Below are 48,460 nucleotides of genomic sequence, written 5' to 3'. Positions count from 1 at the left end.
AAGAAATACCGGGTCGCGCTGAACCGCCTGCCTGAGCAGCCAGGCTACCCGACAGATATCGACTGGCCAGCGCTGCCGGCCTGACGACAGCTGAACACCGATACCCGCCTTGAGCGGGTTTTTTATTGCCTGGAGAAACCATGCCAATCACAGAGCAGCAGTTGCTGCAGATCCTTCCCAGTGTCCGCCCGGTAGCGGGCATTTTTTTGCCTGCTCTAAACCGGGCAATGGCTCGCTTCAAGATCAACAGCCGGCTGCGCACCGCGGCGTTCCTTGCCCAAGTCGGTCACGAATCAGGCCACCTGCGTAGCCTGGTGGAGAACTTGAACTACAGCGCCGATGCGCTGGCGCGGACCTGGCCCACCCGGTTCACCGCGCTGTCGAGCGCCGCCTATGCCCGGCAGCCTGAGAAGATCGCGAACAAGGTATATGCCGATCGCATGGCGAACGGCCCCGAGTCATCGGGCGATGGTTGGCGGTACCGAGGCCGCGGGCTGATCCAGCTCACCGGCCGGTCGAACTACCGCGCCGCCGCTGACGGGCTGGGCCTGCCCCTGGTCGATAAGCCTGAGCTTCTGGAGCAGCCTGAATTTGCCTGCCAGTCGGCCGCGTGGTGGTGGTCGCAGAACGGACTGAACGAGCTGGCGGACGCCGGAAAGTTCGAGGCTATCACCCGCAAGATCAACGGCGGCCTCAACGGCCACGCAGATCGGCTTGCCCTGTACGAGCGTGCGCTGAAGGTGCTGGCGTGATCGGCTGGCGTACCGTCGGCGCGGCGTTGTGCCTTGCCCTGATGCTGGCGTCGCACTGGGGGGCGTACCAGCACGGCCGGGCGACAATGGATGCAGAGTGGAAGGGCAGGTGGGCTGCGCGCGATGCCAGCGACAAGCAGGCCTGGGCCCTGGCTGAAGCTGAAGAGCGCAGCAAGGAACAAGCCCGCCAACAATCAATCAACAAGGCGATTCAGGATGGACAGAAAACCATTGACCGTGCGGTGGCTGATGCTGCCGCTGCTCGTGCTGATCTCAGCCTGCGGGACGAAGTCGATCGAGCAGCCGGCCGTGCCGCAAGTGCGGCCAGCGGCCATTCCTGCACTGCCGCAGCAAGCGCGGCAGCTTCCCGCGTCGCCCTGGTGCTTGCCGACGTGCTCAAGCGCGCTGATGAAAGAGCGGGAGACCTGGCGACAGATGCTGATCAAAGCCGGGGAAGGGGAGCAACCTGCGAACAGGCCTATACTGCCCTGACCGAAATCGGAGGGCAGCATGGACGACTTGCAGGAGAAGATGGCGGCGGGTGAGCCGCTGATGCAGCAAGCGATGGATGCGGTGCGGCGCTACCACGAGGCGCGAGATTCGCTTACCGCGGCAGAAGAGGTCGACCGCTTGCGGCTTGAGGCCGAAGCGCTGATGCAGGCTGCCAGTGAGTATCAGCAGGCTGTGCTTGGAGGCCAGGCGGCAATTCGTCATTAGCCTGAAGGCTGCCGGCCTGCGCGAGACCGACGGCCTCGAGGTGAAGGTGAGGGCACTAATTGCGGAGCGCCTCAGCTTGCCGCTGACCGGCAATTGCCTCGACTCATGCATGGCCTTACGATACTGTTTTTACATACAGTATCGGCCATGCCACTCCCATACCCTCCAGCCTGGGTAACCGCACTCGATGACCGCGAGCCACTGATCACAGATCCAGAGGCGCGAGTTGCCGTGCTCAGGCAGATGGCCTACGACTGCTATCAGCGGGCTGAGGTGTCCATCGAGGAGATGGGCGAAATGCTCGAGCTTGTCGAGGCGGCGCGGCTTTGGGCGCTTATAGAGCACGAAGAGGCCTGGGCGCTGGGCTTGTTTGGCGACTATCCGCAGGATCATCCCGGCGGCGCACAGGTGATACAGGGTAGCGGCAAGCCCACCTGTGAGTAGCTATATAAAGGAAGGGAAACGGTCGGCAGAACGCCGGTGGAGGCGCAGGAAGCCTGCGTGAGATTTGCGTGACTCTTGGCAACGCTTGAAAACACCTATGAGCAGTCGATTGCAGCGAGCGCTGAGGTTAATCCAACGTTTACAGGGGGTTATGGCCTGCTGCACGCATGGGGTGCAAGGGGTCGAGTGTTCGAATCACTCCGTCCCGACCATATATTTCAATGACTTAGCCACCTTCGGGTGGCTTTGTTGTTTTTGGGGCTAGTGACTTTTCGAGTGACTTCGCCTTTTTCTTCGTCCAATCCTCCTTTTCAAGATCGTCAGCACCGGGCGCGTGAATCGGTTGCCGACACCTTGTTTGCAACTTCAATCAGCTGGTCACGCTCTGCGCAGGTTAGCGTCGGCGCCTTAGGGCCAAAGTTTTTTTGTTGCCCGCGCCAGCTGGCTAGGGCCACTACAGACACTGCGCATCCTTCTATTTCGACACCGCAGAGGTAAGAAATTTCTTCGATTGTGGCGGCGGCCCAGCACGGTGCCGGATGGCCGGAACAAACGTGGTACATACGCCAGAGGTTCATGTTTTCAAAAAAGAGAGCGTTGACATGGTGCCCCTGCCGCTCACCGTCTTCCTGACATTCAGGGGAGGGCAGTATTGCCGGCCATCGACTGGGGGCCAACTTAAGCCAGATATCGCGCGTGAATTATTCCGTGTCAGTGTGGTTTGAGCCTTAAAGCTCTGCAGAACTCGGCGCCTGAGTGGCTTTCTTGGTGGGCTGAACTGGTGCTATCGCGGCTCAAGGGCGCCAGCCCACCGTGTAATCTCGATTTGTCGGACCGTATCACGTAGTATGTGCGCAAAATTCAGTGCCTATTGTCTTCGTCTACTACGGATAGCAACAGACTAATGACTTCTAATTTGTCCCACCCAAAATATAGACCGGACATTGATGGCTTGCGGGCCATTGCAGTTCTCTCAGTTGTAATTTTTCACGCCTTCCCAAGTGTCATGAAGGGGGGGTTTATCGGGGTTGACGTCTTTTTTGTAATATCTGGGTTTTTGATATCTACAATTATTTTTAAAAGCCTAGATAGAAGGGCTTTTAAAATAACGGACTTCTATGTTCGAAGGGTGAAAAGAATCTTCCCGGGTCTTTTGTTTGTTCTGATTTCAAGTTATGCACTAGGTTGGTACTTGCTTTTAGCAGACGAATACGCTCAGCTAGGAAAGCACATTGCATCTGGTGCTGGGTTTGTATCAAATTTTACTCTCCTTGGGGAGTCTGGGTATTTTGACAATTCTGCCGAGACAAAGCCACTACTGCACCTTTGGAGTCTAGGTATCGAAGAGCAGTTCTATATTATCTGGCCTGTGGTTTTGATCGTTGCGTGGAAGATTAGATTCAACTTTTTTATTATTGCCTTACTGTTAGCTGCAATCTCGTTCTACCTCAATATTGTTGGGGTCGCAAGCGATGCGACTTCAACATTCTACTCGCCGCACACAAGGTTCTGGGAGTTGCTATGCGGCAGTATGTTAGCGTGGGTGACTCACTACAAAGGTTCTGCGCTGCGAGAAATGAAGATCAGAATCGACGCGGGAATCTCAAATAGATACAGCGCCGTGTCGAACATACAGTCAGCGGCCGGTATTGCATTTCTCGTGCTTGGCTTCATCTTCATCGATAAGGAAGTTGGCTTTCCTGGAAAATTTGCAGCTGTTCCGGTCATTGGAGCGGTGCTGCTTATCGCTGCCGGCCCGGAGGCTTGGCTCAATCGTGTGCTAATGTCCAACAGGCTGATGGTATGGATTGGCTTAATCAGTTTTCCTCTCTACCTATGGCACTGGCCTATTTTAACGTTTGCGCGGATTGTCAACGGTGATGTCCCTGATGTCAGCGTGCGCGTTGCTGCGGTACTGTTGTCTATCGTGCTTGCCTGGATCACTTATCGTTTTATCGAGCGGCCTATTCGTGAAGGGGGCGATGGAAACGGCAAGGCCTATGCTCTTGTGTCCGCAATGGTTGTCATGGGGGCCGTAGGTTTTACAACTTACCAAAAAAATGGATTGGAATTTAGATCTTTGCCGCAGCAAGTATTGGCAAATGTAGGTGTGGTTTCCGGTTACAAGGAAACAATGGGGATCTATGGTCTTGGAAAGTGCTTCATAGACTATCATCAAAGCGCAGCAGATCTAATCAAAGAGCAGTGTGTAAGTGCTGAGGGCGCTGGTCGAAGACTGGTTGTCTATGGTGATTCCGAAGCGGCACATCTTATTGCTGGAATTAGAAAGGTATATGCAGGCAGTGAGTTATCAATTCAGCAGTGGACCGGAACTAGCTGCAGGCCATTTGCTTATATTGAAAATTCAGAGCGGCGCTGCACAGAGTTCTCGGATATGTTTGTAAAGGAGATGCTTCCAGATCTTGGTTCTGGAGATGTGTTGATTGTTGGTGCTAATTGGCTTGGCTCATACTTACGGATCGGTCAAAAGCACTATGAGCAAGAACTGGATCAATTTTTTAGTGATCTTGGAAAGGCTAGGGCCAAGGTGGTGGTGTTCGGTAATACGCCAGATTTTTCCGTTGAGCCAATTAAGTTTGTCGCAAGGAAAACAGCTTTCTCACATGCTCAGCAGTTTATGCGCTCTGATGATTACCTGCATTCTAATCTTGTGATCGAAAGGCTTGCAAAGAAATACGGGCTGGAATACTTCAACCCTTCTTCAGTACTGTGTCGGCACGAAGCACCACTTGAGTGTCTGGTGTATACCGGAAAAAGTATGACCTACTTTGATCGTGGACATTTGTCTGGGGCTGGGTCTGAAATTGTGGTTGAGGGGTTTGCCAAGCAGTTCGAACTACTTGATAAACCAATCGAAGAGATATCGGCATCTGCTGATTAGATATAACATCTAAATTAACCCGGCATTGTGCGGGCTTCTAGATATCCTCCTAATGCCCGCCAAGTTGCGGGCATTTTCGCCTGCTCTAAACCAAGCGATGGCTCGTTTCAAAATCAACAGCCTGCTGCGCGCCAGGCATCAGCCACCTGCAATGCCATCGCTGCCCAGCAGCGCCAGGCAGTGGGCTTTGCCATTGTGGTGCTTGGGCGATTGTTTGAAGACGCTGACCGAATGGCGGGCAGCTGCGCAGCGCTTGAGCGAAGTTGAACAGCGGGCCTTGCATATCAGGCGGTGGAGGATGGAATTCGTCGGAAGGGTGACAGCTATTTAGAAGGAGCGGATCGCTCGGCAGAACGCTAGGGCGGCTAGCCAGGGCCAATGACCTTTGAAGTGACGTTGCTAGGATGCGTCCGGACTCGTGAGGCTTCGTTGCAGCGAAAGCAGGGCCGGAATCCTTTATTATCGTGCCGTACGCAGGAGTGGCACGCATGGGGTGCAAGGGGTCGAGTGTTCGAATCACTCCGTCCCGACCATATATTCAGAGAATAAGGCCATTTCCGAAAGGAGTGGCCTTTTTCATGTGTGTGATTTTTGTGCCCTGGTTTCAGGACACAAACAAAGCACAACGCTTTCAGTGATTGATTTCCTTCTGCGAGGCGGTTGCCTCGGGCTTAGCTGTTAGCTACTGTCCGGCGCGTGAATCTGGGGTTTAGGAGCCCGAGCTCTTCAACGATCCTTTTGAGTTAACTGCGTTGGCAGACAGTGTTGGCCCCGCCGGAAAGCAGGAAACGCTCAAAGTAAGGGGCGACCAGTTCAAAGACCAGATAGCCATTCTATGCATGCTGAGTTCGTTAATAGGCAGTTTTTTTAAGAGTGCCTGATTAAAAGATAGCGGGATATTATCTGGAGGCCGCTGGAGATGCTCCAGCGGCCTTAAGTTTACTGCTTTGCCCACGTGCCACAGAAAGATATTTGCGAATAGTTAATTTTGTAGAGGCGCCCTTGAGTAGGTGGGCACTCATGAGGCCATGCAGAGCCGATGTCCTTCAAGTAACTTGCTTGGCCGGTATTTATAATAGCTAGACTCCTGACTTGTTTGCATATTAGTGTTTTGGACTTTCCGTCCCAAATGACCCGCTCCCAGTCATTCCCAAATGTATTGGAGCAAGGTAGGTTTGAGTTGGCGGTGTTGTACCCTTTGAAGTCTGTTATGTATCTGTTGGATGTTCCGGTTTTTTTGCAATAAGCAATATCTGATTTTCCATCAAATGAGAAAGACGACCATCCTTCTCCAAGCGTGCTGCATTTTTGAGCTGCGCTTTTACCGGTCGCAGGCCAAATGGCAGTCACATCGACAACCCCAGTGGGTGGTGTGGGGGGCTCGGGCTCTGGTACGGGAACGGGTGAAGAAACGTATGGAGGAAGCTCAACAGATTTCAAATTTTTACCGCCTTCTGTAGTAGTGGCCACAACTATTACAGCAAGGTCAGCTTCCCTTCTAGTGCAAATTAATGAAAATCCCGACGCGGTAATCTGGTCTCCTGCTTTCGGTATATCGCCCTGGCAAGTAACATCTGAACTGGGTGATATTGCCCATTGGCGAACTTCTGTGAAGCCTTTCTCACCCCCGGGTGAATACTGGATATGATAAATAAAACGTTTTGGGTCTTGAGATGGCTGTATATAATGACTGACGCCAGAGTTGTTTTGTCTAATACATTCAGACCAAGAGCTGGCAATCACGTTGCTGGCTTTTTGGGCGATTTTCTTGTAGAGGGTGTTAGATAAGGCTTCATCATAATCCGATGAGCAGTAACTGCTGGAATACGACTGATTCGAGCTTGCAGAGCCGGTTATAGTGTTGTAGTTGAGGCTGCCGTCATAGTTGCTTGATCTGGCCTCGGAGTTGCAAATTACATCTTTCGAGAGATTGTATTTGTGCTGGAAGTCTAAGACGTTCTCCTTGTCGTATATTCCGTGTTTAAGAATTGCATCGCAAACGCTGTCGAGCGCAAAAGCCTGGGGTACGGCCAACAAAGATATTGCGGGAAGAAATGATGCCAAAAGCTTCATAAATGCCCTCATTGATCATCGATGTGGTCTCTGAGGGATAGCACACCGACTGGCAATGCGCCAGCCGGCGGAAGACGGGTATTTACTGAAGGCAGGTCTCGACGGGCAAGTCATACCGGACTTCCCAGCAAATGCCGAGCTCGGCATTTGCGAGTAGCACTTCTCCTCCACGCGATACTCCGCCAGAATGCGCGCACATTTCGATTTTGATGATCGGTCTAACGCATGGAGCGAGTAGGTGCGTCATTTACTAGCGGCAATAGTGCTCGGTTTTTCCTGCTCTCTGCCCGCCTTGGCGGGGGATGGCCGCGCCGTGGAACCCACGTTCCTCGGAGTAATCGTTACCTCGTCTCTGGCCGTGACGCTGTTTCCCGTGACCCTGACCGAGGACGCGGAAGCCAGCAGCCGAAATAGCAGCAAAAACCAGGATAAAAAAATCGTAGACGCCCGCAATGACGCGGCGGCCTATGTGGCAAGCGACGGCGCCATTCTGGGCGTGGAGCTGCAAGCTGCCTTGTCAGCGCTGCGGCCCGCAAGCACGGTAACTACTGAGGACGAGATGCAACTGGCGAAGGCGATCCTGGCCTATCAACCAGCGGACTAAAGTCCTGGCTAAAGCGCCTTTCTCACAACGGATTTGCAATCCGTTACATCCAAACCTCAGCCTTTCCCTATTCCCTGTAGTCTCTTTCCCAATCATACTCCCGCCGCACGCCAGCCATTGCGCCGGCCCTGTCAGCGCTCTAGTCTCCTCCGCGTCGTTGCTCATCAACGACCGGCTTTGACAGGCCGTCCCTGACTCTTGGCGCACGTGCATCCTTTATGGCGGCTGTACGTGGGGCACACTCGTGTGCGCCGAGTTCTAGAGTCCTCGGTCTGTCAACCCGCGTACCGCTGCCACCTTCTTGTTTGACAGCAGGTCTGTAGCAGCCTCATCGACTCTAGAGGTTCATCATGCTCAAGATCGTCCCAGACCCACCGCACCACGCCACCCAATCCCTCGAAGACATCCTCATCCAACTCTCCGAATACTTGCTCTGCGCACAGACCGTGTCGCAGCACGCGGTGCTACTTCATTCCCAAGCCCCCCAGCAGATGCTCAGCCTGGCGGCCGTGCATGAGATAGAACACGCGCGGGGGTTGGTGGAGGTGGCGTTGAGCCGGGTTCAGGCTGTTCACTGATGGGGTAGTAGGGGGCTTGGGTGCTATGCGACCGTGTTGCGGTCGTTCGCGGGTCAAGCCCGCTCCTACAGGGTTTTGTGGTGTGCATTCGGCTACGGCGGTGTCTGCATTCGCTGGCAAGGCCAGCTCCTACAAGGTTATGCGGCGCCTGTAGAGCCCCCACACCTCCTGAAATTGGCAACGCTGCAGGAGCATTTTGGATGGACAAGGATTCGATTGCACCCGCCACAAACGCGGTCAAAACCATCGGCGTCGGCACCTTCGGCGAAGGCGAAGCAGCCTCCAACGCCGACCGGCTGTTCCGCGTGCAACCCGGTCACAATGCGCAGTTCGCGCTGGAACAAGCCGCCGCGCTGATGAGCTGCGTGTACAAGCTCACCCTGCAAGCCGGCACCCAGCAGGACGCCTCGCTGATCTGGGCCGCGCACTGCCTCAGCGGCATGTCAAAAGCCCTGGTCGAGGACGTGGCTCACGCCATGCTCACCGACTAGCCACCCCGCACAGCAGCGGGCGAAGGGCGCCGATGCTGCCCCTCGGCCGCGGCAAGGCCGTCACCGATCACCCGCACCCGCGCCATCACCACCTGCGGCTGCTGCATCACCGCAAAGTGCCCGCCCTCGATCATGCGCAAGCTGAAACCACCCTCGGTCACGCGCTGCCAACAACCCAGCGATTCAAAGCGCACCTGCTCGTCACCCATACCGCCAAACGCATCCACCGGGATGTCCAGGCCGCGCACATGCGTGTGGCGATACCCCAGAATCAACTCCAGGTCGGCCTGCAGTATCGGCACCGCCAGGTCCATCATCGCCTGGTTCGCCAGCACCTCCCGTGGCGTGCCGGCAAGGTTCGCCAGGTAATCGCGCAAGGCCTGGTCATTGAGTGCTGGCAGGCCAGCGCACACGGGCAGCCAGTCCGGGCTCTGGCGAGAAGACACCAGCAGGTGCACGGGCTTGCGCACCCCCTGCGCCAGCAACACCCGCGCAGTCTCGTAGGCGAGCAGGGCGCCGAGGCTGTGCCCGAACAGCACCAGCGGCTTGTCGGGCAACGCCTGGCACTGCTCGGCAAACGCCGCGGCCACCTCCGCTACCGAGCGGGCGAACGGCTCGCGCAAGCGCCGGCTGCGCCCCGGCAGTTCCACGGCGTACAACTCGCACACCCCAGCCGCCGCCTGCTTCCACGCAAAGAAGCTCTGCGCGCTGCCGCCCGCGCAGTGAAAGCAGACCAGGCTGACCGGCGCTTCGGCGTCTGCCAGCCACTGCACCAGCGGCTCAGCGGGTCTCATCGAACAGGTCCAGCTCGCTCGCCAGGTACAGCTGGCGCATCTTCGCGCGCTGGATCTTGCCGCTGGTGGTCTTGTGCATGCTGGTGGGCTGCACGAACACGATGCGGTTGAGGGTGATGCCGTGCTGGTCCACCACCGCGCTGCGTACCACCGCCTTGAGCTGACGCGGGTTGTCCTGCAGCCAGCGCTTGATCTCGCGGTTCAGTTCGATGGCCGCCACCAGGGTCTGGCGCTGCTGCTCGTTGTCGTGGCTGAACACCGCGCAACTCTGCGGGCGCACCTCGTCCAGGGCTTCGATCACGGTGTACTCGATGTCTTCGGGGTGCAGGTTGCGGCCCTCGCAGATGATCAGGTCCTTGAGCCGGCCACACACGTACAGCTGGCGGTCGTCGGGGCCGACAAAACCCAGGTCGCCGGTGCGCAGGTAATCCAGGGGGCTGCCGTCGTCGATCCGCGCTTTGAAACCCGCCTCGGTCGCAGCCGGGTTCTGCCAATAGCCCTGTGCAATGCTCGGCCCGCGTAGCCAGATTTCGCCGATGTGCCCAGGCGTGCAGCGCTTTCGGCTGGCCGGGTCGACGATTGCGATTTCCACTTCCCACGAAGGCTCGCCACACCCCACCAGCTCCTGCGGTGCCCCCGCATCCACGGGCATCACCACCGAGCACACCGGCCGCCCAGGCGGCCCGCCGCTCACGAACAGCGTTGCCTCCGCCAGCCCATAGCACGGCACAAACGCGCTGGCCCTGAAGCCATGCCCCGCATACTGCTGCGCAAAGCGCGCAAGGCTTGCCGGGCGTACCACGTCGGCGCCGTTGAGGGCGTGGGTCCAGTGGGACAGGTCCAGGCCCTGCAGGCGTTCGGCGTCGTAACGCTCCACCGCCAGGTTATAGGCAAAGTTCGGTCCCCCGGCCAACCGCGCCTTGTACCGCGCAATGGCCTGCAGCCAGATCAGCGGCTGACGCACGAAGGTCGCCGGCGCCATGATCACCGTGTGGTTGCCCAGCACGATGGGCAGCAGCTGCCCGAGTATCAGGCCCATGTCATGGTGGTGCGGCTGCCAGGTGACGAAGTCGCTGGTGTGGTCCAGCGCCCAGCTGTCGCGCATCATGCGCAGGTTGGCGGTGATGTTGGCGTGGCTCACCCTCACGCCCTTGGGCGCCGAGGTGGAGCCGGAGGTGTACTGCAAGAAGGCGACGCGCTGTGGGTCACGCTCCGCAGGCCGGGCGAACGCCAGCGGTGCGTCGCAATCGTCGGTAGGGCTCAGCATCGCCAGCGCCGCCGCCGGGGTGCCGGCAAATGCCTGCTGCAGCATTGCCTGTTCGCTTGCGGCCACCAGCAGCAGGCGGCTGCCGCTGTCATGCAGAATGCTCAGGCAACGCTCCACCCGGCGCCGGTTCGGCAGGTTGACGGGGACGGCGATGCGGTCGGCGATCAGGCAGGCCAGAAAGCTTGCGATAAAGTCCAGGCCCTGCGGGAAGAACAGCGCCACGCGATCACCCGGCTCACTCACGGCCTGCAGCTGGCGGGCGATGGCGTTGGCCCGCCCCAGCAACTGCTGGTAGCTGACCTGCTGCTGTTCTTCCCCCTGGTCGTCGAGCAGGGTGAACAGCACCTTGTGCGGGTGCACCCAGGCGCGCAGCGCCAGGCTATCGTGTACCGCCAGCAGGCCGGTTGCACTGGCCAGTTCCTGTGGGGTCAGGCAGCTCTTGTCAAACATGCGCGGCCTCCCCACGGGCGGCAATCGCCGCGATGGCGAGGGCCAATTCGGCGATGGTCGGGTGCTCGAACACCAGGGTCGGCGACAGGCGCAAGCCAAACTGCTGCTCCAGGCTGCCGATCAGTTTCATGCCCGCCAGCGAGCCGAGCCCGAACGCACCCAGGGGCGTATCCAGGTCGATGTCCTCGGGGGGCAGGTCCATTTCACAGCAGATGAATTCGCTGATGCGCGTTTGCAGCGTCTCGACCAGGGTCATGGCGTTGTCCTTGAAGGGCAGAGGGGAGGGCAGAGCAGGTTGAGCAATTGCTCCGTGGGCATGGGAATGGGCAGCTCGGGCCGGCAGCGCCGGCGCCAGCGATTGAACAGCCACAGCGAGGCATCGCCCGGCTGTTGCCATTGGTTGAGGCCGGCGAGCATGTGGGCCTGCAGTGCGCGGCGTGCGCAGGTGGCTTGGGTCGCGGGGTTGGCAGCGTCGCCAAGGCGGTCGCGCAGCGCGGCCTGATCGCCGCCGCTGTCGCTGAGGTAGAAGGCCTGCAACGCCTCGGCCTGTTCGTTGCGCAAGCTGTCGAGCACGTAGCCGGGCGTGCGGCTGGCGAACTCGGGGTAGCGCCAGTCCGTCAACGGGCGATGCTCGGCCTGTGTCATGCCGGCAAGCTGCTGCTGACGCTCGACGGGCAGGCCGGCCTCGCTGCCCAGCAGAAACACGCTGCCGCACACCACGAAATCCACCCCCATATCGAACATCGCCTGGGCGCTGGCAGGGCTGCCGATCAGGCCGCTGGCGCCGATCTTCGGCCCGCAAGGCTTGCGCCGGGCCAGCGCTGCCAGCAGCAGGGGCAGGTGTGTATCGGCAGCAATCACCAGCGCATCGGCGTCAGCCTCCAGCTCATCGATGCACTCGACCCGCACCTGCCAACGCACCCCAGGGCAGCGCTCACGCAGGGGCTGCCAGTGGGCCGGCACCTCGATGCAGGCCAGTGTCTGGTCCGCCAGCCAATCAATCAGTGCCGGATCAGCGCGGCCATGCAGGCGGATACCGAAACGGCCGCCCACCTGCGGCTCGGCACTCAGGCGCAGCACACGGGCCTTCAACTGTTTTTGGTCCAGGCCGTGACTGTCGATCAGCCCCATGGCCCCGTGGCGTGCCAGTTCGCTCAGCAGCGCGGGGGCGTCAGGCGCAATCACCAGCACAGGGCGCGCAGGGGCATTCGACCGCTCAACGGCAGGCTGCTCACGAATAGCCTTGAGCATCCCGCCCAGAATCGCAGGCTGGCCGATCTCGATAAAATCCTCGACGCCCTCGGCCAGCATCCGCTCGACCACCTGCTGCCATTGCACCGGGTGGGTCAGGTGTGTGGACAGTGCCTCCACCAGCCCGTCGCGGGTATGCGGGCGCGCGTGCACGTTGGCGATCACCGGGAATGCCGGTTCGCGAAACGCTCCGCTCATGCGTTGCAGAAAGTCCCGAAACGGTTGCTCCACAGCGGCCATGTGCGCGGTATGAAAGGGCCCGCTCACCTTCAGCGCAATGGCCCGAATCCCCCGCGCTGTGCAGTGTTCCAGCAGGTGTTCAAGGGCTGCCAGCGTGCCCCCTACGATGATCTGTGTGGGGCTGTTGATATTGGCGATGGCCAGGCCTGCATCCGGCCGTTCGTCCAGTAACGCCTGCACCCGCTGCCGATCCTGGCCCAGCACCGCCACCAGCCCGCCGCCCTGCACCTGGGCCATCAACCGCGCCCGCTCGATGACGATGCGCAGGCCCAGGCTGAAGTCCAGCGCGCCGGCAGCGGTCAGCGCCGCGTACTCACCCACGCTGTGCCCGGCCGCAACGCTGGCAACGGCGCCATCCTCACGTGCCGCCAGGTAGCCAAGCCACGACACCACATAGATGGCCGGCTGGGTGAAGGTGGTGAGGTTCAACTGCTGCTCGGGGTCTTCCAGGCACAGACGCTCGATCGAGTAACCCAGCACCGCATCGGCTTCGGCCACCAGCGCCGGAAAACGCGCGAACAACGCCGCGCCCATGCCCTTGCGCTGGCTGCCCTGGCCCTGAAACAGCCACGCCTTCATGCGCCCACCTGCTGGCGCACAAGGTCGAAGGCGCGCATCTGCATGCCCTCCAGGCGCAATGCGCAGCGGCCATCGGCCGTGCACAGGGCCACATCGAAGGTCATGCCCTGGCGCTCGACACTCAGCTGCCGCGCGTCTCGCAACGCCTGGGGATCAAGCGTCAGCGTGCGAATGCGATAGGGCAGGCTGGTGCCCGCCGCCGTGCTCAGGTGGGTCAACAGCGCAGCCCACAGCCGGTAGCCGTCCAGCCCCTGGGGCAGTGTCGCCTGCACACCCTCTGCCGTGACGGGCAACGCCTGCAATACCGGCGCGGCAGCAACCGCAGCCGCGGTCTCGACCTGCAGCAGCACCTGCCCGTTCACACTCACCTGCCAATGCCGTGGGGCGCGGGTAAAGTGCAGCGTGTCGCTTGCCGCAAGGGCAACCGGCGGGCCAAAACACACATCGTGCCAGTGCAGCACGCTGCTTGGCTGGGCCACATGGTCCACCAGGGCGGCCAGCGCCATGCATGAACCCGGCAGCGCCGCGCCAGGCGCCCAGCAGTCGAGCCACGCCTGTGCCGGCGTGGCCGGCGCAGGTGCTGCGACGGCTGCGCTGTACCACACCCGCTCCAGCCGCCAAGGGTAGGCCGGCAAGGGATACTTGTGTGGTCGCGGTTCGTCGCCATACAGCGTGGCCCAGCCTGGGCTCGGCACTTTGCCGGCCACCCAATGTGCGGCCCAGTGCTCGAGCAGTGCACGGTCGGCCCGGCCACTGCCTGCCTCCGGCGCCGGTTTGGCGGTCAGCCCATCAGCGCTGTGCCACCGGGTATCCGAGGGGCGATCAGACGACCCCAGATACGCCCGCAGCTGTTCGAACAACGCCTCGCGACTATCGACCACCACCGCCAGCCGCCGCACCATCGCATCGCGCCCCTCCTGCAGGCTGCGGGCGATGGCTGCAAGGCTGGCCGACAGGCCGCCCGGCAATGCATTCAAGCTCTCCAGCCGTGCCGCCTCTTCAGGCTGCACCGCCGCTTCGCCCACCAGCCGCTCCACCACCTCTTCAAGGCTTACCGCACCGCGCCATGCATCGATGGGTACGTCCAGTTGCAGGGCGTCCAGCGCCTGCTCCAGGCAACCTACAAAATCCTCGGCGTCCATCTTCAGCTCGGCAAGCCGGGTGGCCACACCGTTGCCTGGCATCAGCCCCAGCAGGTCGCGCAGACGTTCGTCCAGCGCCTGGCGCAGCGCGCCGCCGGCATCGGGCAAGGGCTCGCCAAAGGCCGCCAGCAACTGCCGCGCACGGGCGCGCAGGCCGTCTTCATCCTTGGCCGACAGCAGCACCAGATACGGCTGGCCGTCGGGCACGCCAGGGCTGTCGCTCCCCCTGTCGGCAGCCTTGAGCACCACATGCGCATTCACCCCGCCAAACCCGAACGCACTCACCCCGGCCAGCAGCGGTGCATCCTGTTCGCCCATGGAATGCGTGGCATCGGGCAGATAGAACGGGCTGCCCGCCAGCTCGATCTGCGGGTTGAGCGCGTCATGGTGCAGGTTGCCCACCACCTGGCGATGCTGCAGGCACAGCAGGCTCTTGATCACCGAGGCAATCCCGGCCGCGGCTTCCAGGTGGCCGATCTGGCTCTTGAGCGCGCCCAGTGCGATGGGCGTGCCGGCCTCGGTCATGGGCAGGGCGTTCTTCAGCGCGTTGATTTCAATCGGGTCACCCAGCGGCGTGCCGGTGCCGTGGGTCTCGATCATCCGCGCCTGGCTGGGGCAATGGCCGCTCTGCTGCCAGGCCCGGGTAATCACCTCGGTCTGCGCCTTGGGGTTGGGCGCGGTAAAACTGTGGGCACGGCCGCCGTGGTTCTGCGCGCTGGCGCACACCTGGCCGTAGATGAAGTCGCCATTGGCCTGGGCTGCCGCCAGCGGCGCAAGCACCAGCGCGGCCACCCCTTCGCCGCGCACATAGCCGTCGGCACTGGCGGCGAAGGTCTGGCAATGTCCGGCATGGCTGAGCATGCCGGCCTTGCCGAAGGCGATGAACAGCTCCGGCCCCAGCAGCAGGTTGACCCCGCCCACGATCGCCAGCTCGCATTCACCGTCCTGCAGTGCCTGCCGGGCACGGTGCAGTGCCACCAGCGAGCTGGAGCAGGCGGTGTCGATGGCCTCGCTGGGGCCGTGCAGGTCCAGGCAGTACGACACCCGGTTGGCGATGGCTGTCAGCGCAATGCCGGTGCCGCGCCAGGCATCACTGGGCACGCCGTCGCGGCGCATCAGCGTGGGGTAGTCGGCATGGCCCACGCCCACGAACACCCCCACCCGCCGTTTGGCCAGCTGGCCCGGCGCGTAGCCGGCATCTTCCAGCGCCGCCCAGGCCGCCTGCAAGAACAGCCGTTGCTGCGGGTCCATGCCTTGCGCTTCGCGGGGCAGAATGCCGAAGAAGCGCCCGTCGAAGCGGTCGACCCAGGGCATGAAGCCGCCGCGCTGGCAGTAGGTGGTCTCTTCCCCGGGGTTCAGCGTGCTGTCGTGGTCGCGCCAGTTCCAGCGCTCGGCCGGCACCTGGCCGACCGCATCGCGGCCTTCGCGCAACAGCTGCCAGAACGCGCGCAGGTCTGGCGCCCCCGGCAGGCGAGCGCTCATGCCGACCACGGCGACCGGCGTCACGACGGGCATGAGACCGGCTCCCGCTCTTGGACGTGGTGTGCGGCGCTGCTGGCGTCATAGGTGTGGGCGATGCTCAGCAACGGGCTCTGGCGATTGCCGGCCTGGGCCCGCTCGCGACCCTGGCGCAGCTCCTTGGCCAGGTAGTGCAGGTAGGTGGGGCCGTGCATCTCGTAGTTGTTGCGTGGGGTGGCCAGGAACTCGCGCTCGATCACCTTGCGCTCGGCGGCAATGTGCGCGCGCTCGGCCTCGGCCCCGGGGCGCTGGTACGCACCGGCAAAGTAGTCGGCGGCCACCTCGGCCTGGCGCTCCATCATGTCCAGAAAGCCCCAGGTCACGGCCTGGAACACGCCGATGAAGGCAAGGTTCGGCACCTCGGGCAAAAAGATTCGCTGGTACAGCGGAATGCGGTTTTCCTCGATCTGCAACAGGCTCTGGGGCAAGAACGGGAAGTCGGTGTGATAGCCCGTGGCGTAGATCACCGCGTCCACTTCCAGGCTGCTGCCATCCACGAAGTGCACGGTGTTGCCGTCGATGCGCTGCACCTGCGGCACCACCTTGAGCTTGCCGTCGCCCACGCGGTTGGCGAAGTTCTCCGACAGCGTCGGCAGGCTCGACATCATCAGGTGGTCGGGCTTGGGCATGCCCAGTTGCTTGCGCTTGGCGATCAGCAGCTTGTACAGGCCGGTGAACATCAGCCCGGTCAGCGGGTAGGGCAGAAGCTTCTTCACCCACCAGTCGTTGAGTGGGCCCATCACCTTGTCCACGCGAATGCCGAACAGGTAGTGCGGCAGCACGTACACCCCACGGCGCAGCGACAGGTAGGTCATGCGTGCATCGTGGCTCACGTCCACGGCAATCTGCGCGCCGCTGTTGCCCACGCCCACCACCATCACGGTCTTGTCCTGGTAGGGGTGGCGATAGCGATAGTGCTTGGAGTGGATGCTGTCGATCCGGGCAGTGGCTGCGTAGTCCGGCAGGTTGGGCGTGTTGTGGTGCCCGTTGGCGACCACCAGCGCGTCGTAGTGGCGTACTTCGCCCGAGCCCAGGGTCACCCGCCAGGTGCCGTCGGCCAGGCGCTCGGTGTGCTGCACCGGGCACTCCAGGTGAATGCTGTCGCGCAGCGCGAAGTGCTCGACGAAGCTGTCCAGGTACGCATGCACCTGGCGGTGCGAGGGGAAGTCCGGGTAATGCGACGGCATGGGGAAGTCGCTGAACTGGTACAGGCCCTTGGGCGTGTTCATGTTCATGCTGTGCCACACCGAAGTGTGCTCGCCCGTGTGGTCGAAGGCCCAGATACCGCCGATGCGGTCGCGCTTGTCGAAGCAGTCGAAGGCGATGTGCTTGCGCTTGAGCGCGCGGGCCATCGACAGGCCGCCGACCCCGGCGCCGACGATGCACACCCTGGGGCCTGGCCCGGTCAGCGGGCGAATGGCGGCCACACCCGGTGCGGCGTGGCTTGGCGAGTTGACGCGAGTGTGCTCAGTCACAGGTTGGGTCCTTTTTTTTTAGGGTGGGTGAGGCTCGACAGAAACTGCGCAGTGCGCGTATCGCCCAGGTGCCGGTTGTGTTCGGCGCAGTCCTGCAGCACGCCGTCCACGCCCCGGGCCAGGGCCCGGCGCAGGTTGGCGACCATCAGGTCGATGCTGTCGCGGTCGATGTTCAGCGGCGGCAGGTAGCGCAGGCAGTGGTTGTGGATCGGGCACACGGCTGCCGCCACCCCGCCTTCGGGGTCGCGCAGCAGGCTGCCCCACAGCAGGTAGCCGAAGCTGCGCTCGACAAACGCCGGGGTGCCGGCCAGCTCCAGCTCCACCGTCAGCAGCAGGCCCTCGGCGCGCACTGCGCGAATCAGCGGGAACGCCCGTTGCAGCTCCAGCAGGCGCTGGTGGAAGTACTCCCCCTGCGTTCGCGCATGGGCCAGCGCACCCTCGCGCTCCAGTGCCTGCAGGCAGTTCAGCGCCAGGTGCGCGCTCAGCTGGCTGATGCCGCGCCCCTGCAGGTCGGCCACGCGCTGCGGTTGTCGCTGGGCGCCAGCCTGGGTCACGGCCTCGCTGCACAGCACCACGCCCATCGGCAGCAGGCTGTCGCACAGTGCGCTGCCCAGTGCCACGATATCCGGCTGCGGCACCTGTGCCTGGCTGTGCAGAAAGCGCCCGGTCATCAGGTTGGTCTGGGTTTCGTCGATGCCCACCAGGTAGCCGCCGGCGTCGCGATGGCGCTCGATCATCGCGATCAGGTGGGGCGGCACCGGGCGCGAGGCATTGGCATCGACCTGGATCGTCTCGAACCACACCAGGGCAATTTCGCCGCTCAGCAGGTGGCCCTGCAACTGCGCCTCGGCGTCTTCGGCCAGCGGGTCGATGAACACGGTATGCGCATGCAGTGGCTCGAACGGCGCGCGGAAGATATCGAAGCCCGGCGTGTGCGAGGCCGCGGCGCTGAGCATCGAGAACCCCAGCCCGCCGCTCAAGCACAGCAGTTTGTGACGCTCGCCCCTGGCCGCCAGCAGGCCGAGGGTCAGCGCGGCCTCCACGGCGGTGACGTTGCTGGAGGCCGGCAGCGCCATCGGCAGGCCGGTGTTGTGCTGCAGCAGGCCTTGCAGCTCGCCCCAGTAGTCACGCCGGGTGTCGTGCTGGCGCGCGACCTGCTCGATCACATCCAACGGGTTGAGGCCGCGCGGGCAGGTGCCCACGTTGACGAAGCAGTCGATGATTTCCCGCGAGGGTTCGCCATCGTGCATCAGCCGTGAGCGCACCCCGCGAGCCTCGTGGAAGCGCCCATCGAAGCCGTGCATGCGGGCGATCTTCGCGTACCCGCGGTTGCCGTAGCACAGGTGCGCCTGGTAGGTCGCTTCGCTGCTGCTGGCGATGCGGCGCAGTTCGCGTTGTTCATCCACGCTCAGCCCGGCGGCGAACTGCGCCATCAGGTGTTCGAAGGCCAGCTTGAACGGCAGGCCGAAGTTGCTCATCACATGGCGCACATAGCTTTCGTTGGGCGTCATCAGCCACGGGTTCTTCACCCGTTCATGTACCAGGCAGGCGCCCAGCGGCGCCTGGAACCCGCTCAGGCCCTCGCCCAGCACGATCAGGTCGGGGCTTTCGCACAACGCCAGCAACGGCCAGTGCCCGGCCTGCCGGGCAGGCTCCACCACCAGGCTGAGAATGCCGCTGCCGGCCAGCTCGCGCAGCCAGGCATCGCAGGCCTCGGCGTTGGCGTCGGCGGCCTGGATGCAGGCCACCGCCGCCAGTTGCTCGGGCCCATGCTGGCGCTGGTAGGCCAGCGCCTGGGCAAGGCTCGCCACCACCCGGATGCCGGGTACCAGCGCACTGGCATCGGCGCGCTGCAGCGGGTTGAAGTAGCGCGCCCAGTAGCCGCTGTCGTCGATCAGCAGCAGTTCGCCCTGGCCGTCGGGGGTGCGGTTGCGTGCATGGTGGCGGGCCAGGCGCAGGGCCGCATCCAGGGCTTCCTCCAGCGAAGTCATGAAGTAGCTGCGGTAATCGGCAGGCTCGCGCTTGCCGCGCTTGGCCAGGTGATTGAGCAGCAGGGCGGTCTGCGCGGCGGGCGCCGACAGGATCGCGCAGTGGCCCTGTTCGCCCTGGCGCACGTAGTCTTCCAGCGTCTGCAGGGTGTGCGCGGTGGCCGGCTGAAACACCGGGGGCACGGGGCGCCGGGCTGGGCCTTCGGGGGTTGGCAGGTTGTGCAGGAACTCCAGCAGCAACTGGTTGTAGCGTTGGTGATGGGTAAAGCCCAGCAGGTGCCCGGCGCCCTGCACCTCGATCAGTTCGGCATGCGGCACGGCGTTGGCGATCAGCGCCGAATAGGCCGGCGGCTGATAGGCATCGTCGCTGGCGCAGATGATCCTGCACGGGCAGTGCAGGTTGCCCAACTGCGGGCGCAGGTCGAAGTCGCCGATCACCTGCTGGTAGGCCGGCAGCGCTGCCATGTTCCATCCGCGGTTGAGGGTCATGAAGCGCGGGCTTTTCTGCAGCTCGCCCATCAGTACCGGGAAGTTCGACGCGCCTTCGCTGAACGGCGAACTGACGCTGATGCACAGCCCTGCGCAGCGGTGCGGTTGGGCCAGGGCAAAGGCCTGGGCCAGCACGCCGCCGAACGAATAGCCGATCACCGGCAGCGGCTGGTCGATACCCAGCTGATCCAGCAGCACCACGATATCGGCCACCAGGTGCGCAATGTCGAACGCAGGCGGCAGCTCGGCCTCGCCGCAGCCGGGCAGGTGCAGCATGATCAACCGGTGCCCGCGCCCCAGCGCCTGCAGTTGCAGGCGCCACATCACGTCGTACTGCATCACCAGCCCGCCCAGCATCAGCACCGGCGTGCCGCTGCCATAGGTCGCGCATTCCAGGCGCGGCGCGCCGGGTCGGTGGATCTGCACCCGCGTGGCCTGCTGGCACAGGCTGAACTGTTCGTCGAGCAGGGCCTGGCTGGGCTCGTACTCGTTGCTCACTCGCGTGCCCTGGACCACCGCCGGGGCAGCGGGGGCGAGGTGCTCATAGCGTTGCCACAGCGCCTCGATGCTCAAGGGGCCTTGCGTAGCGGGTGTGGCCACTGCGCCGGCAGCCACGGGCGCAACCACCTGCGCCATCGGTGGCGCCGCAGCCACAACCGGTGCGGGGGCGGGCAAGGGCGCACTGTCGCCGTAATGCTCCAGCAACTGCCCGTGATGGTTGGCCAGCAGGTAGCCGCAGAAACTCTGCAGGTTCTGGAATTCGAAGAACACCGTCGGTGGCACGCTGATGCCGAAGCGCTGGGTGAACAGCGTGCCGATTTCGGTGGAGGCGATGGAGTCCAGGCCATAGTCCATCAATGCACGCGTGGGCGAAAAGTCCGCCGGGTCTATCTTCAGCACGCCCAGCAGCAGATCGCGCAGGTCCTCCAGCAGGCGCTGCTCCAGCGGCGGCGCGGCGCCGGCATCCAGGCTGTCGAGCAGCAGCAGCGCCTGGCGCGCACTCAGCGCGCCGGCGTCCGGGTCGCCCGTCAGGGGCAGGTGGGTCGGTTGGTTCATGGTCGGTTCCCCGGCGTGTCGTCGATGGTCAGGCGCTACGCGCCAAGGGTGGCGAGGGCTGCAGCCGCGCGGTCAGAAAGTTCACGGCCCGGATGAACTTCCACAGGTCCACTTCGTGGGCGTGGCGCTGGGTCTGCATGAAGCGCTGCTGGCCCAGGTCGAGCAGCTGCGGCTGACGCTTGATCTGCTGCACGGTGTGCCAGGCCGGGCTGCGCAGGGCACGGGCCTGCAGGTAGGCGGCCACGAAGCGCCCGGTCATGTTGGCCAGGTTGCCGATGCCCGACGGCGTGTTGAGGTAGCCGACGAACACCAGGTCGTCGTGCTCGGCCGGCAGCATGCGCAAAAACAGCGAGTCGAAATCGCGCTGCCAGTCGAAGGTCTGCAGCGGCAGAAACGGCAGGTCGATGCCGTAGCCGGTGGCCCATACGATCAGGTCGATGGTGGCCACGCTGGCGTCGCAAAAGTGCACCTGCTGGCCGTCGAAGTGGCTGATGTCGGGCTTGGCCTGCACATCGCCATGGCCGATGTAGTAGAGAATCTGCGAGTTGAGAATGGGGTGGCATTCGCGAATGCCGTGGTCCGGTGCGGGCAGGCCATAGTCGCGCCCGTCGTAGCCGGCGAACTTGAAGCTGCGCTCCACGTGCGCCCAGTATTCGTCCTCGTCGGCAAATTTCGGCGCCTGGTCCATCAGCCATTCCTGGGTCGGCTGGCCATCGATGAACTTGGGCATGTAGTGGTAGCCGCGCCGGGTCGAGTGCAGCGCCAGGCTGGCGGTTTGCGCGGCGTCCACGGCAATGTCGCAACCGGAGTTGCCGCCACCCACCACCAGCACGCGCTTGCCGCGAAACTGTGCCGAGCTGCGGTACGCGCCGGCATGCAGGGCCTGCCCGCTGAAGGTGCCGGGGTACTGCGGCACCTTGGGCGTGCCGAGCAGGCCGTTGCATACCACCACCGCCTCGTAGCGGGCCTGGCGCCCGTCGTCGAAGCTCAGCAGCCAGCCGTCGGCGGTCTTGTCCATGTGGGTGACGCGGGTGTTGAAGCGGGTGTGCTGCTGCAGCTGGCAATGCTCGGCCAGTTGCGTCAGGTAGTCGAACACCTGGGTGTGCCGCGGGTAGTCCGGGTAGTGCTCGGGCATCGGGAAGTCGGCGAACTGGGTGTTGCGCTTGGAGCTGATCAGGTGCACCGCTTCATACATTTTCGAGGCCGGGCCGTCGGGCTGCCAGTTGCCGCCGAAACGCGCGGTGGCCTCGATGATCTCGAAGGCCAGGCCCACTTCGCCGAGGGCCTTTGCCACGCCCAGGCCACTGGCCCCGGCGCCGATGATGGCGATAGTCGGCTGCTGCATTGCATCACTCCCTTGAAGGTGGAAACAGGCGAATTCAGAGCATCGAGCGCAGCAGGTCGCGGGCCTGTTGCTGGCTGATTTCCCGGCGGGCCAGGCGGTCGAGAATGTCTTGTGGCGTCACCGCGGGCGCAGCGTGCGGTGGCGCCGGCAGCGGTGGGCTGCTCACCGTGGGCGGCGTACTGATCCAGTAGCGACGACGCAAGAATTCATAGCCGGGCAGCGGCACCTTTCGCCACGCCTGGGTCGCCGCTGGCGGCGTCGCGGGCAGGTGCGCATCGAGCCAGGTGCGGGCCAGCGCCGCACACTCGGGCGCAGGGGCCGGGCCACTGAGCAGCACCCGTGCTTCGTCGCCCGGCGGGCTCATCAACCATTCGCTCAACTGCCGGCGCAGCGCATCGAAGTCGTCGGCCACCACGGCCAACCGTGCTTGCTCGAACGCCTGGCGCCCGTGCAGCAGGGTGCTGGCGACATCCCGCGTGGTGAAGCAGCGCAGGCCCAGGTAGTGCTCGGGGTGCTGCGGTGCCAGGGCGTGTTCATGCTCCAGGCAGTCGACAAAGCGCTGCAGGTAGCTGCGCAGTTGCCCGGCGCTGTGCGCGCTGAATACAAAGGCCTGGGGGCCGGTGGGCGCGGGTGGCGCTTGCAGCGGGGCGTCCTCGATCAGCACATGGGCATTGGCGCCGCCGGCCCCGAACGAACTGATGGCGGCCACCCGTGGCAGGCCATCTGCAGGGTCCGGCCAGTCGGCCAGGCGCTGCTGCACCACGAAGGGCGTGTTGCTGAAATCGATGTTCGGGTTCAGCGGCTGGGCATGGATGGACGGCGCCAGTTGCCGGTGCTTGAACTGCAGCAGCACCTTGGTCAACGCGGCCATGCCGGCGGCCGATTCCAGGTGGCCGATATTGGCCTTGATCGAGCCGATGGGGCAGCGCCACTCGCTGGGTACCTGGGCGGCCAGGGCCTTGCCCAGGCCGCGGATCTCGATCGGGTCGCCCAGGCTGGTGCCGGTGCCGTGGGCCTCGATATAGCCCAGCCTGGCGGCAGGTAGGCCCGAGCGCTGCAGGGCGCGGCCGATCACCTGGGCCTGCGCTTCGGCGTTGGGCACGGTATAGCCCGAGGTGCGCCCGCCATGGTTGAGCTCGCTGCCACGGATCACCCCGTACACGTGGTCGCCGTCGCGCAGGGCCTGGGCCAGCGGCTTGAGCAGCACCACGCCCACGCCTTCACCCGGCACATAGCCGTCGCCGCCGGCACCGAAGCTGCGGCACTGGCCCTGGGTGGAGGCGAAGTTCAGCTCGCACAGCATGCGGTACTTGTACGGGTGCAGCGACAGGTTCACCCCGCCGGCCAGGGCCAGCTCGCAACTGCCGCTGCGAATCAGGTCGCAGGCCAGGTGCAGGCTGGTGAGCGACGACGAACACATGCTGTCGACGGCGAACGAGGGGCCTTCAAGGTCCAGGCAGAACGACACGCGGTTGGCGATCGAGGCATACGAGGAGTTGGTCAGGGTCGCCGGCCGCGCGGGCCAGCTCGACGCACCATAGAACTGGTACTCGCCGTACATCACCCCCGCGACCACCCCCACGCGGCGTCGCTCCACGCCCGGCTGGCGCGGCCCGCACAGGCTCTGCGGGGTGTAGCCGGCGTCTTCCACGGCATGCCAGGCGGTTTGCAGAAACAGGCGCTCCTGCGGGTCCATGCGCTCGGCGTCGCGCGGCGAGATGCCGAAGAACAGCGGGTCGAAGCAGTCGAAATCATCCACCAGGCCGCCCCAACGCGCATACAGCTGGTCGTCGCCGCCCGGTTGCTCCCAGCGCGAGGTCACTTCGCTGATCAGGTCATCGCCGGCCGCCAGGTGCTGCCACAGCGCCTGGGCATCGCGTGCGCCGGGGTATCGCCCGGCCAGGCCGATGATCGCGATGTCCTGGCGTTGGGTGTCGGCAGTGCCCTGCGTGACCACCGACAGCGCGGGTGCTGGCGGCTTGACCACCACGGGGGCCGGTGCCAGCCGGGCGACTTCGGCCGGGTGCTCGCTGCCGAGCAGGGCGGCCAGCTCGCGCAGGCTGCGCACTTCGAACAGCACGGTCTTTGACAGGCTGGCGAAGTGCTGTTCCAGCCGGCCGTTGAGTTCCATCACCAGGATCGAGTCCAGGCCGAATACCTCCAGCGAGGTGTCGGGGTCGACCTTGTCCAGCGGCGTGGCCGTCACCTCGGCCAGTTGACGGGTGAGGTAGTCGAGCAGGCAGGGCGCGTCGCTGGCCGCCTGCGGCGCGACCTGCACGGGCGGGGCAGGCGGCGCCTCGATGCCGAACAACCGTGCAACCGCGTCGCGCTTGCCGCACACCGGGATCAACACCGCTTGCGCCAAGGCGAGGCAGCGCAGGAACGTGGCCACCCCCTGATCGCTCGGCAACAGGGCCAGGCCATGGCGAGCCAGCCATTGGCGCACCGGCGCCGGGGCCTGCATGCCGTTGTCGGTCTGCCACAGTGGCCAGGCAATCGACAGCGAGCGGCCCTGGCGCTGGCCGCTGGCACAGCGCTGCTGGCGGGCCTGCACGAAGCGGTCGAGCCAGGCGTTGGCCAGCGCGTAGGCGCTCTGCCCGACATTGCCGTACACCCCGGCCAGCGACGAGCACACCATGAACAGTTTCAGCGGGTCATCGGCGGTGGCTGCATCCAGATGGCGGGCGGCCAGGGTCTTGCCCTGGAGTACGCTGGCGCGCTCCTGGGCAGGTTGGCGCAGGAAGAACCCGTCCTGCAGAACCCCGGCGCAGTGAATCACCCCGTGGCAGGCGCCGTAGCGCTGGCGAATGCTGGCCAGGGCGGCGTGCAACGAGTCGGCATCGGCGCAGTCGGCCTGCCAGTAGGCGGCATCGTCGGCGCCCAGGTGCGTGAGGCGCTGCAGCCATCGGGCAGCGTCTGCATCGAGGGCGCGACGGCCCAGCACGGCCAGGCGCAGGCCGCCGAGGCTCGCCAGCGCTTCACTCAGTACACGGCCGACGGCCCCCAGCCCGCCGCTGATCACCAGCACATCGCCGGCGCTCAGTTGCGTCGGCGCTGTGCCGGCACCCGGGGTGACAAAGCGCAGGCTCGCCACGCGGCGTTGCCCTTCGCACAGCGATACCCGGTTGACACCGTGCTGCGCAGCCGCAAGCAGTTCGTGCGCCAGCGCTTCACGCTCTGCGCTGCCGGGCTGGTGGCTGGTTTCGATCAGGCTGGCGCTCAGGCTGGGGATCTCCTGCACCACCGAGCGCAGCAGCCCTTCAAGGGCACTGACAGGGCCGGGGTGCAGCACGATCCGGGTATGCAACGCGGGGGTGCTCTGGCCCTGGCACAGGTGGCGCAGCAGGTCTGCGGTAGCCATTGCGGCGTCCAGCCCTTCGCCCAGGCCGGCGTCCTGGCTGCCGGTGCTGCGCAGGTCGATCAGCAGGCGTGCGGGTACCTGCTGCTGGCTGGTCAGCAGGCGCAGCAACAGGTCGATGTGGCGCGCATCGCCCAGGTCGGCCTCGACGGTGCGTGGTGAGGTGTAGTGGAACTGCTGCGCGGGTACCAGTCGCCAGGCGGCGTCACGCAGTTGCGCGGGTAACTGGGCGAAGGCTTGCGGGTCGTCGCACAGCAGCAGTGTGGTTGGCATCGGCCCGGGCACGGCCGGGGCGGCGGGCTGGTGCTGCCAGTAGGGTTCGAGCAGATGCACGGCATGCTCGGGGTCGACGCGGTACTCGCGAAAGGCAAAGGCCTCGATGTCCATCAGCACCTGGCCGTCTGCATCGAACACCCGGAAGTCGTACAGGCGCATCTGGCTGCCCTGGGCAGCACGCGGGCGCACGTGCACGAAGCAGCGCTCGGTCAAGGGCCGGTAGCCGTGCAGGGCCTGGCAGGCGTAGGGCACGAAGGTGGTGTCGATCTGTGCATTGCCCTGGGCGGCGGTGACGAAGGCGCTTTGCAGCACCGCATCGAGCAACGCCGGGTCCAGCGTGCTCAGCGGTTCGCCCTGGCGCTGCTCGGGGCGCCAGTGCAGTTCGGTAAGCGCCTGTTGCTCGCCCAGCCACGCGCCGGCAATGCAGCGCAGGGTGGGGCCGTAGGCGATGCCCAGGCGCTCGAGGGTGGGGTACAGCGCGTCGAGGGCCAGCGGCCGGGTGCACTCGCTGCGCACCTGCGCCAGGCTTGGCAGGCTGTCGGCGGGCACCTGCACGGCGCGGCACTCGCCACGAAAGCTCGGGGTGGGGTCACTGGCCGGCAGCGGCTGGAACGCCAGGCGCACACCGTCGTGGGTGCGTTCGCTGCGGCATTCGATGCTGCGCTGCTGGCCGGGCTCGACACGGATCGGGCTGGCCCAGGTCAGCTTGTGCAGGGTCAGCGGCAGGTCCAGGCCGTGGCGGCGCGCCTGGTTGCAGCACAAGTCGATGTAGGCGGCGGCGGGCAGCACCGGCTGGCCCTGCACCACATGGTCGCGCAGAAAGAACTGGCCGGCATCCAGGTGCAGCTGGGTGCTGGCGTGGGGCGCGGCCGACGCCACACGCGGCACCCAGTAGCGGTCCCTGGCAAAAGGGTAGAGCGGCGCGGCCAGTGGGCTGGGCGGCTGCGGCCAGAAGCGGCCCCAGCGGGCGAGCGTGCCGTCTACCCAGGCCGCTGCCAGTTCATCGGGGGCGCTGGCGCTCAGCTCGCGCGTTGGTGTGCCGGGCAGCAGCCGGCCCTGATAGCCCCCCGGCATCGATTGCACGAAGCGCTCCAGGCCAGCCTGCAACTGCGTCAAGTCGGCAGCTACCAGCGCGAAGCGATGGTCGAACGCCGGGCGGCAGCATTGCAGGGTGTAGGCGAGCTGGTTGGCCGATGCGTCGGGGTGGCGTTGCAACCAGGCCAGCAGGGCGGCGGCCTGTTCGCGCACTTGCGCTTGGCTGCGCGCCGACAGCGGGTACACCGCCGGGCCCGTGCTGGCGCTCGACGGTGTGGGTTCGGGGGCCTGTTCGACAATCACATGGGCATTGGCGCCGCCAGCGCCGAACGAGCTGATGCCGGCGCGGCGCGGGCCGTTGTCGCTGGTCCAATCACGCGTGTCACGCACGATCTGCAGGTGGCTGTGCTCAAGCCCGGCGTCGGGGTTCAGCACCCTGGCATGCAGCGACGGCGCCAGGCGCCGGTGCTGCAACTGCAGCACCACCTTGCTCAGCCCGGCCATGCCGGCGGCCGCTTCCAGGTGGCCGAAATTGGCCTTGATCGAGCCGACATGGCAGGTCGCCGAGTGTTGCCCGCCCAGTGCCTGCCTGAGCCCTTGCAACTCGATGGGGTCGCCCAGGCGCGTGCCGGTGCCGTGGGCTTCGATGTAGCTGATGCTGGCGGCCGGTACCCTGGCATCGGCCAGCGCCCGCTCGATCAGCGCGGCCTGGGCACCGGCGCTGGGCACGGTGTAGCCGTTGGTGCGCCCGCTGTGGTTGATCGCACTGCCCTTGATCACTGCCAGTATCCGGTCGCCGTCGCGCCGGGCCACCTCGAGCGGCTTGAGCACCACGGCCGCAACCCCTTCACCGGGCACGAAACCGTCCGCCTCGCTGCCGAACGCATGGCAACGTCCGGTGGGCGAGAGCATGTGCTGCTGGCACAACTGCACGTACTTGGCGGGGTGGGTGTAGAGGTTGACCGCACCCACCAGCGCTGCCCGGCACTCGCCCTTGCGCAGGCTGTCGATGGCGCTGTGCAATGCCGTGAGTGATGACGAGCAGGCGGTGTCGATGGCCAGGCTCGGCCCGCACAAGTCCAGGGCGAACGATACCCGGTTGGCCACCGACCACGGCAGGCCACTGGGGATCGCCGGTTGCCCGGCCTGCCACAGGGCAGGGCCGAGCAGGGGGTAGGTGTTGCTGGTGATCCCGACGAACACGCCGACATCCAGCGCACCCTGGGCGCCGCGCAGCAACTGGCCGCGCTCGCCCAGGTGGCCGCTGTCTTCCAGGGCATGCCAGGCGCATTCGAGAAACAGCCGCTCCTGCGGGTCGAGGCAGGCGGCTTCACGCGGGGCGATGGCGAAGAACTGCGCATCGAACCGATCGATATCGGGTAGAAAACCGCCCCATTTGGCATAGCTCAGGCCGCTGCTGCGGGCGTCGGTGCCCGCGGCGAAAAAACCGTCCAGCGGCCAGCGCTCGGCGGGTATCTCGCTCACCGAGTCGACACCCGCCAGCAGGTTGCGCCACAGCGCATCCAGGTCGTCGGCACCGGGGAAGCGGCCATGCAGGCCGACAATGGCGATATCGCCAGCGGGCTCCTCGTTGCACGACGCCAGGGGGGCAATCGAGGGCCAGGCCTCGACGCCTGCGGCCGGTGGGGGCGGGCTGGGCGGGCGGCCCTGCAGGTAGCTGGCGCTGGCCTGCGGATGCTCGCGCAGCAGGTGCGTGGCAACGTCGCGGATGCAGCGGCAGTCGAACAGCAGGGTCTTGTTCAGGTCGGCGAAGAGGGGCTGGATCAGCTCGTTGAAATTCAGGATGGCCAGCGACGTGAGGCCGATCTCGTGGAAGGGCGCATCGTTGTACAGGGTGTGGGCCTCGACACCGGTCGCCTGCTCCAGCAGTTGACGCACCAGATCCATCAAGGCGGCGTGCGAACGGGCTTCCTCGGTATCGAGCATCTTCAATTCCTGAATAAAAGTTGACAGGCGACGGGCAGGCACACAGAGGCCGACGCCGCGGTGGCGTCAGCCTTCAAGTGGCTGGGTCAGGTATTAAAGGGTAATGCTGGTGGTGGGGTAGAACAGCATGTTCAATACGAACAGAATCATCCAGAAGCCGATTTCCAGTGTTTCGGTAATAGGCTGAATACGTTTTATCGCGCCATAGACATGCACCACAAACATCAGGGTGAATACCACGAAGAGTATGTCGAAGGCATAACTGAAACTGGTGCCGGTGGTGGCCGAGCGCAACATGGCCACTTCAACCACCAGAATGAACGCGCCCAGGCAGCGGCCGAAATAGATGGCCAGGTGGGTATGTTCCGGGATGGTCCATTGCATCAGGCGCGCCCAGGTGAGTGGCGCAATGAAGATCGGCAGGGCGAAGAACAGCGTGGTCACGATCATCAGGGTGGTGATGTACACACTACTGTATTGCGCATAGTAGCCAAGCATCGGCGAACTCCTTGTTCAATTGTTATTGTTGTTATTCATCGTGGGGTTTTGCTGGGGGCAAGCATTGCGAGGGCGGTACTTGTGTGTCAAGCAAGCCGCGGTGGGGGAATACCAAAGAAGGGGAGCCGGGTCGAGAGTCGTACTACTTAGGGCGCGAGGCTTAAAACGTTATCAACCGCTTCACGGCAGGTGAAGTTATCAAGTAATAACCGGGTGAATAAAGTTTTATTTATCCGATAGTTGCGAGCCCTGCCGGCACATGACCGTCAGGGCCCACTCGCTCGCCGCCTACCACAAACCCGCTGCAGCCCCTCAGGAAAAAAATGCAGGATGTTGTGCGCAGAAATCGCTTGAGGTAGCCGGCCTTGCCGTCCAAGGTGCCACCCTGATAGCCATTGCCTGAAAAAGGCTGAAGCGTGCGGCGCAGGCACATGACGATGCCTGCGTGAGGAGCGGCCTTCTGCAAGCGTGACGCGTCATCTCGCTGCAGAACGTTGCCGTCTTCTCCCAATAATAAGAGAGGTAAAGGAAATGCAATCCAACAGTCTCAAGCAGAGCCTGAAGCAACGTCACATCACCATGATCGCGCTGGGGGGCGTGATCGGGGCCGGGCTTTTCATGGGCTCCGGCTCGCTGATCGCGTCGGCCGGCCCCGCCGCGATCCTGTCGTATTTCATCGGCGGCATCGTGGTCACCCTGGTGATGTTCATGCTTGGCGAGATGGCCTGCCGCACCCCCGATGCGGGGTCGTTCTCCACCTACGCCAACATGTACCTGGGCGAGTGGGCCGGCTTTACCGTCGGCTGGCTGTACTGGTTCAAGTCGATGATGACGATCACCCTGGAGGCCGTGCTGCTGGGCGCCATCCTGCATGATTTTCTGCCCTGGCTGCCGATCTGGGCGGGCGCGTTCATCATGCTGGTGACCCTGATGGCGAGCAACGCCTACTCGGTGAAGTCGTTCGCCGAAGTGGAGTACTGGCTGGCCGCGCTGAAGGTCGCCACCATCCTCATCTTCATGCTGCTGGGCGTGTCGATACTGCTCGGCCTGCACAGCGACATCCCGTCCCCTGGCCTGGTGAACCTGACCGCGCACGACGGCTTCATGCCCAATGGCCTGTCGCCGGTGATGGCGGGGGTGATCGTGGTGATCTTCTCGCTGGGCGGCAGTGAAATCGCCGCCGTGGCGGCTGGCGAGTCCGAGAACCCGCGCCGCAACGTGATCCGCGCGATCAAGAGCGTGATCCTGCGCGTGATGCTGTTCTACGTGGGCTCGGTGTCGATCCTGATCCTGTGCCTGCCGTGGACCGACAAGGCCAACCTGGCGTCGCCCTATGTGTCGCTGTTCACCCTGGCCGGGTTCGGCGGCGCGGCGGTGGCGATGAAGATCGTGCTGTTCGTCTCGTTCATGTCGGTGATGAACTCGTTCATGTTCTCCAACTCGCGCATGCTGTTCTCCCTGAGCCAGCGTGGGCATGCGCCCAAGCTGTTCTCGCACACCACGGCCAAGGGCGTGCCGCTCAATGCCTTGCTGCTCAGCCTGTGCATCTGCCTGACGATTCTGACCGTGCACTTTCTCAGCGGCGGCGACCTGTTCATGACCCTGGCCAAGAGCAGCGGCACCTTCGTGATGATCGTGTGGATCTTCATCATCATTGCCCACCTGGCCATGCGCCTGAAAACCCGTCACGAACCGGTCGACCCCAAGGCCTTCCGCGCCTGGTTCTTCCCTTATGCCAACGTCGTGGCACTGCTTGCGCTGCTCGCCGTGATCGGCAGCCAGGCCATCGACCCGGCATCGCGCCTGCAACTGTGGTTCATCGCGGCCACCACGGTGCTGGTGGTGGTGGCCTATTTCGTGAAGCGCAATCGGGTGGCCGACAAACCGGCGGCTTACGTGCAAGCCGAGTAAGCCGTGGCAAGGGTGTAGCAGCCAGCCTTGCTGGCGATGCCCGGCCATGCCGGGCCAGGGGTGCTATACGCACCATCGCCGGCAAGGCCGGCTCCTGCAGCCGCTTTACCAGAACCCTGCCGGCGCCTGCAGCGCAGCCCTGAACACCTCGATCGCCCGCTCCACATCCGCCATCTCGGTATACCGCCCCACGCTCACCCGCACACTGCTCAGCGCCTGGCCGGCATCCAGCCCCAGTGCCAGCAGCACATGCGAAGGGGCCTGGGTGGCCGAGCTGCACGCGGAGGTCGACGACAGCGCCAGGCTGCCGGCCACCTGCGCGCTGTTGAACCCGCTGCGGCTGATGCACAGGTTCAAGGTGTGCGGGATGCGCTGCTGCGCGCACCCATTCAGGGTCACGCCCGGCAGGGCCAGCAAGCCTTCACGCAGGCGCTGGCTCAGTTGCTCGATGCGCATGCTTTGCGCATCACCTTGCACGCCCGCCAGCTCGAACGCCGCGCCCATGCCCACAATCTGATGCGTGGCCAGCGTACCCGAGCGCATACCGCCCTCGTGCCCGCCGCCATGCATCTGCGCCTGCAGCACGGGGCGCGCACGCGGGCCGACGTAGAGCGCACCGATGCCTTTGGGCCCATAGACCTTGTGCGCCGAAAACGACATCAGGTCGACCGCCAGCGTGCCCAGGTCGATGGCCACCTTGCCCACCGCCTGCGCCGCGTCCACGTGCAGCAGTGCGCCGTGTTCGCGCACGATGTCGCCGATGCGGGCAATGTCGGTGAGGGTGCCGAGTTCGTTGTTCACCCACATCAACGACACCAGTGCGGTGTCCTCGCGCAAGGCCGCCTGCACGGCCTCTGGCTGGATCAGCCCCTGTGCATCGGGCTTGAGCCAGGTGACCGTGTGGCCCTGGCGCTCCAGTTCATGGGCGGTGTCGATCACCGCCTTGTGCTCCAGGCAACTGGTGATCAGGTGACGGCGCCCAGGCTGGCCCTGGGCAATGCCTTTGAGGGCCAGGTTGTTGGACTCGGTGGCGCCCGAGGTCCATACAAGGGCGTGTGCGGTAGCGCCAACCCGGTCGGCCACTTGCTGGCGCGCGTGGTCCACGGCCTGTCGGGCGGCCTGGCCATAGCCGTGGCCAGTGGAGGCGGGGTTGCCGAAATTGCCCTGGCGGCCGAGGCAGGCCAGCATGGCTTCGATCACCCGGTCATCGACCGGAGTAGTGGCGGCGTAGTCGAGGTACAGCGGTAGTTCTGGCATGGTCATCGTCTTTTTGTGCACGTGAAGGGCAGGTAGGTAGCCTACCGACGATGACGGAGAAAATTTTTGACTGTTGTTCGGTTTGTTTGGTGCTTATAGAAAAAATATTCTCTTTGTGTCTCAGGGATTAGTATATTTTTCGTCATCGCACGCCGCCGACCGTATTCACGCCTAAACCGTTGCGCCTCGCCAACCCCATCACACCCTGAACATCGCCATCAGCCCCTGCTGATGATTGGCCAGCCGGTTGAGTGTCTGGCTGATCTGCGCCGATTCCTCGGCTTGCCCGGACAACGATTCGGTCACGTCGCGAATGCTCGCCACGTTGCGGTTCACTTCTTCGGCCACGGCACTCTGCTCCTCCGCCGCCGAAGCGATCTGCAGGTTCATGTCGGTGATCACCGCCACCGCATCGCCAATGCGCTGCAGGGCCGGCAATGCCTGCTCCACACGCGCCGCGCTGTCCTGCGCCTGGCGGTGGCTGTTGTGCATGGCCTCCACCACCTCGCGGGTGCCTTGCTGCAACCCTTCTATATCGACGCGAATCTCGTCCACCGAGTCCTGGGTGCGCTTGGCCAGGTTGCGCACTTCATCGGCCACCACCGCAAAGCCACGCCCGGCTTCCCCCGCCCGCGCTGCCTCGATGGCGGCATTCAACGCCAGCAGGTTGGTCTGCCCGGCAATCGAACGGATCACGTCCAGCACCGAGCCGATCTGCTCGCTGCGCGTGGCCAGGTGCTCCACCTCCTGCATGCTGGTGGTCATCTCGCCGGCCAGTTGTTCGATGGCGCGGGTGGTGTCGCCAATAAGCTCCAGGCCTTCGCGGCTGGCATGGTCGGCGCCGCGCGCAGCCTCGGCGGCCTGCGCGGCGTTGCGCGCCACATCCTGCGCAGTCGCGCTCATCTCGTGCGACGCCGTCGCCACCTGGTCCACCTCGCGGTACTGCTGATGCATGCCGGCGCTGGTCTGGCTGGCCAGTGCCGCCGACTGGTCGGCGGTGCCGCGTGCGTCGTGCACCGAGGCCTTCACGTCGGCAATCACCGGCTGCAGCTTGTCGAGAAACCGGTTGAACCAGCCCGCCAGCTCACCCAGCTCGTCCTTGCCCGCATACTCCAGGCGCCGGGTCAGGTCGCCCTCGCCACTGGCGATGTCCTTGAGCATCGCCGCCACGTCCAGTATCGGGCGGGTCACGCCGCGCGCGGTCAGCCAGATCACCAGCAACCCCACCACCGCGGCCACCAGTGCCATCAACAGGCTGCTGAGGTTGGCGCTGGCATTGTAGGTGTCCAGGCGATTGTTGAGTGCCACGGCCGGCGCACGCAGCACCTGCTCGGGCACCTCCAGCAGCACGCTCCACGGCTGGGCACCGGGCACCGGGGCGAACGACTGGCTCACCTGCAGCAGGCCGTTGTCGTTGAATTCGGCCGCCTTGCCGGCGCGCATCTGTTCGGCCAGGGCCCTGGAGTCGGTGCCGAACACCTGCTCGAAGTGCTTGCTCAACTGGCCGCTGTCCTCGCTGTGGCCGGCCAGCAGGCCGGTCGCGCTGACGATGCTCACCTGCCCGTTGCCGTCGAACAGGTCCTTGCGTCCCTCCAGGCTCAGCAGCTGCAGGTTGTCCAGGCTGATGTCCACACCCAGCACGCCGATCAGCTTGCCGTTGTGCTTGAGCGGGATGGAGATGCTGGTGGTCAGCGGGGTGCGGTCGCCCACGGTGTCGAAGTAGGGCTCCACCATGCAGGTGTCACCGCTCTCCAGGGTGCAGGTCAGCCAGCGGTTGGAGACCGAGCCATTGGCCGAGACGCTGGTGTCGGCGAGCATCGATTCAGGCATCGCCTCGCGCTCCAGGGTGCCGGGGCTGGGCTGCGACCAGTACAACGAGAACCGTCCGGCCTCGTTGCTGCCAGCGCCGGCCTGGTTGACGAAGGCCGCGTCCTTGCCGTCCAGCGCATCGGGCAGGAACACCAGGTACAGCCCGAGCAGTTCGGGGTTGTTGCCCAGCGCCCGTTCGGTTTCGCGGGTCAGGGCCTGGCGCAGGTCGCCATTGCCCTGGGCGCGCAGGTACATCACCAGGTCTGCAAAACCGTTGCCGTACAGGTAGGCGCTCTGAAAGTAGCGCTGGATCTGCGCCGCCTGCAGCTGCGCGTAGGTGTGCAGGCGCAGGCGCGCGTTCTGGTCGAGCATCTGGGTGCTGGCGCTGCTCACCAGCGTGGCGCTGCGCGAGGACTGCACCCGTGTCGCCACCATCAGCACCACCACGACGGCCAGCAGGCACAGGCCCGCCAGCAAGGTGATCTTCCATTGAATTCGCAGGCGACGCAGCAACATGATCAGGTCCTTGATTTCACGGTGTCGAGCAGCAACGGCCCGCTCTGGATCGCGGGTAGGCATCGTTGGGCGGTGCTCGGCAGGGGTGGCGCAGTGATGGCATACAGGAGGCACGGACCATAAGAAAATTGACAGACAAGTGTCAATTAATATTTCCACTTTGAGGCGGGGTGTTCGCAGATAAAACGCAAAATTGCCGATGTTTCCGTTTTTTTGCGGGTGATGACTGATGGTTTGTTTATTAAATTAGACAGATCGGTTATCAGCCCAGGCGAAACCATGTGTAAATTTCGTAAATAAGATTTAAACCCATTTGAGAATCATTATATTTGGCGTCTCTTTGTGGCAGCCCTGCCGTGCAGGCTGCCCTTGTGCTTGATGTGACGGAGACGTGAAATGCAGTCCAGAAGTACCCACAACAGCCTGGCCTGGGCCTTTGTCGCGCTGTCATCGCCGGCCCTGATTGCCACCTCGGCCCAGGCCGATGACGAGCAGAACGGCGAGAACACCCTGGTGATCCAGAACACCATGGTCACCGCCGAGCAGGAAGCCAAGCAGGCACTGGGCTCTTCGATCATCACCGCCGAGGACATCAAGCGTCACCCGCCCGCCAACGACCTGTCCGACATCATCCGTCGCGAACCGGGGGTCAACCTCACCGGCAACAGCGCCAGCGGCGCGCGCGGCAACAACCGCCAGATCGACCTGCGCGGCATGGGCCCGGAAAACACCCTGATCCTGATCGACGGCAAGCCCTCCAGCGCCCGCAACGCAGTGCGCTACGGCTGGAACGGCGACCGCGACACCCGTGGCGAAACCAACTGGGTACCGGCCGAGGCGGTGGAGCGCATCGAGATCCTGCGCGGCCCGGCTGCTGCACGCTATGGCTCCGGCGCAATGGGCGGGGTGGTCAACATCATCACCAAACGCCCCACCCAGGAGCTGCAGGGCAACGTCAGCCTGTTCACCACGCTGCCCGAAGACCACGCCGAAGGCGCCAGCAAGCGCACCAACTTCAGCCTCAGCGGCGGCCTCACCGACGACCTGGCGTTCCGTGTGTATGGCGGCCTGGCCAAGACCGACGCCGATGACCTGGACATCAACGCCAAGAGCGCCAACAGCGCGCTGGTGGCCGGCCGCGAAGGCGTGCGCAACAAGGACATCAACGGCCTGCTCAGCTGGCGCCTGAACGATGAACACCGCCTGGAGCTGGGCAGCGGCTACAGCCGCCAGGGCAATATCTACGCCGGCGACACCATGAACAGCAACGGCGGCGGTGACGTGGAGCGCATCTCCAGCCTGTACGGCCACGAAACCAACGTGATGCAACGCAGCACCTACGACCTCACGCACCTGGGCGACTTCCAGTGGGGCTCGACCAAGTCGTCGCTGTCGTATGAATACGTGCGCAACTGGCGCCTCAACGAAGGTCTGGCCGGTGGCCCGGAAGGCTCGATCAACGACACCGGTGCCGACATGTCGCGCCTGCGCAACACGCGCCTGTCCAGCGAAGTGAACCTGCCGTTCAGCCTCGACAGCAGCGAACATGTGCTGACCCTGGGTGGCGAGTACCTGTACGAAGTGCTCAACGACAAGGGCTCGCTGCGTCCGCAAAGCTTCGACCCCAGCGGTGGTGCCGGCAATGAAATCGCAGGCTTCGATCGCAGCGACTCGAAGATGTCGGCCAAGAGCTTTGCCCTGTTCGCCGAAGACAACATCGTGATCGGCGACACCACCATCACCCCGGGCCTGCGCCTGGACCACCACGAAGAGTTCGGCGACAACTACAGCCCGAGCCTGAACGTGGCGCACAAGCTCACCGACGACCTCACCGTCAAGGGCGGTATCGCACGGGCCTACAAGACCCCGAACCTGTACCAGGCCAACCCCAACTACCTGCTCTACAGCCGGGGCAACGGTTGCAGCACCCAGCAGACCAACAACGGCGGCTGCTACCTGCAGGGCAACCCCAACCTCGACCCCGAAACCAGCGTCAACAAGGAAATCGGCCTGCTCTACGACCGTGGCACCTGGCGCACCAGCGCGACGTACTTTCGCAACGACTACAAGAACAAGATCATCGGTGGCACCGACGTGATCTACGACATCAACAGCGGTCGCCGCGTGACCCAGTGGGAAAACGCCGGCAAGGCACTGGTGGAAGGGGTAGAAGGCAACTTCTTCGTCGAGCTGACCCCGTCGCTGGACTGGAACACCAACCTCACCCTGATGCTCAACAACGACAACCGCGACACCGGCGAGCCGCTGAGCGTGATTCCCAAGTACACGGTCAACAGCACCCTGGACTGGCGTGCCACCGACAAGCTGTCGTTCCAGGTCGCCGGTACCTACTTCGGCAAGCAGAAGTCGCCGACCTACAACTACCGCACCCAGCAGAACTACGACCTGGATGCCCAGCAGGACGTCGAAGCCTACGGCCTGGTCGATGTGAGCACCGGCTACAAGATCACCAAGAACTACGACGTGCGCTTTGGCGTGAACAACGTGTTCGACAAGCAGATCCACCGGGGTGGCAACGCCAGCAGTTCGGGCGCCAACACCTACAACCAGCCGGGCCGGGCGCTGTTCGCGGCACTGAACATCTCGTTCTGAGCCGCCATTGCCTACAGGCTGCCCCGGGTCGATCGCGCATCGATCGGCCCGGGGCGGCTTTTTGTGTTTTCAGGCCCTCTACACCCGTACTACCCAAGGTGAAGCGTGAGTTATCTATCAGCACAACCTGCCACGAAGATTCTGGCCGTCGAGGACGATCCGCTGCTGGCGGCCCATCTGGAACAGCACCTGCGTCGCCGCGGTTTCGATGTGAGCGTCTGTCATGGCGTGGACGACAGCACCGACCTGCAGGCCTGGACGGCCTTCGACCTGATCCTCATGGACATCCTCCTGCCCGGTCGCGACGGCCTGCAACTGCTGGGTGAATTGCGCGAGCGGTTCATGGTGCCGGTGATCCTGATGTCGGCACTGGGTGCCGAGCAGGACCGCATCGTCGGCTTCAGCCAGGGCGCCGACGACTACCTGCCCAAGCCGTTCAGCATGAACGAGATGGACGTGCGCATCGATGCGGTGCTGCGCCGGGTTGCCTATGAGCGGGCCGCGCCGGAAGGCGCGCAGGGCGAGCCGGCGGCGCTGCGCAAGGACATGCGCCAGGACATGCAGCTGGGCGCCGCGGTGGCCAGCTTCACCCCCATCGAGTACCGCCTGATGCAAGTGCTGCTGGCGCACCCCGAGGAAGTGCTGAGCAAGCCGTTCCTCTACCAGCAGGTGCTGCACAGGCCGTTCTCCCAGCAGGACCGCGTGCTGGACATGCACGTCAGCCATGTGCGCCGCAAGCTGGCCGCCATCGGCTATGCCGGCCGCCTGGCCACGGTATGGGGCAAGGGCTACGTGCTGACACAGGTGCCGGCATGAGCTTGCCCGGACGTCACTCGCTGCTGTGGAAACTGTGCGCGCTTCTGGTGGTGCTGTGCCTGTCGATCATCTGGTTCAGCCGCTCGGGCGGTGCGCACCTGGAGCGCAGGAGCTATCACCTGAGCGAGGAGGCGCGCCAGGTGCTCAAGGGCTACGCCGTGGAGGCCCACGCGGCGTGGCGCAGCGGCGGTACGCCAGGCGTCGACCGGTGGCTGGCCGACCTGAAGATCCGCGAGCCGGGCTGGGCGCTGGTGCTGGGCAGCGACCTGCGCTCGTTGAGCAGCCAGACGCTGACCGATGAGCAGCAGAAGTACGTGACGTTCATGCGCGAGCTCGACTGGCCCATGAGCAAGCGCTCCCCCGAGCTGCCGGCGATCAGCGTGCCGTTCCCCGAGGCGCCCCAGGCCGGCAGGCTGGTGATCCAGTTGCCCGAGCGCTTCATGCCGTCGATGCGTCCGCTGCTGGTGCAACTGCTGATCCACGGGCTGCTGCCGGCGCTGTTGGCACTGCTGGCGGGTTTTCTGCTGTATCGCGTGCTGATCGGCCCGCTGGCGCACCTGCGCGCCCAGGCCAATGCCCTGCGTGCCGACCGCCTGGACACCCGGGTCGACCCGGCGATTTCCCGGCGTAGCGACGAACTGGGCGATCTGGGGCGGGCCTTCGACCACATGGCCGAGCGCCTCGAAAAGACCGTGTCGCTGCAGCAGCGCCTGCTCGCCGACCTGTCCCACGAGTTGCGCACGCCGTTGACGCGCCTGCACATGGCCGCCGAAAACGAGCCCGACGATGACGTGTTGCGCGAGCGCCTGACCCGCGAGGTGCAGTGCATGCGCCAGCTGGTCGACGACACCCTGGAGCTGGTGTGGCTCGGCACCGAGCGCCCGCAACTGGCGCTGGACACGGTCGAGGTGCAGACCCTGTGGGAGGTGGTACGCGAGAACGCCTGTTTCGAGTCCGGCTGGCGCGAGGGGCAACTGCCCATGGCGCTCACCGAAGACTGCCTGGTGCGCGGCCACCTCAACGGCCTGGCCCAGGCGATGGAAAACATCGTGCGCAATGCCATCCGCCATTCGCCTGCCAACGGGCAGGTGCGCCTGGGCGGCCGGCGCGATGGCGATTGCTGGCACCTGTGGATCGACGACCAGGGCCCCGGCGTGGCCGAGGCTGCGCTGGAGACCATCTTCCAACCTTTTACCCGACTCGACGCCGCACGCCCGGGCGGCGACGGCTTCGGCCTGGGCCTGACGATCGCCCGTTGCCGGGTGCAGTTGCAGGGCGGCCAGGTATGGGCACAGAACCTCAAGCCGGGCCTGCGCGTGAACCTGCGCCTGCCAGCGGCAGCACAAGGAGAAACCTGATGAGCAACACCCGACCGGTCTGGTTGTTGATTGTGTCGCGCGCGGCAGCCGCCTTGCTGGGCGGCTATGCATTCAGCTATGCGGCCACGGCTTTTCTGGCCCGTGTGCTGCCAATGCCTGCGGTGGATGCGGTGATCGTGGCCAGCCTGCCGTCCTTTGCGTTCTACACCTGCGCGTTCCTGTGGGCCTTCGCCAGTCGCGATGCCCTGCGTGCGTGGTGGCCGGCGGCGCTGGCGGTGCCGTTGGCGGCGGTCGGCTTCTGGCCGCAGTTGTGGAGCCTGTGAGATGAAAAATACCTTCACCCAATCCATGGCGTGGCTGCACACCTGGGCCGGCCTGATCTTCGGCTGGCTTCTGTTCGCGATATTCGCCACCGGTACGCTGGCGGTGTTCGACAGCGAAATCGACAACTGGATGCGCCCCGAGGTGCGCAGCCACGACCTCACCCAGTTGCAGGCCGCGCAACGCGGGCTGGCCTACCTGACCCAGCATGCACCGGGCGCCAGCAACTGGAACATCAGCCTGCCGGATGCACGTTCGCCCGGTTTGCAGGTAGCGTCCGGCGAGCGTCGACGCGGTGGCGGCACCGCGCTCGACCCGCATACCGGCGAGCCGATCGAGGTGCGCGAAACGGCCGGCGGCAGCTTCTTCTTCCGCTTTCACTTCACCCTGAACCTGCCGCGCAACTGGGGCATCTTCGTGGTCGGCGCCCTGGCGATCGTGATGCTGGTGGGGCTGGTCAGCGGCATCGTGATCCACAAGAAGATCTTCAAGGAGTTCTTCACCTTCCGCCCCGGCAAGGGCCAGCGCTCGTGGCTGGATTTTCACAACGCCAGCGCGGTGCTGCTGTTGCCGTTTCACCTGATGATCACCTACACCGGGCTGGTGATCTTTTTGCTGATCTACATGCCGGCGGCGGTGGATGCGCTGTTCGAGGGTGACAACCAGGCGTACTACAAGGCCCAGGGCGAGCAGCGTCTGCCCACGCAGCGCGCGGCGCTCAAGCAGCCAGCCGCGCTGGTCGACCTGGCCCCGGTACTGGCCAGCGCGCAAGAGCGGCTGGGCGCCATCAGCAGCATCGGTATCTCCAACCCCGGTACGGCCGCCGCGCGGATCGAGGTGCGCCCGACCCTGGGGTATCGCATCGCCCTGAGCAAGGGGCAGGCCATGGTGTTCGACGGCGTCAGCGGCGAGCTGCTGCGCGATGTGCCCGACATGCGGCCTGCCGTGCTCACCCAGCGGGTGATGGCGGGGCTGCACTTCGCGCAGTTCGGCGGCTATCCGATGCGCTGGCTGTACTTCGTGTGTGCGTTGGTCAGCACCGCGATGATCGGCACCGGGCTGGTACTGTTCTGCGTCAAGCGCCGGCGCAAGTACGCCAGTGCCTCGGTGTCGGCGCAGCGTTGGTACAAGGTGGCCGAGAGCTTCAACGTGGCGTTCGTCGCCGGCCTGATGCTGGCCTGCGCAGGCTTGCTGTGGGCCAACCGCCTGCTGCCGGTGGAGCTGGCGCAGCGGGCCAACTGGGAGGTCAAGGCGTTCTTCGCGGTGTGGTTGCTGTCGCTGCTGCATGCCGGTTTGCGCCCGGCGCAGCGCGCCTGGGCCGAGCAGCTGGGGCTGGCCGCGGTACTGTGCATCGGCCTGCCGGTGCTGGGCGCGTTGACCGCGCAGCACGACCCGGCGCACCGCGTGCTGGAGGCCACCAGCGTGGTGCTGGGTGGGTTGCTGGCGTATGCGGCATGGCGCTGCGTGGCGCCGCGTGAAGAAAAACCTGCGCGCAAGCGTGCGACGGTAGCGGTGGAGGGGCAATGACATGCTGATGATCGGCGCGGTGGTGTTTGCCTATGTGGGCATGTTGGCGTTGTGCCTGGGGCTGGAGCGGCACTACAAGCAGGTGTGGGGCAGGGCACCTGCACCCTGGATGCGGGTGGCCCTGCGGTCGGCGGGCTGGTCGGCGCTGGCCATCAGCCTGTGGGTCAGTTGCGTGGCCTGGGGCTGGGCGATGGGGCCGGTAGCCTGGTTTGGCGGTATTTCACTGGCGGGGTTCGGGGTGGCGATGCTGTTGCCGTACTGGCCGCGTGCAATGGTTTGGCTGGCCGCAGCGTTGCCGTTGTGGGGCGTGCTGCTGGCGGTGTGACGATGTTGCAGTGGGGGCTGACATGCTGGACAGGCCCCCCCTGCGCGATGGCATCATCGCTAACTCGTTCACAGTCACCCCGGATGTCTTGCAGATGCTCACGATCTACCTGGTGGTCGCTCTCGGGGCCGTTGTTGCGGGGTTCGTCCAGGGGCTTTCGGGCTTCGCCTTCAGCATGGTCGCGATGTCGTTCTGGGCCTGGGTGCTCGACCCGAAGCTGGCCGCCACCCTGGCGGTGTTCGGCGGCCTCACCGGGCAGGTGGTGGCCGCGTTCTCGGTGCACCGGGGCTTGAGCCTGCAACGCCTGCTGCCCTTCATCCTCGGTGGCCTGGCCGGCATTCCTCTGGGTGTTGCGCTGTTGCCCAACCTGGACATGCACTGGTTCAAGACCTTGCTCGGGGCCCTGCTGGTGACTTGGTGCCCGGTCATGCTGCTGGCCGGCAGATTGCCGAGAATCCCGCTGGCCGGCCGGCTGGTCGATGGCGTCATCGGTGTGATCGGTGGCGTTATGGGTGGGCTTGGCGGTTTCACCGGCACGGTCCCGACGCTGTGGTGCACCCTCAAGGGCTACGAGCGCGACCTGCAGCGCTCGATCATCCAGAACTTCAACCTGTCGATGCTGTTCGTGACCATGCTCACCTACCTGGGCACCGGCATCGTTACGGTGGACATGCTGCCGTTCTTCGCCATCGTCGCGCCGGCCATGCTGATTCCGACCTTCCTTGGTACGCGCCTGTACATCGGCATCAGCGACCTGCAGTTTCGCCGCATCGTGCTGGGCTTGCTGACTGCCTCGGGTGTCTCGCTGCTGATTTCGTCTGTGCCGAACCTGCTGGGGTAACCCAACCCTTTGGCCGGCTAGGCCGGCTCCTGCAGGTTCGCGCATTTGCCCAACCCCCCGGCACATGCTAGAAAACCGCCTACCCATTCAAAACCTGAATCCCGCCATGAGCCTCAGCCTCAAACCCAACAGGTCTCTGTTCGACCTCGACCTGCTGCGCGCCATCGTGGTGGTGGCCGACTGCGGCAGTTTCACCACGGCGGCCACGCGCCTGCATTCCACCCAGTCGACCATCAGCCAGAAGGTCCGGCGCCTCGAGGAGATGGTCGGTCACCGCTTGCTCGAGCGCGGCAATCGCGAAGTGCTGCCCACCGACGCCGGCCAGACCCTGCTCGGCTATGCCCGCCACATGCTCGCCCTCAACGACCAGATGCTCGAAGCCCTGGCCGGCGCCACGGTCGGCGTGACCCTGCGCCTGGGCGTCCCGGAAGACTTCGTTGGCGGGCGCACCACCAACGCGCTGTCGGCGTTCAACCGCAAGCACCCGCAGGTCAAGCTCGAAGTCACCAGCGGCCTGTGTCGCGACCTCAGCCAGAGCTACGACAACGGCGAGCTCGACCTGGTGCTGCTCAAGCAGCGGCGCAACGGTCGCGAAGGGGTGGCCAGCTGGCCGGAGCAATTGCGCTGGATCGACAGCGCGCACAACCCGGCCCTGGCGCTGGACCCGATCCCGCTGGTGACCTTTCCGCCACGCGGGCTGTACCGCGACGAAATCATCAGCGCAGTAGAGAGCCTGGGCCGGCGCTGGCGCATCGCGTTCACCAGCTCCAGCCTCAGCGGCATTCAGGCCGCCGTGGCCGACGGCATGGGCATCAGCCTGCTGCCGCCACGCGCCGTCACCGCCGAGCACCGGGTGCTCGGCGAGGCGGATGGCCTGCCGGTGATCGACAGCTACGAGATTCTGATTCTGCATCGCCAGACGGCCGACCCGATGGTACGAGCGCTGGCGGGCGTGTTGACCGGCCTGCTCGAAGCACAGGCGGTGTGAGCCTGCGGGTCACTTCCCCACAAAAAAGCCCGCCAGTCACGGCGGGCTTTCTGCATCGCTACCTGCTTAACGCTTTGGGTTCAGCGTCAGGTTCACGTTGCGGTTCACATCCTTGTACAGCAGGTAGCGGAACGGGCCAGGGCCACCCGAGTAGCAGGCCTGCGGGCAGAAGGCGCGCAGCCACATGAAGTCGCCGGCTTCCACTTCGACCCAGTCCTGGTTCAGGCGGTACACCGCCTTGCCTTCCAGCACGTACAGGCCGTGCTCCATCACGTGGGTTTCCGCGAACGGGATGGTGCCGCCCGGCTGGAAGGTCACGATGTTGACGTGCATGTCGTGGCGCATGTCGGCCATGTCGACGAAGCGGGTGGTGACCCAGGCGCCATCGGTGCCCGGCATCGGGATCGGGGTAACGTCCTGTTCGTTGGTGACGAACGCTTCCGGGTGCGCCAGGCCTTCGACTTCCTGGTAGTGCTTGCGGATCCAGTGGAAGGTCACGTTGGCCGCGCTGTTGTTGCGCAGGCTCCAGTCGGCGCCCGGCGGAATGAACGCGTAGCCGCCTGGCTTGAGGGTGTACGGCTTGCCTTGCAGGGTGATGTCGACTTCACCTTCGACCACGAACAGAACCGCCTCGGCGTTCTTGTCCTGCTCCGGGCGCTCGCTGCCGCCTTCAGGGGCAACTTCGACGATGTACTGCGAGAAGGTCTCGGCGAAACCCGACAGCGGGCGGGCGATGACCCACATGCGCATCTTGTCCCAGAAGGGCAGGTGGCTGGTGACGATGTCACGCATCACGCCCTTGGGGATCACCGCGTAGGCTTCGGTGAACATGGCACGGTCTGTCAGCAGCTCGGTCTGAGCCGGGTGCCCGCCGTGGGGGGCGAAGTAAGTGGTTCTGGACATGGACAGTCTCGATGTTTGTTGTTGTGTCCCCCGGGCCAGCCTGCGGCGGGCGGCCCCGTTCAGGGATTGCACCGCTACGTTATGACCATCTTTAGCTATCCACAAATTAAATGTTGAAATCCCTGCCATTCGATTTGTGAATGCGGCGTGCGCCGGGCCAACACTGCGCTACAGGTGTGCGCCCTGTGTAGCGGGTGATGCAACACCTGTAGCGTTGATTGCAGCGCGGGCGGCATCGGTGCGGCGCGCGAAAAGCCGCGTGCCAGAGCGGTTGTGGCGGTTCATGTCACAGCTGGCATGGCGGTTGCGATGAGCTGATGGCGCAGCGCGAAGACTGCGCCACTAATAAGAACAGGACACTCCCATGAGACAGACTGGCCTCGCCTCGCTTCCCCTCAAATCCCTTGCCGTTGCCGTGCTGCTGAGCCTGGCGGGTACACCGGCGCTGGCTGCGGACATCCCGGCCAACGTCGATGGCGCGCGCATCATCGCCGCCGACAAGGAGCCCGGTAACTGGATGAGCACCGGGCGCACCTACGACGAACAGCGCTACAGCCCGCTCAAGCAGATCAGCGACCAGAACGTCGGCCAGCTGGGCCTGGCCTGGAGCTACAAGCTGGACCTGGACCGTGGCGTGGAAGCCACCCCCATCGTGGTCGACGGGGTGATGTACACCACCGGGCCGTTCTCGGTGGTGTACGCGCTGGATGCGCGCGACGGCAGGCTGATCTGGAAGTACGACCCGCAATCGGACCGCCACCGCGCCGGCGAAGCCTGTTGCGACGCGGTCAACCGTGGCGTGGCGGTGTGGAAGGGCAAGGTCTACGTGGGCGTGCTCGACGGGCGCCTGGAGGCCATCGACGCCAAGACCGGCCAGCGCGCCTGGTCGGTCGACACCCGCGCCGACCACAAGCGCAGCTACACCATCACCGGCGCCCCTCGGGTGGTCAACGGCAAGGTGGTGATCGGCAACGGCGGCGCCGAGTTCGGCGTGCGGGGCTATGTCACCGCCTACGACGCCGAAACCGGCAAGGAGGCGTGGCGCTTCTACACCGTGCCGGGCGACCCCAAGCTGCCGCCCGAGGGCAAGGGCATGGAGATCGCCGCCAAGACCTGGTTCGGCGATGCCTATGTGGAGCAGGGCGGTGGCGGCACCGCCTGGGACTCGTTCGCCTACGACCCGGAGCTGAACCTGCTGTACATCGGCGTGGGCAACGGCTCGCTGTGGGACCCCAAATGGCGTAGCCAGGCCAAGGGCGACAACCTGTTCCTGTCGTCCATCGTGGCGGTCAATGCCGACACCGGCGAATACGTGTGGCACTACCAGACCACCCCGGGCGATGCCTGGGACTACACCGCCACCCAGCACATGATCCTGGCCGAGCTGCCCATCGACGGCAAGCCGCGCAAGGTGCTGATGCAGGCGCCGAAAAACGGCTTCTTCTATGTGATCGACCGCGCCACCGGCGAGCTGCTGTCGGCCAAGGGCATCGTGCCGCAGAGCTGGACCAAGGGCATGGACATGAAGACCGGGCGGCCGATCCTGGACGAAGAGAACGCCGCCTACTGGAAGAACGGCAAGCGCAACCTGGTGACCCCGGCGTTCTGGGGCGCGCATGACTGGCAGCCGATGTCGTACAACCCCGACACCGGGCTGGTGTACATCCCGGCGCACATCATGTCGGCCTACTACGAGCACATCCCCGAGGCGCCCAAGCGCAACCCGTTCAAGAGCATGTACCAGCTGGGCCTGCGCACCGGGATGATGCCCGAAGGCGCCGAAGGCCTGCTGGAGATGGCCAAGAGCTGGTCGGGCAAGCTGATCGCCTGGGACCCGGTCAAGCAGCAGGCCGCCTGGGAAGTGCCCTACGTGACCATCTTCAACGGCGGCACCTTGAGTACTGCGGGCAACCTGGTGTTCGAGGGCAGCGCCGACGGGCGGGTGATCGCCTATGCCGCCGACACCGGCGAAAAACTCTGGGAGCAACCGGCTGCCAGCGGCGTGATGGCCGCGCCCGTCACCTACAGCGTGGATGGCGAGCAGTACGTGACCTTCATGGCCGGCTGGGGCGGCGCGTTCTCCACCTTTGCCGGGGCCCTGTCGCTGCGGGCCGGCGTGCAGCCGTACTCCCAGGTGCTGACCTACAAGCTGGGCGGCACCGCCAAGCTGCAAGAGCCGGCGCCACGCCCGGACACCCCCAAACCACCCGCGTTGAGCAACGACACCGCTTCGATCGAGGCGGGCGCCAAGCTGTACGACGGTTACTGCTCGCAGTGCCACGGTATCCACGCGGTCAGCGGCGGCGTGCTGCCCGACCTGCGCAAGCTCACCCCGGAAAAACACCAGATGTTCCTCGGCATCCTCTTCGGTGGCCGCGTGCCGGATGGCATGCCGTCGTTCGCCGACGCCTTCACCCCCGAGCAGGTCGACCAGATCCACCAGTACCTGATCAAGCGCGCCCACGACCTTCATCAGGAAGGCGATACCTGGAAGCAGTTCAGCGCCAAGTCATCCCATTGAAAAGGAGCCATTGACCCATGAGTGACGTCATCTACCAGAACTACATCGCCAATGCGTTCGTCGACAGCGACGCGCAGATCGAGGTGCACAACCCGGCCAATGGACGACTGCTGGGGCGCGTACCCCAGGCCAGTGACGCGCAGGTGGAGCAGGCCATTGCCGCCGCGCGCAAGGCCCAGAAGAGCTGGGCCACGCGCCCGGCCATCGAGCGCGCCGGCTACCTGCGCAAGATCGCCAGCAAGGTGCGTGACAACGCCGAGCGCCTGGCGCGCATCATCACCGCCGAGCAGGGCAAGGTGCTCGGCCTGGCCCTGGTTGAAGTCAACTTCACTGCCGACTACCTGGACTACATGGCCGAGTGGGCGCGACGCCTGGAAGGCGAGGTGCTCACCAGCGACCGCGCCGGTGAAAGCATCTTTCTGCTGCGCAAGCCGCTGGGTGTGGTGGCCGGGATTCTGCCGTGGAACTTCCCGTTCTTTCTGATCGCCCGCAAGATGGCGCCGGCCCTGCTCACGGGCAACACCATCGTGATCAAGCCCAGCGAAGAAACACCGATCAACTGCTTCGAGTTCGCCCGCCTGGTGGCCGAGACCGACCTGCCCAGCGGTGTGTTCAACGTGGTGTGCGGTACCGGGGCGACCGTGGGCCAGCGCCTGACCAGCCACGCCGGCATCGACCTGATCAGCTTCACCGGCAGCGTGGGCACCGGCTCGCGGATCATGGCCGCGGCGGCGCCGAACATCACCAAGCTCAACCTGGAGCTGGGCGGCAAGGCGCCGGCCATCGTGCTGGCTGATGCGGACCTGGAGCTGGCGGTCAAGTCGATCACCGCGTCGCGGGTGATCAACACCGGGCAGGTGTGCAACTGCGCCGAGCGGGTGTACGTGCAGCGCGAGGTGGCGGATGAGTTCACCGACAAACTGGCCAGCGCCATGGCCGCCACCCGTTATGGTGACCCGCTGGCCGAGGCGGATCTGGACATGGGCCCGCTGATCAACCAGGCCGCCCTGGACAAGGTCGGGCAGATGGTGCGCACCGCCACCGGGCAGGGCGCGCAGTTGGTGACCGGGGGCGCGGTGGCCGATCGCGGGCTGGGCTTTCACTACCAGCCGACGGTGCTGGCCGGCTGCTCGGCCGACATGGAGATCATGCGCAAGGAGATCTTCGGGCCGGTGTTGCCGATCCAGATCGTGGAGAGCCTGGACGAGGCGATTGCGCTGGCCAACGACAGTGAATACGGGCTGACTTCATCGCTGTACACGCGCAGCCTGAGTGCAGCGATGCATGCCAGCAACGCGCTGGATTTCGGCGAGACCTACATCAACCGCGAGAACTTCGAGGCCATGCAGGGCTTCCATGCCGGCACGCGCAAGTCGGGGATCGGTGGGGCCGATGGCAAGCATGGGTTGTATGAGTACACGCATACCCATGTGGTCTACATCCAGATCTGAGGCCCAGGTAGCCTGTTAGGGCCTCATCGCGGGTCAAGCCCGCTCCCACAGCCTGTGGGAGCGGGCTCGACCC

Annotated in this window: 34 protein-coding genes and 2 pseudogenes; 21 read left to right on the top strand and 15 right to left on the bottom strand. The window is 64.6% G+C overall.

Going from position 1 to position 48,460, the window contains the following annotated elements:
* The 7 genes and pseudogenes from B4I46_RS06760 to B4I46_RS06730 all read left to right on the top strand — a co-directional run.
* Positions 1-84: phage tail assembly chaperone (locus tag B4I46_RS06760; protein ID WP_286899228.1), on the top strand; the 84-nt coding region annotated here is incomplete at its 5' end.
* Between the two features lie 56 nt (positions 85-140).
* Positions 141-752: a glycoside hydrolase family 19 protein gene (locus tag B4I46_RS06755; RefSeq protein WP_286899224.1), complete on the top strand. Its 612-nt coding sequence runs from the start codon at positions 141-143 to the stop codon at positions 750-752.
* A 41-nt stretch (positions 753-793) separates the two neighbouring features.
* Positions 794-1,297: a DUF2514 family protein gene (locus B4I46_RS06750; RefSeq protein WP_286899226.1), complete on the top strand. Its 504-nt coding sequence runs from the start codon at positions 794-796 to the stop codon at positions 1,295-1,297.
* Positions 1,263-1,469 carry a hypothetical protein gene (locus B4I46_RS06745; protein WP_286899221.1) on the top strand — a complete coding sequence of 69 codons (207 nt, stop codon included), beginning with the start codon at positions 1,263-1,265 and terminating at the stop codon, positions 1,467-1,469. The genes B4I46_RS06750 and B4I46_RS06745 overlap by 35 nt, the downstream gene beginning before the upstream one ends.
* Before the next feature lie 147 nt (positions 1,470-1,616).
* Positions 1,617-1,913: a hypothetical protein gene (locus tag B4I46_RS06740; RefSeq protein WP_286899219.1), complete on the top strand. Its 297-nt coding sequence runs from the start codon at positions 1,617-1,619 to the stop codon at positions 1,911-1,913.
* Between the two features lie 916 nt (positions 1,914-2,829).
* The gene (locus B4I46_RS06735) at positions 2,830-4,815 is read left to right on the top strand and encodes an acyltransferase family protein (protein WP_200893465.1); all 1,986 of its coding nucleotides are present in this window, start codon (positions 2,830-2,832) and stop codon (positions 4,813-4,815) included.
* A gap of 141 nt (positions 4,816-4,956) precedes the next feature.
* Positions 4,957-5,082 (top strand): annotated as a pseudogene (locus B4I46_RS06730) (DUF2514 domain-containing protein); the annotation flags it as partial.
* Between the two features lie 672 nt (positions 5,083-5,754).
* Here the strand turns inward: B4I46_RS06730 and B4I46_RS06725 are convergent.
* Positions 5,755-6,888 carry a hypothetical protein gene (locus B4I46_RS06725; RefSeq protein ID WP_143516655.1) on the bottom strand — a complete coding sequence of 378 codons (1,134 nt, stop codon included), beginning with the start codon at positions 6,886-6,888 and terminating at the stop codon, positions 5,755-5,757.
* A 238-nt stretch (positions 6,889-7,126) separates the two neighbouring features.
* Between B4I46_RS06725 and B4I46_RS06720 the strand changes: the two genes are divergently transcribed.
* The 3 genes from B4I46_RS06720 (at position 7,127) to B4I46_RS06710 (ending at position 8,561) form a co-directional block, all read left to right on the top strand.
* Positions 7,127-7,492, top strand: coding sequence for a DUF2388 domain-containing protein (locus tag B4I46_RS06720; RefSeq protein WP_082405726.1), 366 nt, complete (start codon positions 7,127-7,129; stop codon positions 7,490-7,492).
* Between the two features lie 350 nt (positions 7,493-7,842).
* Positions 7,843-8,070, top strand: coding sequence for a hypothetical protein (locus tag B4I46_RS06715; RefSeq protein WP_054915177.1), 228 nt, complete (start codon positions 7,843-7,845; stop codon positions 8,068-8,070).
* A 200-nt stretch (positions 8,071-8,270) separates the two neighbouring features.
* Positions 8,271-8,561, top strand: coding sequence for a DUF3077 domain-containing protein (locus tag B4I46_RS06710; RefSeq protein WP_052504224.1), 291 nt, complete (start codon positions 8,271-8,273; stop codon positions 8,559-8,561).
* Here the strand turns inward: B4I46_RS06710 and B4I46_RS06705 are convergent.
* From B4I46_RS06705 to B4I46_RS06660, 10 genes are all read right to left on the bottom strand, one after another.
* Positions 8,558-9,355 carry a thioesterase II family protein gene (locus B4I46_RS06705; protein WP_054915175.1) on the bottom strand — a complete coding sequence of 266 codons (798 nt, stop codon included), beginning with the start codon at positions 9,353-9,355 and terminating at the stop codon, positions 8,558-8,560. The genes B4I46_RS06710 and B4I46_RS06705 overlap by 4 nt on opposite strands.
* The gene (locus B4I46_RS06700) at positions 9,342-11,072 is read right to left on the bottom strand and encodes a fatty acyl-AMP ligase (RefSeq protein ID WP_286899212.1); all 1,731 of its coding nucleotides are present in this window, start codon (positions 11,070-11,072) and stop codon (positions 9,342-9,344) included. Before B4I46_RS06700 ends, B4I46_RS06705 begins: the two co-directional genes overlap by 14 nt.
* Positions 11,065-11,328: an acyl carrier protein gene (locus B4I46_RS06695; protein ID WP_043860793.1), complete on the bottom strand. Its 264-nt coding sequence runs from the start codon at positions 11,326-11,328 to the stop codon at positions 11,065-11,067. Before B4I46_RS06695 ends, B4I46_RS06700 begins: the two co-directional genes overlap by 8 nt.
* On the bottom strand, positions 11,325-13,142 hold the full coding sequence (locus B4I46_RS06690) for an acyltransferase domain-containing protein (protein WP_286899209.1): 1,818 nt from the start codon (positions 13,140-13,142) through the stop codon (positions 11,325-11,327). The genes B4I46_RS06695 and B4I46_RS06690 overlap by 4 nt, the downstream gene beginning before the upstream one ends.
* Positions 13,139-15,799 (bottom strand): beta-ketoacyl synthase N-terminal-like domain-containing protein, encoded by a 2,661-nt coding sequence (locus B4I46_RS06685; protein ID WP_286899207.1) that lies wholly within the window; start codon positions 15,797-15,799, stop codon positions 13,139-13,141. Before B4I46_RS06685 ends, B4I46_RS06690 begins: the two co-directional genes overlap by 4 nt.
* Positions 15,787-17,277: a flavin-containing monooxygenase gene (locus B4I46_RS06680; RefSeq protein ID WP_078481915.1), complete on the bottom strand. Its 1,491-nt coding sequence runs from the start codon at positions 17,275-17,277 to the stop codon at positions 15,787-15,789. Before B4I46_RS06680 ends, B4I46_RS06685 begins: the two co-directional genes overlap by 13 nt.
* Entirely contained in the window at positions 17,274-20,810 is a 3,537-nt protein-coding gene (locus B4I46_RS06675) for an alpha/beta fold hydrolase (protein ID WP_052504221.1), read from the bottom strand. Before B4I46_RS06675 ends, B4I46_RS06680 begins: the two co-directional genes overlap by 4 nt.
* A 28-nt stretch (positions 20,811-20,838) precedes the next feature.
* The gene (locus tag B4I46_RS06670; protein ID WP_043860791.1) at positions 20,839-22,155 is read right to left on the bottom strand and encodes a flavin-containing monooxygenase; all 1,317 of its coding nucleotides are present in this window, start codon (positions 22,153-22,155) and stop codon (positions 20,839-20,841) included.
* A gap of 34 nt (positions 22,156-22,189) precedes the next feature.
* Positions 22,190-28,771 carry an SDR family NAD(P)-dependent oxidoreductase gene (locus tag B4I46_RS06665; protein ID WP_286899204.1) on the bottom strand — a complete coding sequence of 2,194 codons (6,582 nt, stop codon included), beginning with the start codon at positions 28,769-28,771 and terminating at the stop codon, positions 22,190-22,192.
* 93 nt (positions 28,772-28,864) lie between these two features.
* The gene (locus tag B4I46_RS06660; RefSeq protein WP_043861149.1) at positions 28,865-29,269 is read right to left on the bottom strand and encodes a hypothetical protein; all 405 of its coding nucleotides are present in this window, start codon (positions 29,267-29,269) and stop codon (positions 28,865-28,867) included.
* 531 nt (positions 29,270-29,800) lie between these two features.
* Here B4I46_RS06660 and B4I46_RS06655 point away from each other — a divergent pair.
* Complete coding sequence (locus B4I46_RS06655) at positions 29,801-31,180, top strand: amino acid permease (RefSeq protein WP_043861150.1); 1,380 nt, start codon at positions 29,801-29,803, stop codon at positions 31,178-31,180.
* A gap of 105 nt (positions 31,181-31,285) precedes the next feature.
* On the opposite strand, the gene B4I46_RS06650 is transcribed toward B4I46_RS06655, so the two are convergent.
* The 3 genes and pseudogenes from B4I46_RS06650 to B4I46_RS25585 form a co-directional block, all read right to left on the bottom strand.
* A complete protein-coding gene (locus tag B4I46_RS06650; RefSeq protein ID WP_100633310.1) occupies positions 31,286-32,437 on the bottom strand; it encodes a cysteine desulfurase family protein in 1,152 nt (383 codons plus the stop codon).
* 198 nt (positions 32,438-32,635) lie between these two features.
* Positions 32,636-33,391 (bottom strand): methyl-accepting chemotaxis protein, encoded by a 756-nt coding sequence (locus B4I46_RS25590; protein ID WP_370409154.1) that lies wholly within the window; start codon positions 33,389-33,391, stop codon positions 32,636-32,638.
* A 102-nt stretch (positions 33,392-33,493) separates the two neighbouring features.
* Positions 33,494-34,501 (bottom strand): annotated as a pseudogene (locus B4I46_RS25585) (HAMP domain-containing protein); the annotation flags it as partial.
* A 657-nt stretch (positions 34,502-35,158) separates the two neighbouring features.
* On the opposite strand from B4I46_RS25585, the gene B4I46_RS06640 reads away from it, so the two are divergent.
* The 8 genes from B4I46_RS06640 (at position 35,159) to B4I46_RS06605 (ending at position 43,512) form a co-directional block, all read left to right on the top strand.
* Positions 35,159-37,375: a TonB-dependent siderophore receptor gene (locus tag B4I46_RS06640; protein WP_286899200.1), complete on the top strand. Its 2,217-nt coding sequence runs from the start codon at positions 35,159-35,161 to the stop codon at positions 37,373-37,375.
* A gap of 105 nt (positions 37,376-37,480) precedes the next feature.
* The gene (locus B4I46_RS06635) at positions 37,481-38,191 is read left to right on the top strand and encodes a response regulator transcription factor (protein ID WP_104572668.1); all 711 of its coding nucleotides are present in this window, start codon (positions 37,481-37,483) and stop codon (positions 38,189-38,191) included.
* A complete protein-coding gene (locus B4I46_RS06630) occupies positions 38,188-39,549 on the top strand; it encodes a sensor histidine kinase (protein WP_054915162.1) in 1,362 nt (453 codons plus the stop codon). Before B4I46_RS06635 ends, B4I46_RS06630 begins: the two co-directional genes overlap by 4 nt.
* Entirely contained in the window at positions 39,549-39,833 is a 285-nt protein-coding gene (locus tag B4I46_RS06625) for a hypothetical protein (protein ID WP_043861156.1), read from the top strand. Before B4I46_RS06630 ends, B4I46_RS06625 begins: the two co-directional genes overlap by 1 nt.
* Position 39,834: 1 nt before the next feature.
* On the top strand, positions 39,835-41,358 hold the full coding sequence (locus tag B4I46_RS06620) for a PepSY-associated TM helix domain-containing protein (protein ID WP_100633314.1): 1,524 nt from the start codon (positions 39,835-39,837) through the stop codon (positions 41,356-41,358).
* A gap of 1 nt (position 41,359) precedes the next feature.
* Positions 41,360-41,683 carry a DUF3325 domain-containing protein gene (locus tag B4I46_RS06615; protein WP_100633316.1) on the top strand — a complete coding sequence of 108 codons (324 nt, stop codon included), beginning with the start codon at positions 41,360-41,362 and terminating at the stop codon, positions 41,681-41,683.
* 22 nt (positions 41,684-41,705) lie between these two features.
* A complete protein-coding gene (locus B4I46_RS06610; RefSeq protein ID WP_240619892.1) occupies positions 41,706-42,524 on the top strand; it encodes a sulfite exporter TauE/SafE family protein in 819 nt (272 codons plus the stop codon).
* 106 nt (positions 42,525-42,630) lie between these two features.
* A complete protein-coding gene (locus B4I46_RS06605) occupies positions 42,631-43,512 on the top strand; it encodes a LysR substrate-binding domain-containing protein (protein WP_043861159.1) in 882 nt (293 codons plus the stop codon).
* 66 nt (positions 43,513-43,578) lie between these two features.
* Here the strand turns inward: B4I46_RS06605 and B4I46_RS06600 are convergent, their stop codons facing one another.
* Entirely contained in the window at positions 43,579-44,415 is an 837-nt protein-coding gene (locus B4I46_RS06600; RefSeq protein WP_043861160.1) for a bifunctional allantoicase/(S)-ureidoglycine aminohydrolase, read from the bottom strand.
* Between the two features lie 364 nt (positions 44,416-44,779).
* On the opposite strand from B4I46_RS06600, the gene B4I46_RS06595 reads away from it, so the two are divergent.
* A complete protein-coding gene (locus B4I46_RS06595) occupies positions 44,780-46,936 on the top strand; it encodes a PQQ-dependent dehydrogenase, methanol/ethanol family (RefSeq protein WP_286899191.1) in 2,157 nt (718 codons plus the stop codon).
* Between the two features lie 17 nt (positions 46,937-46,953).
* Positions 46,954-48,387 (top strand): aldehyde dehydrogenase, encoded by a 1,434-nt coding sequence (gene aldA, locus B4I46_RS06590; RefSeq protein WP_286899188.1) that lies wholly within the window; start codon positions 46,954-46,956, stop codon positions 48,385-48,387.
* The last annotated feature ends 73 nt before the right edge of the window (positions 48,388-48,460 follow it).

Source organism: Pseudomonas sp. UBA7500, from assembly GCF_002478435.1.
GTDB classification, from domain to species: Bacteria; Pseudomonadota; Gammaproteobacteria; order Pseudomonadales; family Pseudomonadaceae; genus Aquipseudomonas; species Aquipseudomonas palmensis.
Note: the sequence above shows the minus strand (reverse complement) of the source record. Positions and strands in the feature narration are given on the sequence as shown.

Coding starts and splice junctions, on each gene's coding strand:
- B4I46_RS06625 (WP_043861156.1), top strand. CDS start 39,549: ATGAGCAACACCCGACCGGTCTGGTTGTTGATTGTGTCGCGCGCGGCA.
- B4I46_RS06695 (WP_043860793.1), bottom strand. CDS start 11,328: ATGACCCTGGTCGAGACGCTGCAAACGCGCATCAGCGAATTCATCTGC.
- B4I46_RS06605 (WP_043861159.1), top strand. CDS start 42,631: ATGAGCCTCAGCCTCAAACCCAACAGGTCTCTGTTCGACCTCGACCTG.
- B4I46_RS06655 (WP_043861150.1), top strand. CDS start 29,801: ATGCAATCCAACAGTCTCAAGCAGAGCCTGAAGCAACGTCACATCACC.
- B4I46_RS06710 (WP_052504224.1), top strand. CDS start 8,271: ATGGACAAGGATTCGATTGCACCCGCCACAAACGCGGTCAAAACCATC.
- B4I46_RS06715 (WP_054915177.1), top strand. CDS start 7,843: ATGCTCAAGATCGTCCCAGACCCACCGCACCACGCCACCCAATCCCTC.
- B4I46_RS06615 (WP_100633316.1), top strand. CDS start 41,360: ATGCTGATGATCGGCGCGGTGGTGTTTGCCTATGTGGGCATGTTGGCG.
- B4I46_RS06705 (WP_054915175.1), bottom strand. CDS start 9,355: ATGAGACCCGCTGAGCCGCTGGTGCAGTGGCTGGCAGACGCCGAAGCG.
- B4I46_RS06610 (WP_240619892.1), top strand. CDS start 41,706: ATGCTGGACAGGCCCCCCCTGCGCGATGGCATCATCGCTAACTCGTTC.
- B4I46_RS06595 (WP_286899191.1), top strand. CDS start 44,780: ATGAGACAGACTGGCCTCGCCTCGCTTCCCCTCAAATCCCTTGCCGTT.
- B4I46_RS06700 (WP_286899212.1), bottom strand. CDS start 11,072: ATGTTTGACAAGAGCTGCCTGACCCCACAGGAACTGGCCAGTGCAACC.
- B4I46_RS06630 (WP_054915162.1), top strand. CDS start 38,188: ATGAGCTTGCCCGGACGTCACTCGCTGCTGTGGAAACTGTGCGCGCTT.
- B4I46_RS06690 (WP_286899209.1), bottom strand. CDS start 13,142: ATGAAGGCGTGGCTGTTTCAGGGCCAGGGCAGCCAGCGCAAGGGCATG.
- B4I46_RS06685 (WP_286899207.1), bottom strand. CDS start 15,799: ATGCCCGTCGTGACGCCGGTCGCCGTGGTCGGCATGAGCGCTCGCCTG.
- B4I46_RS06745 (WP_286899221.1), top strand. CDS start 1,263: ATGGACGACTTGCAGGAGAAGATGGCGGCGGGTGAGCCGCTGATGCAG.
- B4I46_RS06665 (WP_286899204.1), bottom strand. CDS start 28,771: ATGCTCGATACCGAGGAAGCCCGTTCGCACGCCGCCTTGATGGATCTG.
- aldA (WP_286899188.1), top strand. CDS start 46,954: ATGAGTGACGTCATCTACCAGAACTACATCGCCAATGCGTTCGTCGAC.
- B4I46_RS06670 (WP_043860791.1), bottom strand. CDS start 22,155: ATGCAGCAGCCGACTATCGCCATCATCGGCGCCGGGGCCAGTGGCCTG.
- B4I46_RS06600 (WP_043861160.1), bottom strand. CDS start 44,415: ATGTCCAGAACCACTTACTTCGCCCCCCACGGCGGGCACCCGGCTCAG.
- B4I46_RS25590 (WP_370409154.1), bottom strand. CDS start 33,391: ATGCATCAGCAGTACCGCGAGGTGGACCAGGTGGCGACGGCGTCGCAC.
- B4I46_RS06750 (WP_286899226.1), top strand. CDS start 794: ATGCTGGCGTCGCACTGGGGGGCGTACCAGCACGGCCGGGCGACAATG.
- B4I46_RS06725 (WP_143516655.1), bottom strand. CDS start 6,888: ATGAAGCTTTTGGCATCATTTCTTCCCGCAATATCTTTGTTGGCCGTA.
- B4I46_RS06660 (WP_043861149.1), bottom strand. CDS start 29,269: ATGCTTGGCTACTATGCGCAATACAGTAGTGTGTACATCACCACCCTG.
- B4I46_RS06620 (WP_100633314.1), top strand. CDS start 39,835: ATGAAAAATACCTTCACCCAATCCATGGCGTGGCTGCACACCTGGGCC.
- B4I46_RS06740 (WP_286899219.1), top strand. CDS start 1,617: ATGCCACTCCCATACCCTCCAGCCTGGGTAACCGCACTCGATGACCGC.
- B4I46_RS06640 (WP_286899200.1), top strand. CDS start 35,159: ATGCAGTCCAGAAGTACCCACAACAGCCTGGCCTGGGCCTTTGTCGCG.
- B4I46_RS06675 (WP_052504221.1), bottom strand. CDS start 20,810: ATGAACCAACCGACCCACCTGCCCCTGACGGGCGACCCGGACGCCGGC.
- B4I46_RS06755 (WP_286899224.1), top strand. CDS start 141: ATGCCAATCACAGAGCAGCAGTTGCTGCAGATCCTTCCCAGTGTCCGC.
- B4I46_RS06650 (WP_100633310.1), bottom strand. CDS start 32,437: ATGCCAGAACTACCGCTGTACCTCGACTACGCCGCCACTACTCCGGTC.